Annotated in this window: 49 protein-coding genes (1 of these 49 running past the window's edge); 4 read left to right on the plus strand and 45 right to left on the minus strand. The window is 50.7% G+C overall.

Translation table 11 applies throughout. The annotated features are described in order from the left end of the window. From R3187_RS11470 to R3187_RS11520, 11 genes are all read right to left on the minus strand, one after another. On the minus strand, positions 1-1753 hold the 5' portion of the coding sequence (locus tag R3187_RS11470) for a tetratricopeptide repeat protein (protein ID WP_318967182.1). The gene continues 1151 nt to the left of window position 1, outside the view; only the first 1753 of its 2904 coding nucleotides appear in the window; its start codon is at positions 1751-1753; its stop codon lies beyond the left edge, outside the window. Then, positions 1753-3621 (minus strand): hypothetical protein, encoded by a 1869-nt coding sequence (locus R3187_RS11475; protein WP_318967183.1) that lies wholly within the window; start codon positions 3619-3621, stop codon positions 1753-1755. Before R3187_RS11475 ends, R3187_RS11470 begins: the two co-directional genes overlap by 1 nt. Then, the gene (locus R3187_RS11480; RefSeq protein WP_318967184.1) at positions 3606-4160 is read right to left on the minus strand and encodes an AraC family transcriptional regulator; all 555 of its coding nucleotides are present in this window, start codon (positions 4158-4160) and stop codon (positions 3606-3608) included. The genes R3187_RS11475 and R3187_RS11480 overlap by 16 nt, the downstream gene beginning before the upstream one ends. A 12-nt stretch (positions 4161-4172) precedes the next feature. Next, positions 4173-5312, minus strand: a complete 1140-nt coding sequence (locus R3187_RS11485; protein WP_318967185.1) for a DUF3570 domain-containing protein — start codon at positions 5310-5312, stop codon at positions 4173-4175. Next, a complete protein-coding gene (locus R3187_RS11490) occupies positions 5299-5547 on the minus strand; it encodes a DUF4266 domain-containing protein (RefSeq protein WP_318967186.1) in 249 nt (82 codons plus the stop codon). Before R3187_RS11490 ends, R3187_RS11485 begins: the two co-directional genes overlap by 14 nt. Continuing rightward, positions 5513-6004 carry a TlpA disulfide reductase family protein gene (locus R3187_RS11495; protein ID WP_318967187.1) on the minus strand — a complete coding sequence of 164 codons (492 nt, stop codon included), beginning with the start codon at positions 6002-6004 and terminating at the stop codon, positions 5513-5515. The genes R3187_RS11490 and R3187_RS11495 overlap by 35 nt, the downstream gene beginning before the upstream one ends. Positions 6005-6020: 16 nt before the next feature. Next, a complete protein-coding gene (locus tag R3187_RS11500; RefSeq protein WP_318967188.1) occupies positions 6021-6662 on the minus strand; it encodes an outer membrane beta-barrel domain-containing protein in 642 nt (213 codons plus the stop codon). After that, complete coding sequence (locus R3187_RS11505) at positions 6632-7363, minus strand: SH3 domain-containing protein (protein WP_318967189.1); 732 nt, start codon at positions 7361-7363, stop codon at positions 6632-6634. The genes R3187_RS11500 and R3187_RS11505 overlap by 31 nt, the downstream gene beginning before the upstream one ends. Further along, positions 7364-9970: a hypothetical protein gene (locus tag R3187_RS11510; RefSeq protein WP_318967190.1), complete on the minus strand. Its 2607-nt coding sequence runs from the start codon at positions 9968-9970 to the stop codon at positions 7364-7366. A 342-nt stretch (positions 9971-10312) separates the two neighbouring features. Further along, complete coding sequence (gene recA / locus R3187_RS11515; RefSeq protein WP_318967191.1) at positions 10313-11356, minus strand: recombinase RecA; 1044 nt, start codon at positions 11354-11356, stop codon at positions 10313-10315. Between the two features lie 53 nt (positions 11357-11409). Further along, positions 11410-11910 carry a nicotinamide-nucleotide amidohydrolase family protein gene (locus R3187_RS11520; protein ID WP_318967192.1) on the minus strand — a complete coding sequence of 167 codons (501 nt, stop codon included), beginning with the start codon at positions 11908-11910 and terminating at the stop codon, positions 11410-11412. A 32-nt stretch (positions 11911-11942) separates the two neighbouring features. On the opposite strand from R3187_RS11520, the gene mutS reads away from it, so the two are divergent. Then, positions 11943-14561 carry a DNA mismatch repair protein MutS gene (mutS, locus tag R3187_RS11525; RefSeq protein WP_318967193.1) on the plus strand — a complete coding sequence of 873 codons (2619 nt, stop codon included), beginning with the start codon at positions 11943-11945 and terminating at the stop codon, positions 14559-14561. Continuing rightward, on the plus strand, positions 14561-15724 hold the full coding sequence (locus R3187_RS11530) for a benzoate/H(+) symporter BenE family transporter (RefSeq protein WP_318967194.1): 1164 nt from the start codon (positions 14561-14563) through the stop codon (positions 15722-15724). The genes mutS and R3187_RS11530 overlap by 1 nt, the downstream gene beginning before the upstream one ends. 40 nt (positions 15725-15764) lie before the next feature. On the opposite strand, the gene R3187_RS11535 is transcribed toward R3187_RS11530, so the two are convergent. The 11 genes from R3187_RS11535 to R3187_RS11585 all read right to left on the minus strand — a co-directional run bounded on the left by R3187_RS11535 (position 15765) and on the right by R3187_RS11585 (position 26335). Then, entirely contained in the window at positions 15765-18437 is a 2673-nt protein-coding gene (locus tag R3187_RS11535) for a M14 family metallopeptidase (protein ID WP_318967195.1), read from the minus strand. A 184-nt stretch (positions 18438-18621) separates the two neighbouring features. Next, a complete protein-coding gene (rpoS, locus tag R3187_RS11540; RefSeq protein ID WP_318967196.1) occupies positions 18622-19623 on the minus strand; it encodes an RNA polymerase sigma factor RpoS in 1002 nt (333 codons plus the stop codon). Between the two features lie 116 nt (positions 19624-19739). After that, on the minus strand, positions 19740-20630 hold the full coding sequence (locus R3187_RS11545; RefSeq protein ID WP_318967197.1) for a peptidoglycan DD-metalloendopeptidase family protein: 891 nt from the start codon (positions 20628-20630) through the stop codon (positions 19740-19742). A 22-nt stretch (positions 20631-20652) separates the two neighbouring features. After that, the gene (locus R3187_RS11550) at positions 20653-21540 is read right to left on the minus strand and encodes a DUF368 domain-containing protein (RefSeq protein ID WP_318967198.1); all 888 of its coding nucleotides are present in this window, start codon (positions 21538-21540) and stop codon (positions 20653-20655) included. A 33-nt stretch (positions 21541-21573) separates the two neighbouring features. Beyond that, positions 21574-22212, minus strand: a complete 639-nt coding sequence (locus tag R3187_RS11555) for a protein-L-isoaspartate(D-aspartate) O-methyltransferase (RefSeq protein WP_318967199.1) — start codon at positions 22210-22212, stop codon at positions 21574-21576. A 2-nt stretch (positions 22213-22214) separates the two neighbouring features. Further along, positions 22215-22967, minus strand: coding sequence for a 5'/3'-nucleotidase SurE (surE, locus tag R3187_RS11560; RefSeq protein ID WP_318967200.1), 753 nt, complete (start codon positions 22965-22967; stop codon positions 22215-22217). 15 nt (positions 22968-22982) lie between these two features. Further along, complete coding sequence (gene truD, locus R3187_RS11565; protein WP_318967201.1) at positions 22983-24041, minus strand: tRNA pseudouridine(13) synthase TruD; 1059 nt, start codon at positions 24039-24041, stop codon at positions 22983-22985. Continuing rightward, a complete protein-coding gene (gene ispF / locus R3187_RS11570) occupies positions 24038-24520 on the minus strand; it encodes a 2-C-methyl-D-erythritol 2,4-cyclodiphosphate synthase (protein ID WP_318967202.1) in 483 nt (160 codons plus the stop codon). Before ispF ends, truD begins: the two co-directional genes overlap by 4 nt. Next, the gene (ispD, locus tag R3187_RS11575) at positions 24517-25272 is read right to left on the minus strand and encodes a 2-C-methyl-D-erythritol 4-phosphate cytidylyltransferase (protein WP_318967203.1); all 756 of its coding nucleotides are present in this window, start codon (positions 25270-25272) and stop codon (positions 24517-24519) included. Before ispD ends, ispF begins: the two co-directional genes overlap by 4 nt. Continuing rightward, complete coding sequence (gene ftsB / locus R3187_RS11580) at positions 25269-25574, minus strand: cell division protein FtsB (protein ID WP_318967204.1); 306 nt, start codon at positions 25572-25574, stop codon at positions 25269-25271. Before ftsB ends, ispD begins: the two co-directional genes overlap by 4 nt. A 101-nt stretch (positions 25575-25675) precedes the next feature. Next, a complete protein-coding gene (locus tag R3187_RS11585; protein ID WP_318967205.1) occupies positions 25676-26335 on the minus strand; it encodes a hypothetical protein in 660 nt (219 codons plus the stop codon). Positions 26336-26440: 105 nt separating this feature from the next. Here R3187_RS11585 and R3187_RS11590 point away from each other — a divergent pair, with 105 nt between their 5' ends. Then, the gene (locus tag R3187_RS11590; RefSeq protein WP_318967206.1) at positions 26441-26965 is read left to right on the plus strand and encodes a DUF1569 domain-containing protein; all 525 of its coding nucleotides are present in this window, start codon (positions 26441-26443) and stop codon (positions 26963-26965) included. A gap of 58 nt (positions 26966-27023) precedes the next feature. Here R3187_RS11590 and eno read toward each other — a convergent pair whose 3' ends face one another. Both eno and R3187_RS11600 read right to left on the minus strand, forming a co-directional pair. Further along, complete coding sequence (eno, locus tag R3187_RS11595) at positions 27024-28316, minus strand: phosphopyruvate hydratase (RefSeq protein ID WP_318967207.1); 1293 nt, start codon at positions 28314-28316, stop codon at positions 27024-27026. Positions 28317-28375: 59 nt separating this feature from the next. Continuing rightward, positions 28376-30013 (minus strand): CTP synthase, encoded by a 1638-nt coding sequence (locus R3187_RS11600; protein ID WP_318967208.1) that lies wholly within the window; start codon positions 30011-30013, stop codon positions 28376-28378. Between the two features lie 303 nt (positions 30014-30316). Between R3187_RS11600 and R3187_RS11605 the strand changes: the two genes are divergently transcribed. Continuing rightward, positions 30317-30895, plus strand: a complete 579-nt coding sequence (locus R3187_RS11605) for an NnrU family protein (RefSeq protein WP_318967209.1) — start codon at positions 30317-30319, stop codon at positions 30893-30895. A 36-nt stretch (positions 30896-30931) separates the two neighbouring features. On the opposite strand, the gene R3187_RS11610 is transcribed toward R3187_RS11605, so the two are convergent. The 21 genes from R3187_RS11610 to R3187_RS11710 all read right to left on the minus strand — a co-directional run bounded on the left by R3187_RS11610 (position 30932) and on the right by R3187_RS11710 (position 43817). Further along, positions 30932-33223: a DUF5916 domain-containing protein gene (locus tag R3187_RS11610; protein WP_318967210.1), complete on the minus strand. Its 2292-nt coding sequence runs from the start codon at positions 33221-33223 to the stop codon at positions 30932-30934. A 164-nt stretch (positions 33224-33387) separates the two neighbouring features. Continuing rightward, entirely contained in the window at positions 33388-34326 is a 939-nt protein-coding gene (locus R3187_RS11615) for a YihY/virulence factor BrkB family protein (protein ID WP_318967211.1), read from the minus strand. A gap of 18 nt (positions 34327-34344) precedes the next feature. Continuing rightward, positions 34345-34554: a hypothetical protein gene (locus R3187_RS11620; protein WP_318967212.1), complete on the minus strand. Its 210-nt coding sequence runs from the start codon at positions 34552-34554 to the stop codon at positions 34345-34347. An 18-nt stretch (positions 34555-34572) separates the two neighbouring features. Continuing rightward, complete coding sequence (locus R3187_RS11625) at positions 34573-35274, minus strand: hypothetical protein (RefSeq protein WP_318967213.1); 702 nt, start codon at positions 35272-35274, stop codon at positions 34573-34575. Positions 35275-35323: 49 nt separating this feature from the next. Beyond that, positions 35324-35476 carry a hypothetical protein gene (locus R3187_RS11630; RefSeq protein WP_318967214.1) on the minus strand — a complete coding sequence of 51 codons (153 nt, stop codon included), beginning with the start codon at positions 35474-35476 and terminating at the stop codon, positions 35324-35326. A 77-nt stretch (positions 35477-35553) separates the two neighbouring features. Further along, positions 35554-36600, minus strand: a complete 1047-nt coding sequence (locus tag R3187_RS11635) for a serine hydrolase domain-containing protein (protein ID WP_318967215.1) — start codon at positions 36598-36600, stop codon at positions 35554-35556. 69 nt (positions 36601-36669) lie between these two features. After that, on the minus strand, positions 36670-36933 hold the full coding sequence (locus tag R3187_RS11640; protein WP_318967216.1) for a Txe/YoeB family addiction module toxin: 264 nt from the start codon (positions 36931-36933) through the stop codon (positions 36670-36672). Continuing rightward, complete coding sequence (locus R3187_RS11645; protein ID WP_318967217.1) at positions 36926-37180, minus strand: type II toxin-antitoxin system prevent-host-death family antitoxin; 255 nt, start codon at positions 37178-37180, stop codon at positions 36926-36928. The genes R3187_RS11640 and R3187_RS11645 overlap by 8 nt, the downstream gene beginning before the upstream one ends. Positions 37181-37316: 136 nt before the next feature. Next, a complete protein-coding gene (locus R3187_RS11650; RefSeq protein WP_318967218.1) occupies positions 37317-37613 on the minus strand; it encodes a hypothetical protein in 297 nt (98 codons plus the stop codon). A gap of 49 nt (positions 37614-37662) precedes the next feature. Then, complete coding sequence (locus tag R3187_RS11655) at positions 37663-38019, minus strand: DUF6984 family protein (protein ID WP_318967219.1); 357 nt, start codon at positions 38017-38019, stop codon at positions 37663-37665. Positions 38020-38074: 55 nt separating this feature from the next. After that, entirely contained in the window at positions 38075-38353 is a 279-nt protein-coding gene (locus R3187_RS11660) for a hypothetical protein (protein ID WP_318967220.1), read from the minus strand. A gap of 111 nt (positions 38354-38464) precedes the next feature. Further along, positions 38465-38848 (minus strand): hypothetical protein, encoded by a 384-nt coding sequence (locus R3187_RS11665; RefSeq protein ID WP_318967221.1) that lies wholly within the window; start codon positions 38846-38848, stop codon positions 38465-38467. Positions 38849-38932: 84 nt separating this feature from the next. After that, complete coding sequence (locus R3187_RS11670) at positions 38933-39163, minus strand: hypothetical protein (RefSeq protein WP_318967222.1); 231 nt, start codon at positions 39161-39163, stop codon at positions 38933-38935. Positions 39164-39278: 115 nt separating this feature from the next. Then, a complete protein-coding gene (locus R3187_RS11675) occupies positions 39279-39512 on the minus strand; it encodes a hypothetical protein (RefSeq protein WP_318967223.1) in 234 nt (77 codons plus the stop codon). A 69-nt stretch (positions 39513-39581) separates the two neighbouring features. After that, complete coding sequence (locus tag R3187_RS11680; RefSeq protein ID WP_318967224.1) at positions 39582-40055, minus strand: hypothetical protein; 474 nt, start codon at positions 40053-40055, stop codon at positions 39582-39584. Between the two features lie 88 nt (positions 40056-40143). Then, a complete protein-coding gene (locus tag R3187_RS11685; protein WP_318967225.1) occupies positions 40144-40461 on the minus strand; it encodes a hypothetical protein in 318 nt (105 codons plus the stop codon). 87 nt (positions 40462-40548) lie between these two features. Beyond that, a complete protein-coding gene (locus R3187_RS11690) occupies positions 40549-40983 on the minus strand; it encodes a hypothetical protein (RefSeq protein ID WP_318967226.1) in 435 nt (144 codons plus the stop codon). A gap of 525 nt (positions 40984-41508) precedes the next feature. Further along, a complete protein-coding gene (locus R3187_RS11695) occupies positions 41509-41988 on the minus strand; it encodes a hypothetical protein (protein WP_318967227.1) in 480 nt (159 codons plus the stop codon). 108 nt (positions 41989-42096) lie between these two features. Continuing rightward, positions 42097-42429, minus strand: a complete 333-nt coding sequence (locus tag R3187_RS11700; RefSeq protein WP_318967228.1) for a hypothetical protein — start codon at positions 42427-42429, stop codon at positions 42097-42099. A gap of 101 nt (positions 42430-42530) precedes the next feature. Beyond that, positions 42531-42962, minus strand: coding sequence for a hypothetical protein (locus R3187_RS11705; protein WP_318967229.1), 432 nt, complete (start codon positions 42960-42962; stop codon positions 42531-42533). A gap of 108 nt (positions 42963-43070) precedes the next feature. Beyond that, positions 43071-43817 (minus strand): hypothetical protein, encoded by a 747-nt coding sequence (locus R3187_RS11710; protein WP_318967230.1) that lies wholly within the window; start codon positions 43815-43817, stop codon positions 43071-43073. Between the last annotated feature and the right edge of the window lie 158 nt (positions 43818-43975).

A 43975-nucleotide genomic window follows, 5' to 3' on the forward strand; every position in this document is an offset into this window, starting at 1 on the left:
TTGTCAGCAAATCGGCAATGCTTTGCTCTGCTTTGGCATAGTCTTGCTGCGCCAGTTCGGTTTGGCTGACAATAAATAACGCTTCATTTACCAGTTGCCGGTTGCTGAGTTCCGGGTGCGGCCAGTCTGTTACCCGGCTGGCATAGTCTGCCACCTCGGCATAGGCCTGCTGCTGATAAAGATCGGTCAGTTGATTCAGGGCGATTTGCTGAGCCGCCGGGTGGCGGCTGTGCCAGCGGACAAACTGCTGCTGTTGCTGCCACCAGGTATCAGCCGCAACCCTGTCGGCCGGCGCTGCTTTTGCCAGCGCTTCACTTAGCAGCAGTGCCCGGTAGGCGGCCTGCTCAGCGGTAAAGCTCTGAGCATTAAGCTCGGTGGTCGGATAGCCCAATTGCTGATAGGCTGCCAGCGCTGCTTTGCGCTCACCGCTTTCTGACAGCGCTTCTGCCAGCAAATAACGAATATCGTCCGGCCACAGCAAGCTGTCGTCCCGCTGATCTTCCGCTAACAAAGGATGTACCTGCAATAACTGCTGCCAGTAGCCTGCCAGCGTGGCAAACTGCTGTGGCTTCTCCTCAGCGCTGGCTTGCAGCGCCTGTTGATGCCTCTGCCGGCCGAAATAATCCAGATACTGGGCAAGGCGCGGCGCCAGTTCAGCCAGCTCGCTTGGCCGTGCCTGTTGCCAGAAGTCGCTGGCCGGGCCAAACCGGCTGATAAAGGCCTGTTGCGCCTGCTCTGCCGCTGCCGCTTCGGCATAATCCAGATGATACTGCACTAACTGCAGTTGCATCCGGGCCGCTTCGATAGCCAGTGGCTGATCGCTGATAAACAGCCGGTAACTGTCCAGTGCGGCCTGGTTCAGCTCCTTTTCAAATAAAAAGTCGGCCAGCGCCTGATATAACGCAGCCTGATAGGCAACCGGCCGCTGCTCTGGCGGGCCGTCGCGAAATGCTGCCCGCTGCAGTAACGCCAGTAAGCTTGCTGCCTGCTGCTGATAACTGAGCGAAATGCTTAAGATACGCTGTAGTTCCTGGCGCAGGCTTTGCTGCTCGTCTGCAGCAAGACGCTGATGATAAGTTAAATCCAGCGCCTGCAAAAAGGCATCATCGGCCGCGGCATATTGCTGCAGCTGGAAATGACTCCAGCCACTCATATACAACGCATGCTGGCTCAGCTCTGGCCCGGCCAGCGCCAGCACCTGCTCAAATGCCGTTAACGCCTCTGAGTAGCGGCTCTGACTGTAGTAAATATCACCAATCCGGAACCAGAGTTCAGCGGCAAATTCACTTTGCGGGTATTGCTCAAGCAACACTTGCATTTGCTGCTGGGCAGCCTGGCTGTCACCGGTTAAATCAAGCGCCCTCGCCAGCTGATAATGAATTAATTCATTGTTCGGATCAGCCGGAAACTGCGCCAGCAACGTCCGGTATTCGGTAATGAGCGTCAGTAGCGCCTGTTGCTCAGCGGCCGGTTCCAGTTCACTGAGTTCCAGCTGGCGGGTATTTAATTGCGATAAGCGATAAAGTACTTTCTGGCGCACCGCAGCAGCTGGCGCCAGAGCTAATAAATCCTGATACACCTGCTTAAGCTGCGCGGCAGTTACCCGTTCAGGCTCTGGCAACGCGGTCTGATTAAAAGGTGCCAGCTCTGCCAGGGTCGGGCGGCGCACAGTGTTATCCGGCACACTGCTGCAACCAGCTAACAGCGACACAACCAGTAAAGAGGATACTTTGTAAGTCGTTAGCTTGTGCATTACTGCTCCTCCTGTGAGGTCAGTAATAACTGCTCTATTACCCGGGCAATGGCCTGGGTATTTAACCGGCGCATTTCCAGCAATTGCCCGCGTTCGGCCAGGCGTAATTGTTGCAGGTCATTATTCAGCTGGGCCAATAACAACTGCTGCCGGGCGGCCAACGCTGTGGCAAACCGGCTTTCCTGCTCAGTCAGGATGGCCAGCTGCTGCTGTTGCGCCAATAAACGCTCCGTTTTGCCATCAAGCCGGGTTAACCGCGCAAGCGCCTGTTCACTGCGGCTGAGCTGGGCTGTCAATTGCTGCTGTTGTTTGCTCAGCTGCCAGTCTCGCTCAGCTCTGTTGTACTGATAATGCCACTGCAAAATACCGGCTAACCGGTTTAAACGCTCCTTGGCCTGAGACACATCACGCCCGGCAGCAGTCAGTGCCTCAACCCGGCCCCGGGCATTGCTGAGCATCAACTGCAGCTGGGCATAATTCTGTTCACTGTCATCCAGCCACAATTGCTGAGCCATCGGCTGTGCTTTGGCATTGGCGATAGCGCTAGTCAGCTGCTCAGCCTGCAGTTGCAGTGCTTGCTGCCTGGCCGTTAAAGCGGGCAATGCCGTAGTAAGTAATTGCTGCTGCTGCGCCAGTTTAAACCGGACGACGTCACTAAGGTTGTCCAGCCGGCTTAAGCGTTGCTGCTGCAGTTGATGTAACTGTTGTAATCCATCCAGCTGGTTGCTCAGCTGAAATAATCCAGCTTGCTGGCGTAGCTGATACTGCTGCCAGCCACTAAGCGTGGAGGGCTCGGCCAGTTGTCCCAGGGTAACGGGCCGGGCATGGCCGTTGTTGTCCGCTAACTGCTGCTGATAGTACTGATCGGCCCAGCGATAGGCAGCCAGCGCATCCTGTTGGGCCAGAGCGCGTTCAAACTGATTACCCAGCTGGTGCGCCGCCAGCCAGCTGGCCCGGGCGTAAGGATAACGGGCAATCAGTTGCTGCAACACCGATAACAGGGTTGGAATTTGCCGGTTTTCAGTCAACACGTCACGATACAGGGTCATGGCCGGCAATGTCAGCACACTATTGCTGGCAAAGTCACTCAGCAGCTGCTGCGCATCAGCCCATTGCAGTTGATCGACCAGCAAACCGGCCTGCAGCAATTGCAGATAATCGGCCAGTGCCTGGCGTTCACTGCTGTCATTCAGTAACGGATCTGACCAGCGCCAGCGAAATAACTGCAGCCAGAAACCTACCTGGGTGTCTGGCTGCAACCGATCGTTCAGCTCGCCCAGCAACGCCAGCGCCTGCTCTGGTTGCTGTTGCTGGCGTAATGCCAGAATCTGATTAATCACCACATACGGCAGTTCACTGTGACCAGCCAACCGCTTAAAAACATCGGTATCGCTGGTGGCGATTGCCGGCCAGTTCAGTAATTGGTTTAACAACTCTGCCTGACCGGCCAGTTCGTCTAATGGCGGATTTAACTGGTTAAGGTACTGTTTTGCCAGCTCAGTTTGCTGCTGCCCGAACAGATAGCGACTGTATTGCAGCAGCGCCACATTGCGCAGCTGCCGGGGTAACTTGCCACTGAGTGTCTGATCATCCAGTAACGTCTGCAGCAAAGCGGCCGTGGCGACCGGCATGTCCAGCTGCAATAACAGCCCGGCTTGTAACAAGCTGGCTTTGGCCGGGCTTTCTGCGGCCATTGCTAACTGCAACAGCGCCTGATAATAATCATCCTGATAAAAATGCCAGGCAGCCAGCCGGTATTGCTTCTCGGTGCGCTGCAACGGTTCGGCCGCAGCAGGTAGCAGCAGGCACGCCCCCAGCATTGACAGCAGCAGGCGGGATGTCAGCTTTATGCTCAATTGCCGGACCATACTTCCACGCTGAAATCAGGTTGGTAATCAGCACTGCTGTCGGTAATTTTCAGCTCCAGCAAAACGGCTTCATCAGCTTTGGTAAAACGATGGCTGACCGCCCGCCGATAATCACGATCTTCCGGGCCCTTGCCGACAAACACTGCCGTTAACGTATGGTCACCCGCGCGGATATTACCTTTATAAAGCGGCTGAACTGCACCACGAGCTAAGCCCGCCAGCTGACTTTCGGTATACAGATGTGCCGTCACTGCTTGATCATTTAACTTAAGCTGAATACTGTCCAGCCGGAAAAAACTGCCGGCATCAACCGAGACAAAAACAGCCAGCTGGGTTTGCGGGGGAAACAATAATTCTTCTTCCAGAATAAACAACTCACGGTTAAGTGCTATCGCCTGTTGTTTTAACTGCTCCAGTTGCTGCTGAGCAGACGCGTCAGTGGTTGCTGCGCTGGATTCGGTGGTAGCTGCGCTGGATAAAAACGGCACCGCCAGCAACATAATGCTAAGCAGTACAGAACGGACAAACTGACATCTCATGCTGCAACCCCACTAAAAATAAATACTGAAAAAGGCCCGGTATACATTCGCTGTTAGCTGATATAACGGTTCAGCGCCGGCCTCTGCTCCGGTAACGGTGACATTTCGAAAATTGTTGTAGCTAAAGCGGATATGGTCCCACTCCAGGTTTAATTCAGGCTTGGCTGCCGGCCACCAGGACCAGCTGGCAAACCGGTAACTGGCGCCGATACCCACACTCAGGTTGTTAAAGTCGCTAAGCTCTTTATCTCTGGCCATAAAATTCTGCTGATTGGCAAAATCAAATAAATCGGCATAAAACGAGGCCTGCCCCTGCTGATACCAGCGGACATGGCTATCCAGCACCCAGCGCTCACCCAACGGATGAATGTATTCAAGCTCGGCATCAAAGGCCCGGACATCCCAGCTGTCCTGATAATGACGCAACGAGGCAGTCAGCGCCGCCCGGTAAGGTAAGTAAAATTTATTTACCAGACCCAGCGCAAAACTATTGCGGGTATTGGGATAGCGCTCAAACTGATAGCCATAGCCCAGTTCCGACAACGGGTCGCGGAAGCGGACACTGCGATATGGATTGTTCAAAAAGCCCTGCTCCATATCCACTTCAGCATTCAGCGCACTGATCCAACGGGTGGTCAGAACCTGGGTCACGCCGACACTATAACTGTAGCGGCGTAGCTGCTCACTGAAGCTTTCATCGCCATTACGGCCGATTTCGTCATCACCGACTGCGGCATTCAGACTTAAGGTGGTCATGCCGCCAAACGTATCATGGGCTACGCCCAGTGAAACCGACTTGGCGTTGTAGTCATCTTCATCACTTTGCGCATAATTAAGCGACAAAATACTATTGCCGGTCAGGTAATCGACGCCTAACCGGCTTTCAATCCGGGTTTCGCTGTATGCTGAAGCGGTTGCCACCACATCAATGGAGGCGCCGGATACGGTATCAACATAGTAGAAACCGGAAACAGAAACCTGCTCACCAATTTTACTGCGCAGCATCAGCGCCGGGCCATCAATCGACACCCCGCCGCCCTGATAGCTATGGTGCATCAGATCAACCCGGTTATCGGGCAGCACTGCCGCGGACAATGAGCCGCTAAGCAGTATTGCCGCCAGTGCCGCCAGCTGCACTTTAGTTACAGCCACAACCGCCTCCACCGCTGCCATCGGCACCTTTAGCTGCTTCGCGCGAATCGCGGACATGGGCACTGTGCTGAATCGCGATCGGATGGCGGCCAAAGGCCATTATCGGATCGGCCAGTTCGGCCCGCTCATAAGGTTTCACCCAGGGTTCAATACTGGCGCAACCAGCCAGCCCCGATAACAGCAGCATGGCTGTCAGCAGCTTAATTGCGCAGCAGGGTTTTAATATCATTTTCATATTTCTGCTCGTAACCCGGCTTATAACCGCGATGAACACTGTGCACGTTGCCATCTTTATTAATGATCACCGTGGTCGGCATCGCCTGAACCTGATAGCTCTCTGAAACATTGTTTTCGGTATCAAACAAAATCGGAAATTCGACCCGGGTCTTACTCAGATATTTCTCTGCCGCACTGCTGTCCGCTTCGACATTGACCCCCCATATCTGCACCCCTAAAGGCTGATACTTACTGGCCAGTTTATCCAGCGCCGGCATTTCCTGCAGACAAGGACCACACCAGCTGGCCCAGAAATTCAGCACGATAATGTCGCCGCGCTGTTCAGCCAGCCGCAGATTTACGCCGGTTAACGCTTTAAGGGTAAAATCGGGCGCTGGCGCCTGCGAATCCGCTTTTGCACTGTGGGCACTTAATGACAGCACAGTTAACAACATACTCAATAACAGTGTTTTCATACAACTTTCCCGTTTTTTAAAAATAAACAGCAAGGCCCAGGGCCATACTCAGGTTATGGGTCGTTTTACTTTCCGCTAAAATAGTGGTTTCAAACACATAGTCACTCACCACCAGATCCATCGCCAGCCAGTCAGTCAGATAGAGCCGGAACTGACTGCCAAATTTGACAGCAAACACCGTGTCCCCGGCAAAATCCACATTGCCGGCACCGGCAAACAACGACCAGCCGGTATTGACGGCATAATCCTTACCGAGGTATACCTGGCCTGGTAACAACACATAACCAAGCTCTGCACCATAATAATGCCATTGCCGCTCATCGTCCGTTAACAGCGGGGCCGCGCCGCTTAACCGCTCGTACGAGGTCAGGCCGGCCTTGGCCAGTGCATATTCCGCACTGATATAAAAATCTTCGTTAATGTGGTAACTCAGCTGTAGCGCTGCCAGGCCGCTGTTACCAAAGTCTTCGATAGCCAATGCACCACCGCGCAGTGCTATCGCAAAATTCTCGGTGTCCAGCCGGGCAGGTATCACTTCAGACTGGTCAATCTGGGGCTCAATCCGGCTGCTGCTGTCGCTGTCCTGCCGGGCAAACGCTGCCGTACTTGGCAGTATTAAAACACTGGCTAGAACGCCAGCCGTAATCCAATTAACCATGTATTCGTCTCTTCATTTACATCGCGGTCGGTACTGACCAGCGCTCTGCGATAACGCAGGTTTGCCTGCATCCGCGGTGTCAGCGGATAATTTAAACCCAGTTCCATTGTTGCCAGCGGGCTGCGCCGCTCCGGGGTTTGCACCAGCACCGTTCTGGGCCGGGTCAGCAATACACCGCCACCCAGCGCGATATAGGGCGAAACCTGCCAGTGTGGCCACGGGCTGATACTAAGCTGCAGTAAATACTGCTGACTGCTGGCTTGCTGGCCACTGCCCTGCCCGGCACTGAGCTCCAGTGCCACAACCTCTGAAAACAGGTAGCTGCCACTTAACTGATAATAACTGGTACCGGCAAAATCTCCGGCTGCAACCCCAAGCTGCCAGCTTAGCGGGGCCTGATCTGCCTGCCATAGGGCGGTGACGCTTTGCGTAGCGCCAACCGGGTATAAATAATCCAGCTCGGAAGCTGCCAGCCATAGCTGTTGCTGCCGGTACTGTACCTTAACCCAGGCTGTGCGCTGCTTCAGTAATTGCAAACTGTCATTTTTCAGCGCGACCTGAACAATCGGATAACCGCGGCCGGGGCCGGTGCGCAGGTCAACAAAGTCTTTCTGGACAGTAACCTGCTGGCCCAGCACAGCCGCCTGCTGCGCCAGAACCGGCGCAATCAGCAGCAGACAAAGCAAGCCGCACCAGCGCATCTAGTCAGACTCCACAACAAAAGGTGAGTTATAGTACTGCGCACCCATATCCAGCCACTGACTGATTAACCTCAGTTCAGCTGCCGACAAGTAGCCTTGATGGCTGCCGCCCTGAGCAAACTGCCGGAAAAACCGTTGGCTGGCCAGTGCACCGCCGGCCCGCATCGTGGACTGCACAGGCACGGTAACCATCACCGGTATTGGATTGCCGTCTTCGTCCAGAATCAATTCGCCATCGGCATCGCGTAAAAACACCGGGTTACCGTCAGCATCGACTTGCTGCACCAACCGGTCGACCAGCACACCACCAATAACTTCCTGCTCGTTATCATTACTGAGCAGTTCACGATAGCTGGCCATATGCTCAGCCTGCACATCTGAGGCCTGATCGGTCAGTTCCAGCTGCGCTACCGGTAATACCGTGGCGCCGGCAGCATCTGTTCTGCTGTGACAGCTGACACAGGTGTAATCACGGAGTAATTCATTGGTCAGCGGGTCAAACTGACGCCGGTCCAGCTGCCATAGCGGCTGAATATGGGTGGGATAGTCTATCCGTAGCCGACAGGCAGCCTGCCAGCTGTTAAAGCATTCCAGACCAACGGGAGTCGTGGTTGCAAGATCAGTAAACTGATTCAGTTCTGCCGGATCAGGCTGGCGTAACGCCGGATCGGTCCAGATATCCTCGAAATCCAGGGCTGCAGTTAAGGTTTGTTCGCCCAGCAACCGCGCCATCGTTTGGGCCATCGTCTCACCGGCATTTGGCGGCAATAATGGGTTGGCATTAGCAAAAGAGCCAGCGGCACTGGCCGGGCCGGGGTTAATCGTTGGCCATTCACCGCTCACTCTGCCATGTGGCCTGGTTGTGTTTGCTGTGTGGCAACCATTGCAGCTTAAAGTTTCGCCAGCGGCCAAGGTTATCCACTGTTGATGCTGCGCCGATACCGCCTGGCCATCAGCGTTCAGTAAACTAAGTGCCAGCGGTACATTAGCCGGTACTTTAACCCGCACTGAGCCATCTGGCTGCACCGGGGTAATACCCACTAACTCACGCATTAATTGCCGCCGGTTAACGCCAAACGCAAAATTCGGTACTTCGCGCAGCTCTTCCGGCGGAATTGGCACGCCCCGGATCAGACTTAAATAACGCACCGGCCGCTGTGCCGCGCTCGTTTGCATCGGGTCTGCTAACTGACCAATTGGCTGCACTGGCTCGCCACCGATATCATAGACACTGCGAATGTCCAGAATCGCTTCGCCAACCTCAGCCAGCATCGGATCGGCATCAGGGTTAGCAGGCAAAAATGCCGGTCGCGGATAATCCTGCAACACCACCGCTTCGGTTAGCAATTGTTGCTCAGTACCCAGTTTCACCGGGATCTGAGTCTGCTTTGCCAGATCAAATAACCATAAGCCAAAACGGGGCGTCGCCAGCGGATACTCAGTCGGATCGGCGACCAGCGCACAGCTGGTCAGCTGTTCATCAACGATAACCTGACACGGTGCCCAGCTGACCAGAAACCGCTCAGAGCCGTCCTGTAACGCAAACACATTCTGCACCAGGCCAGCAGGCTCCGGCCGGCTGGAGTTATCAAAATCCCAAGGCAGCAACGGTGTTTGGGCCGGTAAATTAAGCACTTCCTGATACAAAGGTTGCTGATTATCACTGGCCAGTGCCAGGGCAATTTGCACTGGCATCACATTCAGACCATCCTGCTGCCGGCTGCGTAATAACGCCGCTACCTCGCCGTTCGCCTGCAGCAGCGGTCTGGCAAAATCGACCTGGCTGTTGCCCGGCCCGGTCTGATGGGAATGCCAGCCGTACAGCAGCTGATTGGCAGAGCCGTCCGGACGCATCTGATACCAGTTAAACATATTGCGGTCGGATTGGTTATCCCAGCGGCTGTAGAGAATGTGGCCATCGGGCCGGACAACCGGATACAAATCGTGGCTCAGATTAAAACTAATTTGTTCAATCTCTGTGCCATCGGCATTCATCACATGTAAATTAAAAGCCGGCCCCTGTAAATCTTCATGTAAACCACTGTACTGTGGTTTAAATTCATCCAGTAAAATTTGCCGGGCTTTTTGCTGCCGGCTGGAGCTGAACACAATACGGCCGTCGGCTAAAAAGCCGGGATTAATGTCATGTCCCTGTTCAGCACGCAGCGGATCGGCAATGACAGGCTCAACCGTATCAGTGCTGCGACTGTAGCGCCAGATGCTCCAGCTAGGCTGCAATTCGTCCGGTACGTCTGCCAGCTCAGGTGGCCGTAGCGCAAATAACAACGTATCGCCATCCGGCGACACCACTAAATCTTTGACATCGTACGGTGCACCGGCAAAAAGTTCAGCCAGTAACTCGCGCTCTGCTGACTGAGCAAACGCATTTTGTTTAAGCATAAGCTGTGCGCCGGGATTAAATTGCTCCGGTGCTGTCAGCGTGATCTGAAAGGGTTCATCCTGGTCGTCCATTATTGGCCTGGCCACATAGGCCAGCGGATATTCCTGGGCAACCGGGTCGTTAGGTTCGTCCTGGACGCTGATGTCGGCGTTGCAGCCGACCAGACAGGTGAAGCCAGCCAACAACAGTAAGGTATGTTTAATCATTATTAGCAGTACCAGCCACCTACAGCGATGACAACAATAGTAATTGAATAAATGTTAATTGATTAAATGTTAACAAATTAAGTTTTTTAGTAAAATCAGGCTTACCAGATTACCGGTCGCTATTTAGCAGAGCAAGACAAAATTTTCGGTTAGCGCCAAGCCAGGTCTTTCTTGTTACCGTTATTCAAACAGGCATATTTATGCTGTTTTCGGCTTTAGCCGCTGTCTCAATGATTTAACGCATGGCTTGCTTTTCTGATCAGGCTGATTTGCGCTGGTTTCCGCAAGCTGAAAAAGCAAAAATGCCAGCAAATTTGCTGGCATTTTTCTAGTACAAAAGTATTACAAGTCGGCTTCAAACTCGGCCGGAATGGCCTCTTCAATTACTTTTTCACCCGGTTTCAGTAACAAGCGGCTGCGTAATTCTTTTTCAATTTCATCAGCAATCGCCGGATTTTCAGTCAGATACTTCATCGCGTTTGCTTTACCCTGACCAATTTTATTGCCCTGATAGGCATACCATGCACCGGATTTATCGACCAGCCCTTGAGCCACACCTAAATCGATCAGCTCGCCGTTTTTATTAATACCGGCACCATACTGAATAATAAACTCGGCCTGTTTAAACGGCGGTGCCACTTTGTTTTTAACCACTTTTACCCGGGTTTCATTACCGGTAATTTCATCGCCTTCTTTCACCGAGCCAATCCGGCGGATATCCAGCCGCACCGAGGCATAAAATTTCAGCGCATTACCACCGGTCGTGGTTTCCGGGTTACCAAACATCACGCCGATTTTCATCCGGATCTGGTTAATAAAAATACATAAGGTATTAGAGCGTTTAATATTACCGGTCAGCTTACGCAGTGCCTGTGACATTAACCGGGCCTGTAAACCCATATGGCTGTCGCCCATGTCACCTTCAATTTCTGCTTTGGGTGTTAACGCGGCAACCGAGTCGACGACGACGACATCCACCGCCGCAGAACGCACCAGCATGTCACAGATTTCCAGCGCCTGTTCACCGGTATCGGGCTGTGACACCAGCAAATCTTCCACTTTTACGCCCAGCTTTTTAGCATAAACCGGATCAAGCGCGTGCTCCGCGTCGATAAAGGCACAGGTTTTACCGGCTTTTTGCGCTTCAGCAATAACCTGCAAGGTTAAGGTAGTTTTACCTGATGACTCAGGACCATAAATTTCAACAATCCGGCCGTACGGCAAGCCGCCTATACCAAGCGCAATATCCAGCCCCAGCGAGCCGGTTGATACTGAGGCAATATCCAGTGCCGTGCTGTCACCCAGGCGCATAATAGAACCTTTACCAAACTGACGCTCGATTTGGGTCAGGGCGGCGCCCAGGGCTTTTTGCTTATTGTCGTCCATTGTTCACTCCAGAAAATTCGGCTTGCATAAACACTGTATGCTCGTACAGTAGTCTAGTTTAGCAAGGCTGTCAATAATAAGATGCTGTGCTTAAGCGCATAATCAATCGCCTGTTGGCGCACCTGTTCACGGTTGCCGCTAAAGTATTGCAACTGGCTGCTAAGCGCGCCGTTCAGCCAGAAACTAAACCAGACGGTACCCACCGGTTTACTGACAGAGCCGCCACCCGGCCCGGCAATACCGGATACCGCTATCGCCAGCTGCGCATTGGCAGCAGCGGCGGCCCCGCTGGCCATTTCTTTTACCGTTTCATCGCTTACCGCGCCAAATTGTAATAAAGTGGCACTGCGCACACCCAGTAGCTGCTGTTTGGCTTTGTTGCTGTAGGTAACAAAACTGCGGTCCAGATAAGCAGAACTGCCGGCAACAGCGGTTAAATAATAAGCAATGCCACCGCCAGTGCAGGATTCAGCTGTGGTGACGAACCACTTTTTCCGGGATAATAGTGCGCCCAGCTCGGCAGCAAGTTGCTGAGTATCGGTTGCAGGTACCATAGCCATTCCAACAGGGAAATCAGAGTTACATTATGCCGTCAGACCAGAAACCGGAGCAAGCCCTAAGCAGTCATACCCCGATGATGCAGCAATACCTGGCACTGAAAAGTGAACATCCGTCGATATTGCTGTTTTACCGGATGGGTGATTTTTATGAATTATTCTTCGATGACGCAAAAAAAGCCGCAGCGCTGCTGGATATTTCGCTGACTAAACGCGGCCAGAGCGCCGGTCAGCCGATCCCGATGGCAGGCGTGCCCTACCATGCCGTAGAAGGTTATCTGGCCCGGCTGGTGCAGCTGGGCGAGTCGGTAGCTATTTGTGAACAGATTGGCGACCCGGCCACCAGTAAGGGCCCGGTAGAGCGCAAAGTGGTGCGGATTGTGACCCCGGGCACCGTTACCGACGAGGCACTGTTAAACGAGCGCCAGGATAATTTACTCTGTGCAGTATACGAGCAGCGTGGTCAGTTTGGTCTGGCCCAGCTCGATTTAAGTGCCGGCCGTTTTTTAATTAACCAGGTGACCGGCAGCAGCGATCTGACCGCCCTGTTACAGCGGCTTAATCCGGCAGAATTACTGTACCCGGAATTATTCAGCCAGCCAGAACTGTTGCAGCAGCGTAAAGGCGCAAGACGCCGGCCAGAGTGGGAATTTGAACTGGCCACAGCTAAACGCTTATTGTGCCAGCAATTCGGTACCAAAGACTTACTCAGCTTTGGCGTCGACGAGGCCCCGGTTGCGCTGATGGCCGCCGGTTGCCTGATGCAATATGTCAAAGATACCCAGCGGGCCAGCCTGCCGCATATCCGGGCTATCGCGCTGGAACGGGCCGACGATTATATTGTGCTCGATGCCGCCACCAGACGTAATCTGGAGCTTACCCAGAACCTGAGCGGCGGTTATGACAACACCCTGGCCTCGGTACTTGATCGCAATCAGACTGCGATGGGTTCACGCTTATTAAAACGCTGGATCCATGCACCGCTGCGCAATCAGGCCGACGTCAATGCCCGGCTTGAAACGGTGCAGGAACTGACTGATGATGTTGAAAGTCTGCAGCCGGCACTGAAAAATATTGGCGATATTGAACGGGTGATTGCCCGGCTGGCGCTCAGAAGTGCCAGGCCACGCGATTTTGCCAGGCTGCGCCAGGCGCTGGCGCAATTGCCGGCGCTGGCGCAGGATTTACGCTTTGCCACTACCACACTGTTGCAACGGATAGCCCGGGACAGTGAGCCGCTGCCTGAGCTACAGCAACTGTTAACCGAGGCCATTGTCGAGGCGCCGCCGGTCCTTATCCGCGATGGCGGCGTGATTGCCGATGGTTACCACAGCGAGCTGGATCATTTCCGGGCACTGGCTACCGGCGCCACCGATTATCTGGCTGAACTGGAACTGCGCGAGCGCGAGCGTACCGGCATCGCCTCGCTAAAGGTCGGCTTTAACCGGGTGCATGGTTATTATATTGAAACCGGCCGCAGCAGCGACAGCAAAGTACCGCCCGAATATATCCGGCGCCAGACCCTGAAAAATAACGAACGCTATATTATTCCCGAGTTAAAGGAATATGAAGATAAGGTGCTGGGCAGCCAGAGCCAGGCGCTGGCGCTGGAAAAGCAGTTATATGAGCAATTATTTGAGCAGGTAAGTCCTTATTTAAGTCAGCTGCAGCAGCTGGCGCAGGCACTGGCCGAGCTTGATGTGCTGTGCACCTTTGCCGAGCGCGCGCTGAGCCTTAATTACTGCCGGCCGCAATTACAAAGCCAGCCGGGCATTAAACTTGAGCAAGGCCGCCACCCGGTGGTGGAACAGGTACTGACTGAGCCTTTTATCGCCAACCCGCTAAATCTTAATGCCAGCCGGCGGATGCTGATGGTCACCGGACCTAATATGGGCGGTAAATCCACCTATATGCGCCAGACCGCGCTGATTACCCTGATGGCCTATATCGGCTGCTATGTGCCGGCCGCCAGCGCCGTGCTCGGCCCGATTGACCGCATTTTCACCCGGATTGGTGCCTCTGATGATTTAGCATCGGGCCGCTCGACCTTTATGGTGGAAATGAGTGAAACAGCAACGATTCTGCACCATGCTACTGAACATAGTCTGGTGCTGATGGATGAAATTGGCCGCGGTACCAGCACCTATGATGGCTTGAGCCTGGCCTGGGCCTGTGCTGATTATCTGGCCACCCGGATAAAAGCCCTGACCTTATTTGCCACCCATTATTTTGAACTGACCGAACTGGCCGCCACGCTGGACGGCGTGGTTAATGTCCATTTAGATGCAGTAGAGCATGGCGATGAAATAGTATTTATGCACCATGTGCAGGATGGCGCTGCCAGTAAAAGCTTTGGCCTGCAGGTCGCCCAGCTGGCCGGCGTGCCTAAAGCCGTTATTAACCAGGCCAGACAAAAGCTCAGCCAGCTGGAACAACAAGGCAGGGACCAGCTGCAACCCTCAGCAGCTGCACCAATAACAGCACAAACCAATTCGGCGCGGCAGCCTGAGCAGCAGCAACAACTATCGCTAATCCCAACTGAGCACCCGTTACTGCGCCAGCTTGCGGCCATTAACCCGGACGAGCTGAGTGCCCGCCAGGCTCTGGATTTACTGTATCAACTGAGCCGGGATGCGAAGGAAGCCTGATGGTATTAAAAGATCTGAGTTTATCGGCAGTCGTTGCCGGTTTTGTTGCGGTGCTGGTCGGTTTTGCCAGCTCAGTGGCCATTGTGTTTCAGGCAGCCAGCGCAGCCGGTGCCAGCAATGAAATTATGGCGTCATGGCTGCTGGCGCTCGGTATTGGGATGGCGGTAACCTGTATTGGTTTGTCGTGGTATTACAAGGCGCCGGTGATCACGGCCTGGTCAACACCGGGCGCCGCACTGCTGGCGACCAGCTTGCAGGGACTGAGCATTGAGCAGGCCACCGGGGTGTTTATTTTCACTGCTGTGCTGGGGCTTATTATTGGTATCAGCGGCTGGTTTGAAAAGCTGACTAAACTTATTCCGCTGCCACTGGCCAGTGCGATGCTGGCCGGCATTTTACTGCAGTTTGGTTTTGCTGTGTTCAGCTCAATGCAAAGCCAGGGCCTGTTAGTCGGCATTATGTGTCTGGTGTATCTAATCGCTAAAGTGTTTTTTGCACGCTATGCCATTTTGCTGGTGATGCTAAGCGGCATTATCATGGTAGTCGTTGCTGGCAGCCTGGATTTATCAGACGTCAGCCTGAGTCTGGCACAGCCGGTCTGGGTCACGCCGGAATTTTCAATCAGTGCCCTTATCGGGGTTGGTCTGCCATTGCTGCTGGTCACAATGGCCTCGCAGAATATTCCGGGGGTGGCGGTGCTTCGGGCCAGTGGCTATCAGACGCCGGTATCACCGCTTATCAGCAGCACTGCGCTCAGCACCCTGCTGCTGGCGCCTTTTGGCGCGTTTTCGATAAATCTGGCCGCCATTACCGCGGCGATCTGTACCGGCACGGAGGCGCATCCACAACCAGCAAAGCGCTATATTGCCGGCATTGCTGCCGGGATATTTTACTTACTGGCCGGTTTAGCCGGCGCCACTGTGGTTGCGCTGTTTGCTGCATTTCCAACCGAAATGGTAGCGGCGCTGGCTGGCCTTGCGCTGATCAGCACCATTGCCGCTAATCTGGCGACGACCACCAGCGATCCGAAATACCGGGATGCGGCGGTGATCACCTTACTGGTGACCGCCTCCGGTGCCAGTTTTTTTGGTCTGGCATCGGCATTCTGGGGCTTAATCGCCGGCGCCCTGACGGTACTTATTCAACAACGAGCCAGTGTTTAACAAAAAGACAGTGCCGGCAATTAAAGCCGGCACCTGTTAATTAACGCAGTGGGTTAGCATGCGCTGCACCGCGGAATATCGCGTTAATATACAGTAAGTGCATACCATCGACATAAGCGCGGAAGTTCGGCTCCTGGGTAAAGCTGACTACCTGGCCCTTGCCAACGGCCTGCACCATCACCAGCGGCTTATGAGCGATTTGCTCCCGGTTTTCCTGCCAGACAAAGCCGCCGGCCAGCAGATTTTCGGCTGTGGCAAAGCTGACCACATTACGGCCATCGGCAATTGTCAGTGGCTGATACACCTGATTACCAACATACAGGCTGTTAACAGTGGCAGGCACACCGGCGGTTAACCAGTGCAGCGGGTCAACGTCAGCACGGGCAATAAAGCCAGGCACCCAGTCCGGATCAGCCTTTTGTGGCACCAGCCACTGCTGATACTCTTCCGGGTTTTTAATAATACTGCCGGCAACCATGCTGTCTTTTTCGGTTTTTTTGGCTTCTCCTTCCCGCACTTTGTATTCACGTTTGCTGCTTAACAATGGCGTGTCACCGGCGATTAATAAATCGGTGGCATTGCCCAGGGCAATCAGCACCCCACCACGCTCTACAAAGCTGCGAAGTGTTGCCTGGCCGCTGCTGCCAAGCGCTTGCTGATAGCTGCCGCGACTAGTGGCGGGCACGATTAATACCTGATAGTGGCTTAAATCTGCCCCTGCCAGCTGCGCCGGCCGGATGGCCGTTACCGGATAATTTAAATTACGCTCGACGATAAAGCGGGCACTGCCGGCACTAAGCGGATTAGCGGGCTCATCCCAGAGCATGGCAATATTTATCTGAGGCAGGGTTTTCACATTAACCGAGCCAAAATTAGGCCCGTCGCTAACCCAGCTGCTGTTTATGCCGGTTACCGTCGCACCACTCTCTGTTGCCAGTTGCCCGATAGTAGCCGCCAGCTCCGGCCCATTATCGGCGTTACTGATAATCAGTGAACCCGCCGGATAACGCTGGCCGTTCTGATGGGTAAAGGCTAAATCACTGCTTTTCAGTGTTAAGCCCTGCTGCAATGCCGCACTGGCAAAACGGGCCGCCGCCATATCGCCCCACGGAACTATATAGCCATAGTCAGGTTTTGAATTAGTCACGCTTCCAGCCAGGATTCGCTCACTGCTAACGGCTGTGGTGGCAACCTTAACCTGACGGTTACAGCGGTCTACTGCCAGGTTATACATCAGCGGCAGTGACCAGGCGGTCACATCATAAATCTGATCCGGCAGATTGTTCGCCCGGCGCTGCTCCTGCTTGGCTATAAACTCCTTATCCATCGGCACGGTATCGTCCAGCAGGGTGCGGATTAAATGATAGCTTGGCTGCGCGGCATTAATCACATAACTGCCGGCCTGATAGCTCTGACCGCAGGCTTTAAAGGCTTCAGTCGCTTTGCCGACAGTGATGCCGTGCTCGCTCAGCACAGCGCTTAATTTAATATGGCCGGCAATGTCGCGTTCAGCCGGGAAAATATAGCTTTGTACCGGGCCGGTACTGCCCTGTTTAATGGCGTCTTTGCGGTACTGATAAAAGTTTTCTAACAGCGCGGGCGCACGCTGACTGGCGGTTTCGATGGTGGCCATAAAGGCAACAAAATTGCGCTGCACCGTATCAGCAAAGGTCAGAATATCACCATCCGCCTTGCGATACTTATGGCCGCGGGCTGACGCGACCTCGTAAGTCATGGCAATACTGCCGTGATACAACGGCCAGCTGGCGCCGTAGCCCGGGTAGAACGCGTCGAAAATTTCCCGGGTAAAATAATCGTATCCAAACTTATCAAACCAATGGGCATTGTTTTTACCCAGCCATTGCAGGCTCTGGCGCTGATTTGGCTGAATATGCGGGTTGTACGGTTCGGCTTCCGGGCTGAAGTAATAGCCCATATCGCCGCCCATTTCATGTGAGTCGACAAACACCAACGGATATACCTGTTGCAGCGCTTTGACCCGGCCCCGGGTTTCCGGCTGGGTTAATGAAATCCAGTCGCGGTTCATATCAAATAAATAGTGGTTAGTCCGACCATTAGGCCAGGGCTCATTATGCTCGGCAGAGCGCCGGTCGGCTGAATGCTCCAGGCCAACTGTGGCATAATAACGGCTGACAAAACGGCTGCGACCATCCGGGTTTTGCAGCGGGTCGATATATACCAGGGTATTTTCAAGTAATCCGGCCGTTTGCGGGCTTTGATCAGCCAGTAAGTGATAGGCCAGCGCCATAGCGGACTCTGGCGGGCTTATTTCATTGCCATGCAGCGAGCTGGCAATCCAGACACTGGCCGGCAGCGCGTCAATCAGCTGCGCCGCATCACGCTCGGTCAGGTTCTGTGGATTAGCCAGTTGCTGCATCTGCTGCTGAATATCAGTCAGCCTGCTGATATGCTGCTCACTGCCAATCACCACATAATACAGTGGCCGCTCCTGCCAGCTCTGACCATAAGGCACCAGCTTTATTTGCTTTGGATGCGCCGCTGCCAGCTGTTCAAAATACTGTTTTATCGCCCCGGGCTCAGAAATCCGGTCGCCCAGCGGATAGCCCAGCACCTGTTCAACTGATCGAACAGTCTGGTTGTAATCACTGTTTGGAAAAACCGGTACCGCCAGACTGGCGGCTGAGCACAAGCCCAAAGCGGCGAGCAGCGCAGTAGTTTTGAATAGAGACATGGAAAACCCTTTTTTATTGTTGCCAGATTAATATCGATACGCTAAGCGGCGCACGCTAAAGATGCAACATGAAGCGCTACTGATTGCGACCAACAGTGCCAGGGCTAAGTCAGGCGTTTAATCAATCATTAACGGCTGCAATAAAAACGGGCGCCACAGCGCCCGTTTTCAATACAATTAACAACTAATCCTGAAACAAGGTTTCAATATTTAAGCCCTGATGGGTGACAATTTCTTTTAAGCGGCGCAGCGCTTCCACCTGAATTTGCCGCACCCGCTCCCGGGTTAAACCAATTTCATGGCCAACATCTTCCAGGGTAGAAGGCTCGTATCCCAATAAACCAAAGCGGCGGGCCAGTACCTCGCGTTGCTTCGGGTTCAGCTCATCCAGCCATAACACCAGATGCTGGCGGATATCCTCGTCCTGCAATTCGTTTTCAGGTCCCAGCTCTTTTTCGTCAGCTATCACGTCAAGCAACTGCTTTTCTGATGCGCCGGCTACCGGCATATCGACTGAAGTTATTTTTTCATTTAACTTCAGCATTTTACGCACTTCCGCTACCGGCCTGTCCAAGGCAGAGGCGATTTCTTCGGGGGTCGGTTCATGATCGAGCTTCTGCGATAATTCCCGGGCGGCGCGCAGATAAATATTAAGCTCTTTTACCACATGAATCGGCAGCCGGATCGTCCGGGTCTGGTTCATAATGGCGCGTTCAATGGTCTGACGGATCCACCAGGTTGCGTAGGTGGAGAAGCGAAAACCGCGTTCGGGGTCGAACTTTTCAACAGCCCGGATCAGGCCAAGGTTACCTTCTTCAATTAAATCCAGTAACGCCAGGCCCCGGTTAATATAACGACGGGCAATTTTAACGACTAACCGCAGGTTACTTTCAATCATTCGCTTGCGGGCAGCGGCATCCCCTTTTAGCGACAGTCTGGAAAAATATACCTCTTCTTCAGCGCTTAGCAGCGGCGAAAATCCAATCTCCCCCAGGTAAATCTGAGTGGCGTCCATCGACTTCTGACTATCATCTTTAGCGAATACTTCGTCTGCGATAATTTCTTCGCCGACCAGCTCGGTAACATCCGGCTCCATCTCTTCATCGAGCGTGGCAACATCCTCCGCCAGCTCGTCATCTTTTAATTCTACATCTGACTCTACAACGTCATCACTTTTAAGTCCCATATCCTTTCTCCCACGTCTGCCGGGTATCGGGTCTGACTCAGCTACCTTCCTGCCTTCGTGCTTGTGTGCAAATGCTAACCTTTACCGGTTAGTCTCGTTGTCTCGGTATCTCTATGTCAGGGTAAATATCGTAACGGGTCTACCGACTTACCTCTGAAGCGAATTTCAAAGTGCAACCGGCTGTCAGTTGCGTCAGTACTGCCCATTTCAGCAATTTGCTGCCCTGCTTTAATCTGTTGTCGCTCTGCTACCAGAATACGTTTGTTGTGCGCATACGCGCTTAAGTAGTCGTCGTTATGTTTTATAATAATTAAATTACCATAGCCACGCAGCGCGCTGCCGGCATAGACCACCAGGCCGTCAGCAGCCGCATTTATTCTGCTGCCATCCTGCCCCGCAATATCCACGCCTTTGTTGCCATGTTCCAGCGTAGAAAAACGCGAAACTATTTTACCTTTAACCGGCCAGTGCCATTGCACCTTGTTTCCAACTGAGGTATTATTCGCGGTTTTTTGGCGACTTTCTGCAGGTGTAGTCTGACCATAACGTGTTTGATTTGACGACGCAACAGGTTTAGTGGTTTTTGCTGAACTATTTGATTTTGTTTGGTTTGACTTCTTAGTTACAACGCTGCTGCGGCCTGCGCTGGCGGATTTAGCCACCACGGGTTTAGCAGCCGGCGTGCTGCGTGGATTGCGGCTGTTTTTCGTCGCTGCCGGCGCTGACAGCTGTATTTTCTGCCCGGGGTAAATAGTGTAGGGGCTGGAAATGTTATTGCGCCCGGCCAGGGTACGCACATCCAACCCGGCGCGAAATGCGATTGAATACAGGGTATCACCGCGCTGTACCTGATACTGGCTGGCATTCAGGCTCCCCCGGTTGCGCTCCCGGTAAGGGTTTTCCCGCAGCTCAAGTGTGGTTACCGGAGCCGGACCGGAGCTTGAAGTGCAAGCAGCCAGTGCTGTTACCAGCACCACAGGCAGTATTGCATTAAGCCACCGGTCCATTATCCGTTTAATATGCTACTCCTTACTCAGCACCTTTGCCGGCTTGATAAAACAGACGTTCCAAATTCAGCAACAGAGTGATCACCAGGATCCCGGCAACACAGGCAACCACCGCCAGCAGAAAATCGCTGTCTGCCAGTTGCTGATACTGGCCGGGACTCAGCAGTTGTTGCTGAAACTGCCACGGCCAGATCCGATACAAGGCCCCGACAACAACCCCGGTTAACAGTGCCAGGGTGGCATCATGATAATGCTTAAGCAACCAGTTAAGAAATCTTGAAAAGCTCAGTAACCCAATCAGACAGCCGCTGGCAAACAATGCCAGTATGCCAAACTGCAGCTCAGTCACGGCCAGCATCACCGGCGCGTACATGCCCAGAATAAGTAAAATAAAACTGCCAGAGATACCCGGTAAAATCATCGCGCAAATAGCAATTGCACCTGCCAGAAAGAATATATAGGGTGCAGGTTCGAGTTGCACCGGTGCCAGTGAGCCAACCACCACCGCAAACATCACGCCAAGCAACAATAACAGCCCCCGCACCATCGTCCAGCTGACACTGCGCAACAATACCGGCAATGATGCCAGAATCAGGCCGTTAAAAAAGGCCCATAATGGTACCGGCCGGTGTATCAGCAAATAACTGATGACATTGGCCAGCGAAAATATACTAAGTAAAATGCCGCTGAATAAACACAACAGAAAGGTGCCGTCAATGTGCTGCCAGAATGCTTTGAGTCGACCACGCAGTAATAATTTTACTGCAGTTATATTAACGGCGCTGATAGCGGCCAACAGCCGTTCATAAACCCCCAGAATAAATGCCAGGGTGCCACCGGACACCCCGGGCACCACATCAGCAGCGCCCATTGCCAGCCCTTTAATCAGCCATTGCAAATAATGTTTCATAATCCGTTATTACCGCCTCTTACTACCTGTCCGTTACCCTAATTCACCCGGCACCAGCGGCACAAAGCGCACCGCTTCAATATCCTGACTGCTGAACGAATCAGCGTTACGCTGATACACCCTCAGCACCTGTTCTTTCGCGCCAACCGGAATAACCAGCCGGCCACCATCTGCTAACTGCTGTAATAAAGCGGCCGGCACTTCAGCCGGCGCAGCGGTAACAATAATACTGTCAAACGGTGCTTTACTGGGCCAGCCAAGCCAGCCATCGCCATGTTTCATTGACACATTATGTAAGTCGAGTTGTTGCAAGCGGCGCTTGGCCTGAAATTGCAGCGCTTTAATTCGCTCCACCGAGCAGACATGGCTGAATAAATGGGCCAGGATAGCGGTCTGGTAGCCCGAGCCGGTGCCAATCTCCAACAGCTTGCCCGGCGCTTTGCCCTGCAGTAACAACTGGGTCATCCGCGCCACGATATAAGGCTGGGAAATGGTCTGGCCCTGGCCGATTGGCAAGGCCGTATTTTCGTAGGCTTTATGGGCCAGCACCGCTTCGACAAATAAATGACGGGGCACCTGCGACACGGCCTGTAATACCGCGTTGTCACTGATCCCTTCACTGCGCAATTTTTGTGCTAATACCGCTGCACTGCGGGCTGTTGCTACTGCCATAATTACAACCTGATCCCCGCTAACCATTGCTCCAGCGTATCCATACTTTTATATGCCGACATATCGACATGCAGCGGTGTTACCGATGCATAGCCATTAGCAATGGCGTAAAAGTCAGTCCCCTCGCCCGCATCCAGCTCTGGCCCTAATGAGCCGTACCAGTATATTTTCCGGCCCCAGGGATCAGTATCACTACTCATGGTTTCTGCTTTGTGTCGTCTGCCAAGCCGGGTAACCATAATGCCTTTTAACTCGCTAAGCGCAATAGCCGGTACATTAATATTTAAAATCTGATCGGCGGGCAGTGGATGCGACTTCAGCTTTTTAATCACTTCAACCGTAACGTGCGCCGCGGTAGCAAAATGCGCTTCTTCCCGACCGGCCAGTGATACAGCTATCGCCGGCAAGCCAAGATGGCGGCCTTCGGTAGCGGCAGCCACGGTGCCGGAGTACAACACATCGTCACCGAGGTTAGCGCCATGATTTATGCCGGCAACGACTAAATCGGGGGTGAAATCCAATAACTGGCTAATCGCCAGGTGGACACAATCGGTAGGCGTACCACTAACAGCAATAAAGCCGTTATCGAGCGTCTGAGCACGTAATGGATTGAGCAAGGTCAATGAGTTACTGGCCCCGCTGCAATTGCGATCGGGGCCGACGGTGGTCACTTCAGCTATCTGGCAGAGCGCTTGCTGCAATACCTGGATGCCTTTGGCGTACACTCCGTCATCATTGCTCAGTAAAATTCGCATAGCAACTCCACATCTTTAGTCCAATTCGGCCAATGGCCGGCTGCCATCCCTATAGCAGGCTAATTCTCGCAGCACACTGGTCGCAAAACAACCCGCGGGCAAGGCAAAACTTAAGCTAACACTGTCTGCTGTTACTGCTGCGCCAGGGTTTTGCGGTACCAGCCTGATACTGCGCCGTGCCCCCTGTAACCGGTAGTCAACCAGGCCCTGACACCAGCGCTGATAAGGCGCCAGCGCCTGACACTCCAGTTGCTCAGCCTGCTGACTGACGACAGCCCCCTCCAGCCCTACCAAAGGTGCCGTGGGATGAACATCGCCGGCAAGCAGTCGCTGCTGCAAAGTGCTGTCGGCGTTATCGACCTGAAAAATTGAGCCGCTGCCATCTAATTGCAGAATATCACCGTCCAGCACCTGATTAAACAAGCCCCGGGCAATCCGTTCTGATAACACAGTATTGAACAAATAAGAGCGGCTGGCTGACAGCGCCAGGCCGCGGATCTGGCGGTCGGCTATTTTCTCACCGCCAAACAAACTGTCTGCCAGGGCCAGGTTAGCACCTGCCCGGCCAAAGCGCTGCTCACCATAATAGTTTGGTACCCCGTTTTTAATCTGCGCCAGCCGTTCCAGCAAGGCTTCGGGGTTGCTGACATCGGTCAGGGTCAGCTGAAAATGGTTGGCTTTTAACGCGCCCAACCGCAATTTACGGTGATGGCGAACCACCTGTAAAATGCGACTGTCTTCAATTTGCCAGTCCTGCCAGTTAAGCTCCTGCTTAATCGGCCATTTAAAACAAAACCATTGCCGGGTCAGCGCATGACGGTCTTTTAAACCAGCATAACTGATATCGCGCATTCGCAGGCCGGTAAGGCGGGCTAATTGCCTGGCGACATACTGAGTATTCTGGCCCCGCTTTTCAATTTGCAGCAGCAGATGCTCGCCGCTGCCACTGGGTTCAAAGTTCAGTTGCTCATCAACAATAAAATGTTCCGGCGCACTGCGGATAGTGGCAGTGACAGCAGGTTTACCATACAAATACTGCCATTGTGGTAATTGCGGGCTTGCGACTGCACTCATTGCGGCTTAACCAGTAACACCACGGCTTCGGCAGCAATACCTTCTTTGCGCCCGACAAACCCCAGCTGCTCGGTCGTGGTCGCTTTGACATTTATCTGGCTGATGTCCGCCGCTAAATCGGCAGCCATATTCTGGCGCATCGCATTGATATGCGGCGCCATTTTGGGTGCCTGCGCCATAATAGTCACATCCAGATTATTTAGCTGATAACCGGCTTTTTGGACGTCAGTAAATACTTTTCGCAGCAGAATACGACTATCAATACCTTTATATGCCGGGTCGTTATCGGGAAAGTGATGGCCAATATCACCCAGGGCCAGTGCGCCTAACAACGCATCAGCTACCGCATGCAGCACCACATCGCCATCAGAATGTGCCACTAAGCCGGCGATATAATCAATCTTTACCCCAGCCAGGGTTACCGGGCCTGGCCCGCCAAAAGCGTGCACGTCAAAACCATGACCTATCCGAAAATTCATGTAGTTGTCTGCTCCAGCTGTTGTTGCTCCAGATGTTGTTGCTCAAGACGCTGTTGATCAAAAATATAGGCCGCCAGGGTTAAATCCGCCGGGCGGGTAATTTTAATATTGTCAGCCTGGCCTTCTACCAGTAATACCGGCTGGCCAGCCCACTCCATTGCTGACGCTTCATCAGTAATGGTTACCCCGGCAGTCAATGCGTCGGTTATCGCCTGGCGCAGTTGCCCGGTCGGGAACAACTGCGGAGTCAGTGCATGCCATAGTTGCTCACGCTCCACTGTGCCGGCCACCAGGTTGCCGCTCGTTGCAGCAATACCGCGTTTCATGGTATCGCGCACCGGGCAGGCCAGAATGCCGCCATGTCCTGCTTGCAGGCAACGGTTAATCAGAGTTGTGATATCGGCTTCGCGGATGAGCGGCCGCGCTGCATCATGCACCAGAACCCAGGGGTAAACGTTGGCATCAATTTGCTTAAGCGCGTTCAGCACCGAATAAACGCGCTCGCTACCGCCGGCTACCCGCTCAACTGCCTTGTCCGCCAACGAGGTCGCAGCAAAATAGGGATCGGCTTTATCCAGTGCCAACCACAGCGCACTCAGCAGTGGATGACTGCAAATCCGCCCGACGCTGTGTTCAAGAATGGTTTTACCATGGAGGGTTAAATATTGTTTCGGGATAGCGGACTGCATTCGCTTACCGACACCGGCAGCGGGGATCACAGCGGCGATGGCCGGGACGAGCGCTGCGGTCATGGTTTGTCCTTTGCCGGAACCTGCTGCACTTCAGTCTGCACTATCCGGAAAAACACTTCGTCTTCACCTATTAAGCCCAGCTCATTGCGCGCCCGCTCTTCAATGGCTTCCAGACCTTGCTGCAAATCGGTTACATCAGCCATCAACATCCGGTTACGTTTCTGTAATTCCTGATTGCTGGCACGCTGGGTGGCAATTTCGTCCAGTCGCTGCAGATAGTCGGTCACGCTATACTGACCAAACCACAAACGATATTGCAGCAGGCAAAAAAGGATCAGCAATATTCCGGTGAGCAGTCGCATAAGCCAGTATCTGTTAATAATCTGGCTTTATTATGCTGGCTTGCACCCGCGCTGCAAAGCCCTAATTGCGGCGATAGCATGAAAAATTAACGATTAGCGGCTTATTTGGGGGCGCGGGGTGCCTGATAGGGTTTAGCGAAGTTGTGCCAGTTTAACCTGCTGGTTAATAACAATTCCCGTAAACTCAGCACCCTGGGGGCTTTTCGTTCATTATTTGACCACTGATGCCCGCAACAGGCCGCAGTAACAATGGCCTTATTCGGTTTTAATAAAAACTTACTAACGTTGTCACTCTGCAGCGGCGTACCATTAAAGCTGAACCAGCCATGCTCGTTACAATGCAGCCGCTCACCTGCGGTATCCACCTCATCTACTGTATCCAGCACAATGAGTTCCTGGGTCAGCTGCTCGACGTAAACCGGCACTATCAGACCCGGTTTAGCCGCTTTCTGGTAGAAACTGGCAATAGGATCGGCCTGCTGTTTACGGGCCGGACAGCTGGCAGGCTGTTTATAAAACCAGGACGCATTCTGACTGTCCAACTTAAGCTCACTCTGACAGCTAACAATATTGGCCGCAGCCCGGCGGATATAAAACGGCAGCGCGGCCAGGCGTTTTTGCAACAACGGCAACTGCTCCGCACTCATTTTTGCCAGACGCAGCAGTTCACGCTCATACAAAGCGTTGCAAAGCTCGGTATAAGTCTGGTTATCGCTGGATACCTGCCAGAAATGTGGCTGGTTGCTCAGAGGCTCAATCATCCGCTGATGTTAGCCAATCGGTTGTCCCTTGTAAAAGCAAAAGTGGCAGCAACCCTATAAAAAATGCTAGTTTAGCGTATCGAACAACCTTGATAGTCATCGTTTATGAACCGCCGTCAATTTATTAAAGCCAGTGTACTGACACCGGTAGCACTTATTTTAACCAGTAAACTGGTGGCCACGCTGCGGCCTTATCCGCTGTCAGATATTCTGGTGCAACTGAAAGCCTTACCACCAGAGCGCTTAGCCAGCAGCGGCCGCTGGAATGCCAGCCAGATTTTGCAACACTGTGCTCAGAGTATCAGTTACTCCATATATGGCTATCCACAAGCCCACTCGCCGTTATTTCAGTACACGATTGGCAAACTGGCTGTTAACGCTTTTGCCGCAACCGGTACCCTGCACCACCCACTGGATGAAGCCATCCCGGGGGCACCGCCGCTGGAGCCGGCCCTGCCTAACGACGTGGCGCTGCGGGAACTGATTTACACTGTGCAACAGTTTATGGACTGGCAAGGCCAGATGCAGCCACACTTTGCCTTTGGCAGCCTGACCAAAGCACAGTACTACAGCGTGCACCATCTGCACCTGCAAAGCCATTTAGCCCAAATCAGTATCGGCCCGCAATAAATAACAAAGCCACCTGACGGTGGCTTTGTTATTTAGGTAACCCGGAAACAGTCAGCCGTTACTGGCCTTTAATTTCGCTGCGGCCTTTATAAGGCGCTTTAGTACCCAGCTCCTGCTCAATACGCAGTAACTGGTTATACTTAGCTACCCGGTCCGAGCGGCACAGTGAACCGGTTTTAATCTGGCCGGCGGCGGTGCCTACCGCTAAATCAGCGATAAAGGCATCTTCGGTTTCGCCACTGCGATGAGAAATAACCGCAGTAAAGCCAGCATCTTTAGCCATTTTAATTGCAGCCAGGGTTTCGGTTAACGAACCGATCTGGTTAAACTTAATTAAAATTGAGTTAGCAATGCCCTGCTCGATACCGCGGCTTAAAATTTTGGTGTTGGTAACAAACAAATCATCACCGACCAGCTGCACTTTGCTGCCAATTTTATTGGTTAAGTCCTGCCAGCCGTCCCAGTCGCTTTCATCCAGGCCATCTTCAATCGAGACGATAGGATAACGCTGAGTTAAACCGGCTAAATAGTCGTTAAAGCCAAAGGAGTCGAAGCTTTTGTTCTCGCCGCCCAGCACATATTTGCCGTCTTTGTAGAACTCGGTAGCCGCACAGTCCAGCGCCAGCGTCACGTCTTTATCCATCTGGTAACCGGCCGCTTTTATCGCTTCAACGATGACGCTCAGGGCTTCTTCGTTTGATTTCAGATCTGGTGCAAAGCCACCTTCATCGCCCACTGCCGTATTCAGGCCGCGCTTTTGCAGCTCTTTTTTCAGGCTGTGGAAAATCTCCGCGCCCATCCGCAAAGCTTCAGCAAAGGTCTTGGCGCCAACCGGCTGCACCATAAATTCCTGAATATCGACGTTGTTATCGGCATGCTCACCACCGTTGATAATATTCATCATCGGTACCGGCATGCTGTAAACGCCCGGCGTACCGTTTAAATCGGCAATGTGCTGGTACAATGGGATCTTTTTATCGGCAGCAGCAGCGCGGGCCACCGCCAGTGATACCGCCAGTATCGCATTAGCACCCAGTTTGCTTTTGGTATCCGTGCCATCCAAATCAATCATGATCTGGTCAATTTCGGCCTGCTGATAAGCATTTTTACCCTTTAATGCGCTCTGGATAGGACCATCAATATTGGCGACCGCTTTGGTCACGCCTTTACCTAAGTAACGGCCTTTATCACCGTCGCGCAGCTCTAACGCTTCGCGTGAACCGGTAGAGGCACCTGATGGCGCACAGCCACGGCCCATCGCGCCACTGGCTAAATACACATCGGCTTCTACCGTCGGGTTACCGCGTGAGTCCATAATTTCACGGGCAATAATTTTTACAATTTCAGACATGCTAGCTATCCCCTGTTCTAAAACGAAAAAGCCGGGACATCCGCCCGGCTTAGCAAAAGTTATACGCGTTGCTTTTTCTGGAATTTGTACGCCGCAGCGACAAACGCCTGAAACAGCGGGTGACCATCACGTGGGGTCGAATTAAATTCCGGGTGGAACTGACCGGCAACAAAAAACGGGTGCGATGGAATTTCAATCATCTCAACCAGTTGATTATCGGCCGATAAGCCCGATACCACTAACCCAGCCTCTTCTAGTTTTGGCCGTAAGTTGTTATTCACTTCATAACGGTGACGATGCCGCTCCTGAATAACTGCTTTGCCATAAATCTCGCGGGCCTTGGTATTATCAATCAGGTTACAGTTCTGGCTGCCCAGGCGCATAGTACCGCCTAAGTCTGATTCATCAGAGCGGGTTTCCACTGAACCGGCCGCATCCAGCCATTCGGTAATTAAACCGACCACCGGAAAGGCTGTATCTTTATTAAATTCAGTCGAGTGGGCGCCGGTCATGCCGGCAACATTGCGGGCATAATCAATCAGCGCGACCTGCATTCCCAGACAAATACCAAGGTAAGGTACACCTTGTTCGCGGGCATGTTGCGCAGCCAGAATTTTGCCTTCGATACCGCGCTCGCCAAAGCCGCCCGGTACCAGTATGCCATCGAGCCCGGCTAAGATTGCTACGCCTTTGCTTTCCACATCCTGCGAGTCGATATATTTAATATTGACGCTAACCCGGTTTTTCAGACCAGCATGGCCCAGCGCTTCGTTTACTGACTTATAGGCATCCGGCAGTTCAACGTACTTGCCGACCATACCAATGGTAATCTCGCCGGTCGGGTTCGACTCCTGATACAGCACCTGCTCCCATTCAACCAGATCAGCTTCCGGGGCTTCGATATGAAAACGACGGCAGACTAAATCGTCCAGGCTTTGCGATTTTAATAAGGCCGGTATCTGATAAATGCTTGAAACATCTTTTAAGGAAATAACGGCTTTTTCTTCAACATTGGTAAATAAGGCAATTTTCGCCCGCTCATTGGCTGGTATAGCGCGGTCTGAGCGACAGACCAGAATATCGGGCTGAATACCAATAGAGCGCAGCTCTTTTACGGAATGCTGAGTCGGCTTGGTTTTAATTTCACCGGCAGTGCCTAAATAAGGCACCAGGGTCAGGTGCATAAATAAGGTGCGCTCCCGGCCCACTTCGGTACCCAGCTGGCGGATAGCCTCTAAAAAGGGCAGCGATTCAATATCACCGACAGTGCCGCCAATTTCAACAATCGCAATATCGTAGCCTTCTGCGCCACGCACCACCCGGTTTTTAATCTCATTGGTAATATGCGGTATAACCTGAATGGTGGCGCCTAAGTAATCACCGCGGCGTTCTTTACGCAGCACTTCGGCGTAAATACGGCCCTGGGTAAAGTTATTCAGCTTGGTCATTTTGGTGCGGATAAACCGCTCGTAGTGGCCAAGATCCAGATCAGTTTCAGCACCGTCTTCGGTGACAAAGACCTCACCGTGCTGAATGGGGCTCATCGTGCCCGGGTCGACGTTAATATAGGGGTCAAGTTTGAGGATGGTAACCTTTAAGCCACGCGCTTCCAGAATTGCCGCCAGCGATGCGGCTGCAATGCCTTTACCTAAGGAGGAAACCACGCCACCCGTCACAAAGATATATCTTGTAGTCATGAGACCCCTGAGACAATGTTAATCAATAGAGAAATACCAACACTGCAACAACACCGCTTCGCCGGTGGGTTAACACTGGGCTGTAACAGGTGTGCAAGAATTGGTATCAGGACGGGCGGAAAGTATAGCAAAGGCTTGCCAGCCACTCAATGTAAAGCTGCAGACCAGGATGATTTAATCTGATAGCAACTGTTCCCTCTTGCTGGTCAGCATCTGGCAGCAAACTGGCGGCCAGCGTTTTAGCGCGCTGTTATATTTAAAAAAATCGCCTACGCTTAAATTATGAGCCAAACGGAGACTGCCATGTTTGTATTACTAATCGGCCTGCTGATATTTTTTGCCAGCCATACCTTTCGCTGGTTAACCCCACATTACCGGGACAGGCTTATCGCACAATTGGGAATGCCGGGTTACAAGGCGCTGTATTCTGTTATTTCGTTAATCGCTTTGATTTTTATTGTCTGGGGCTACAGTCTGAGCCGGGCTGATCCGCTGCTCCTGTGGCTACCACCAGTCTGGACCCGGCACCTGGCTGCACTGCTAATGCTGCCGGCGATGATATTGCTGGTGGCAACGTATCTGCCGGGTACCCGTTTAAAGGCCCGGCTGCACCACCCTATGCTGCTGGCTGTAAAAGTCTGGGCGCTGGCCCACCTGATCAGTAACGGCACCCTGGCCGATGTTATCTTGTTTGGCAGCTTTTTAAGCTGGGCGGTAGCCGGTTTTATCTATTGCCGGCGTGAGGACAGAGCAAAGGGCTTCACCGCCGCGCCAGGACGGGTCAGTCGCGATATGCTGGCGCTGTTTGCCGGGGTACTGTTATATTTCATCTTTGCTTTTTATCTGCATCAGCTGTTAATTGGTGCCAGCCCCTTTGCCTGAACCGGTTATTCAGCCATGCCGTCCGCTATGCCTGCATTACAGTTGCCAGGCATAGCTGAATTTTAAAAAGGCACTGCGCTCAGACGGTGTGATCCGGCTTAGCTCATCATCCTGCAAACTGCCGTCACTGTAGCCGACAAAAAATACCGTTTGCGGGTTTACTTTATACGAATACAGCAACTGCTTATTCAGCTGACGGCTGCGGGCATCCAGAGTTGATTGCCACTGTGGCTGATAGTTCTGTAATTCACGCTGCAGATCGGTATACAGCAGAACCAGACGCAAAGCGCTGCGGTTTGAAAACTGATAGGTCAGCCGCATATCGGTTAGATTCGCGGTAAATACCCTGGCCGACAGATAGTCCATCGTGGTCAGGTTATGCCTTAATGACAGCTCCAGATGCCGGCTGAACGAATAGCGGCCTTCCAGCTCTACCCGGTTTTGATCAGACAAACGGTTGTTGGTTAAATCAAGCGCGCTGCCGTGCTGCCAGAAAGCAAAAAACACCATACCGGCGGCCGGCGCAACCTCAGCCAGTACCGACCCGCCCTGCTCATTAAAACGCTCGGTATTGCCACTGATAGCCAGTGAGTTGTTATCCAGCCGCTGCCCTACCCGCTCGCGCTGATACGCCCCCAGTTCCAGATAACTGCCCAGCGGGCCGAAAATACCGGCATAGCCTTCTGTTTCGCTCTCAATAAATTCGCCTGCGGCATTATGCGTGGTATCCCAGTCGCCGGTGATACGCACCCGGTTAAACAGACTGTCATCAGCTAGATACCAGATGTACTCACCGCCGGTGGTAAATTTATTCCAGTCGGTTTCCGGCATAAAGCCTAAATCGGCGCGGAACCCTTTACTACGCGCATCATAGCGGCCAAACCAGCGCCAGGTGCGTTCGGAATGCTGGTAATTCAGCCGGTAAGCCTGGCCGGTTAAGGGCTGTTCATCGCCGTAACGCTGCAATGCTTCACCGTGCAGCGCCAGTTGCTGACTGTTACTCGTTTCACTGAACAACCATTGCAGGCTTAAGGTGTCTTTGGCAGTTAAGCGGATATTCGCATCCAGCCCGGTCAGGCTGTTGGAGTAGTCAGCGGCGTCGCGCCAGGTCGCAATAGCACCGACGCTGATGCTGTTGTTATAAGCAAAACTGTAACGCGCCGCCAGATTGTGGCTGGCATTCTCTAACACCGCAATATCTGAGCCCAGATTACCGGGTAATACCAGGGTGGTACTGTCATCATCTGCCGCAAAAAAGCCAAAGGTGTGTGCTCCGGTGCGGCCGGTTACCTTGGCGCCGATATTCGGCGCGCTGATATTGCGGGTATGCACCAGGTTATAGGGTGTCGCAAAATAATCAGCATTTTCGGTAAAGAACGGCCGGCTTTCGGCGTAAAACAGGGTAAACGGATTATTGACCGATAACTGCTGCGCATCAGCTTCGACCTGCGAGAAATCGGGGTTCAGCGTGGCATTTAACGTAATATCAGGCGTAACGGCCCATTTGCCATCCAGGCTGAGCTCAACATTGTTTTCACCCTGCCAGTTTTGCTGCTGATGCACCTCGCGCTGCTCGCTGCGCCCGGCCACTACCGACGGCGCAATAATGACATTGGTGCTGCTTTTGGCCTTTGCAAACCCCTGATACGCCGGCATCTGGCATACCCAGCATTTATTGGCATGGCTTATTCTGGCACTGGACAACCGCAGCCGCTGATCGCGTGGCATAAAGCGGACAAATTCCAGCGCCCAGGTTTTCAGGCCTGGCTGTGGCGGGAAATTCATTACCGCAAACGGAATCGCCATTTCCACCAGATAACCGTTATCGGTCAGCTGGCCTGCTGCATGCCAGAACCCATCCCAACTGGCCGACTCATGGCCGGTCTGGGCATTTTCAATCGAATCTGCCTGGCTACCCAGCGGGTTAGCAAAAAACTGATACGCCAATTGCTTATTATTGTAAGGGTCAATTTTTACCCCCACCACATCATCATTCCAGATGTTGTCACGATTACGATAAAAGGCCCGGATTAACTCAGGCTGTGGATCAGGCGCAATAAAACCGATATACAAAATCTCGCCATCATCAAAAACCCGGGCCTCGGTAGCAATATCCGATACGCCCTGATCAGTAGGTAAGGTAATAAAGTTGATGTTAATTCGTCTGGCATCCTGCCATGCACGCTCATCCAACTGGCCGTCCACGGTGATTATCGTCTCTGGCAGCAATGTCGGTATCTCTGCCGCCTGCGCCGGGCTAACCACGCTTTGCAATAAACTGATAACAGATAAAACGGTGACAACGGCGGTGTAGAAACTGGACGGCATGAACTTCCCAAACTGCTAAGTGCGCAAGTAGCTGCGGCTTAAAATAATGCCGCGCATCATACCGTTTTTACTAAAATTAGCAGCTGTCGTGCGTTAAACAGGCCAGTTTCAAAGGTGTATTAAAACTGCAGCTTGGTTTTCCCCTTACCCGCCGTTTTTAAACCTCAGCCTGATGATACCTCATCGACCAGCTGGCGCTGCACACATACTGCGGTGCTTTTGGGGCGGATAGGCTTGCCTCTGGCTTCAAGGTGCGCCCGGGTAAAAGCGGCGCCAAACAACAGGATCATTGACGAATAATTAACCCACAACAGCAGCAGCGCCAGTGAACCGGCAGCACCATAAGCTGATGCCGTCGCGGTATAAGCCAGGTAGATAGAAATCAGAGAACGTCCTGCAGTAAATAACACCGCGGTAATAAGGGCACCAAGCAGCACGTCCCGCCACGACAAGAGCACGTCGGGCAAAATTTTAAACATCGCGGCAAACAACAGAGTAATCACCAGCAGCGACAGCACTAACTCCATGCCTACCATCATCCAGCCGGGTACCGGCAGCCAGCCCTCGGCGTAGGCCATAACACTGCGCAGTGCCACCGACAACAACAATGACACCAGCATAATAAAGCCAATCGCCAGAATGATGGTCAGTGACAGTAAGCGGCTTTTAATAAAAATCCACAGGTTGCTTTTCGATGGGCGCGGCGCCACGTCCCAGATTTGATTCAGCGACTGCTGCATCTGGGCAAATACCGTCGTGGCACCGACGATAGTCGCCAGGATCCCGATCAGGGCCGGCCAGATACCACTTTGGTCAATTTGCGAATTAACTACAGCCGTCTGCACCACGCCAGCGGCTTGCGGACCAAGTGTGGCCTCAAGCTGAGTAAACAATTGCTGCTGCACCGCGCTCTCGCCGATTACCAGCCCAACCAGCGCCACCACTACCACCAGGATCGGTGCGATAGAAAAAACGGTGAAAAATGCCAGCGCAGCGGCATAAATAAAGGCCTGACTGCCCAGCCAGTAGCGGCTGGTAGCACCCAGAATACTTAACCAGTGGCGGATGCCAGCCGGGAGTTTGTTGTAGATACTTAAAACCATAGTCAAAGATACCTTTGTCTAGCTATAGCGGAAATAAAGATAAATAAATGAGGCTAACATAAATAACAGCATGGTGCCGGCCTTGCCAATTATGATGCCTTTGGTCTTTGCCATACCTTTTGGAATTAAAACTTTAGCGACAACCAAATAGCTTAATACCGCTGATATCAATGCAAATGCAGCTAAAACCAACCCGGTCTGGGTAAATGAAACGGTGGTTTGTTGCATAATCATCCTCCCTCCGGTTTACGCCTTAACGCCAATCATCTTTAACCCCGTCAGGAAAAACTGCTTCAGATTAACCGGGATAATGACAAACAGTGCTACCCCATTATTATAGTTGGGGTTAATAAACTGAAAATATTGAATTTCAGGCTTATTGCTGGCTTTAAACGCCGCTAACTCACTGCCCGAGTAGTTACTTACCCTGCCTACCTGCACCAGACAACGTGTTAATGTCTGCTGGCTGATTTCGCCACTTTGATTGAAACGCTCAAACAGTTCAGCGGGTGCCGTACGTTTAGGATGTGGCCAGATAATAGCGGTTTTTTTGGCAATAGCCCGGTACATTGCCGGGCTGAGCATAGTGTCAGCATAATACAACTTGCGCCAGGGCCGACGCAGCCAGCATTTAAAGCTCTCGGCTATAGAGAATTGAAACGTATTACCACCTTGCCGGTATTCAGGCAGAAAACCCGCTGACGCCTGAATTAACACCGTTGTCGACGCCGCAGTAAACACCAGCAGGCAGTAACCCACTAATTTTTCACCGGCAAAATACAACCTTAGCTTGCGCTGAAATGCCTCTGCACTATCAAAGTACTTAGCCAGATACGCAGTGGCCGACACATTGGCAAAGCTTGCTGTAATCACATCACAAATAGCCGCGCGCTCAGCCTCTGTCAGCCATTGCCTGGTTTGGGTCAAATCTCTGCTGCGTAACATCATAAAATTCAACCATACCAACAGCTGTTACCAACTATTCGCAGGATTGGCATCAGCTTGAGGTAAAATCGTTGCTCAGCACATCAAGCTCTTTCAATTTTTTCTCAAGCTTATCAAGCCGGGATATTGATAATATGCCAAACACCAGGCCCATGGTTCCCATCGACATGCCGATAATTCCAAAAATAAAACCCATGTTTTCCATATAAAATCACTCCTCTTCACTAACCCCTGATGCAACTCGTACTCATCACGGGTCAGGTTAGCTTTTGTGGCAAGGCATTAACCTGTGGCTGAGTTTAGTTGTCTTTTCAGTATTTTAAAAATCCGGCGATTAATGATTTGTGACAGGTTCCAATTGTACAGTTCAGGGTCTGTGGTGCTGTAGAACACAATAACAACCACATCGAGCTCCGGGTTATATTCCGCGAAACTCTGATAGCCAGGCACCCAGCCGGCATGCTCATACTTATAGACAGAGGAATAGATTTCCCGCTCTCCGTCAGCAAACAGCGTACCCTCGATCAGGGCCCTGAGAAATACCCCGACATCCTCGGCTGTGGCTAACATACCGTGTTCATCAGCTTTTAAATCATAAGGATGCCCGACATGATAACCACTCATTACCTCGTCAATATTCACCTCATCCAGTGAACTGAAGGTGTTGTTAAGGTTCAGTGGCATCAAAATGCGCTGCTGAATGAACCGGAAATTACTGTAGCCCAGTTCATCATCCATTATCTTATTGATTAACAAATAGTTCGTGTTGCAGTATTCGTAATCTTCACCAGGCTTAAAGTTGGCTGGCTTATCCAGGATCAGGGCCAGGCTGTCGTCAAAGGTGGCTGTTGGAGCAGCCCAGAAATTGGGGGCATCAGTAAAATTCGGAATGCCACTACGATGCTGGATCAGCTGTCGCAACGTTATGCTATCTGCGTGCTCAATTCTGCCGACCAGTTGCGGTAAATAATCAGCCAGTGTTTTATCCAGAGAAAGCCGTCCGTCACTGATCAGTTTAGTTACCGCCACCACATCATACAGTTTGCTGATACTGGCAATTTTAAACAAAGCCTGTGGCCTGGCGGCTATTTCTGCCTCTCTGTCATGCCAGCCAGACGCAAACTGCTCGCCGGGCTTATCGGGGTAATCGATATAAACAATGGCGCCGGTAAAACCGTGATTAACGGCTTCATCTAACTGCTGTTGCACCGTGTCTGGCAGTGGCAGTATCCAGGCTGTTACCAGCAACCATGGCACAAAAAACAACGAGCATACCGTCGCGACTAACAGTGCTATCCGTATTATTACTTTTGTTTTTTTCTTGTTCATAATACGTCTGTCGGTAATTTATCGAATATGCTCAGCTTAAGTTAACGCATTGCCACTAAGCTCAGAGGGTTAGTAATGGTAACGACACGAGATAATCGTAATTGCATTATCATCGACTGCGTAGATCAATCGATTCGTATCATCTATACGTCGGGACCAAAAACCCGCTAAGTTTTCCTTTAACGGCTCTGGCTTACCAATGCCTGCAAACGGTGAGTGTCTAACATCTTTTATAAGCTTGTTTATTCGTTTGAGTGTTTTTTTGTCCTGAGTTTGCCAGTACAGGTAATCGCTCCAGAATTCGTCAGTCCATGATAGTAAACGACTACTCATCAATCAATTCTCTGCGGGTTACCTTACCAGCTTTGAATTGTTCAATTGAGCGATTCAAATGCTCAGCATTGGCGGGTGAGCGCAGTAAGTGCACTGTTTCCATCAGACTGTTGTAGTAGTCTAGCGACATAACAACAGCATCTTCCGAATCACGGCGAGTAATGACTGCTGTATCTGCATCATTAACGACGGAATCTAAAACTGCTTTCAGGCTATTTCTTGCTTCTGTAAAAGACACAATTCTCATACAACCTCCACATGTACATTTTACGGGACAAGTATATTACTCACAGTTCAACTTGTACAGTTAAAGGGACATAGATGAACCGGCTTTGCCGTTGAGGTCCAGGCGACGTAGTGACCGATTGTGGCTATGCTTGCTATCAGCTAATGACATGACCAAGCACCAAACTGATAATTAAAAGCAGTAAACCTAAAGACTGAATTAACACATCAAATCCGCGATACTCAGTTTTTGCCTGAATTAATTTTGATAGCGACAGCTTCCGGGTGAAGAAGTCCCCAGGCACAAGCCGGATGCTCGCATAGCCCAGACAGGTAAAGCCTACAGCCTGTAATAGCAAAGAAAATTTCTGCTCAGTTACAAAGGCAGCGGCGGAAATGATGGCAACAAGAAACCAAAAACAACTTGGCCAATGTATATTTCGTATTCTGTCCATCCGTGGTCTTACTCCTTAATGTGACCGCTTTTGCACATAACGCCCAAATTTAGCGTTTGGCGTCCAAGCAGCCGCAGGTTGCGCGTGATGCGTCTTGTTTTGAGTTGTTTTTGAGCATGGTCGCTTCACTATAATCACTCTTAAAAGCATCCATTTCATAAGGGTTGCCAGCTGTATCCAAATACAACGAAAATAGCACTGGTTTGCCATCATCATCGTTAAGTTCTAACTCCGCACATACTGAGCCAAAGCTACGTTCAGAATGAGCTTTCCCAATTTTTAAGCTACCCATACCGCCGTCATCCATTGAATCCACCAATAATGACTCTGCATCAAACGGCATCACTGCCCGCTCAAATAATTTCTGAAGAATTCTTACTTCACCGGTCGTTGGGGTACGCATCATCAAAACTCATAACGCCCGCCACAGGCGCGTTGTGTTGGCGATTGCTATACATAGATTACTCACCATACTTCAATTTAAAAAGCTGCCCTAGTAAATCAGTGCGCTGCACGTTTGAATAACCAACACTGCCAATTGCTATTGCTATTGGTAGTAAATGCATAATTGTCCATGGTGCCTCGAACCACGTAAAAACAAAAACATAGAGCAACATTACCGCGCAGAAAAATGCAGGGACGAAGCTAAGCCGACGTAATTTGTTCTTGATACGTTCAATCTGTTTAACTTTTTGGTACTCATTAAGAGCACTAACATCCTCAATCGAATTGAGTTCCATCTATTGAGTCTCCTGTATGTATAAAGCTTTGCTAATTGGCTGCCGCAGCGCAGCGAAGGCAGTCCAGTGGAGGCCACGCTTTTTGTGGCCGGAACGAAATTAAGCAATTTGTTATAAGGCACTTGCTACTTCTCGCATTCTTGGTGTAGTGGGAAACATATTTTCTTTATTTGTTTCACCATCGCAGCACCAATATTCGATGGTGTGCATATGAATAGAAGCCTCATTTACTAATGCATTCGCAATTTGCTGCCACAATTTTTTGTTATCTTGGCCTGTGTACATTAATTCATCAAAGGATGCCAGAATCAGCTGCATAACTGACATTTTTTGTGGTATTGATAATTCATTATTGACGTATGACAAGAAGAATTCTTCTGCTCGGGTTTCATCTGAAAATTCAATTCCCCAGTCTTGCTCATAGCCAGTAGCATTAAACCCAAATAATCTATTTAGTTCCCAAATTTCGGTTTGATTTGGCCACTGAATGTCCATGCTTATGCCTTATAACGCCGCGTACAGAGGCGCGAGCTTGCGAGCGTCCTGCCGCCGCTTGCGGCGGCGAACTGATACGCTTGGTTATGAGTTGGCGCGTTCAATTTCAGTTTCTTTGACCTCAATGTCTTTTCCTGCCTCGGTTTCCAAGATATAGAAAGGGTTTTCCTCAATCTGTACTATCGATACGACTGATCCCTGTTCTCCGCTATATTGCCCTGAAATCACCCGCACGTATTCATTGTGCATAAACTCAAACGCTTCGAGCTTTTCTCCGCCAAGCCACCTGTTGTGAAGCTGGATATCGTTATTCATTCTTCATACTCATAACGCAAAGCACACGGGCGGAAAAACGCGTTAGCGTTTGACGTCCCAGCGGCTGAAGGCCGTGAGTGATGCGCCTTGTTATGTGGCGACTTGCAAGTCAATGTTATTCTTGAAATTCCCACGGGATTTCCTTTTTGAATAGCGCAATAGCTTGCTCTACAAGCTCAAGATCGAGTTCCGTTTTGTAAAGGGTCACTTCTCTGGTCTTTTTGGTGTCATCTCGAAAGACCTCTAGAAGCATCTCGTTACCAGAATAAATCTCTATACCAATTCCATCCCTATCAGCACCAACATCACTCGCTACAATGTACTTTTCGATCTTGGAATATTCATCCATGCTCTTTTCTCTGCGATCCCACATAACGCCTAATTCAGGTGCGCCGTAGGCGTCACCTGGAATTTCTTGTTATATTTTCATTTGCACGAATGCAGGTATATTTGCTGGTTTTTGCCCAGCTGCAAAATACGAATCCAGACCGTATGCCATTTTCTCTAATGGCGCATTGCGATAACCATGCATATTGATTTCTTGTATATATCGTTGAATAAACGATTGTGCTCCAAGAAGCTGCCATTGAAGCACATGAACCAGTTCGTGGAAGTGTAAACGGTAATCGGTTTCAAAACCTTTTTTGATGAAATACGTGTTTTTGTATGTAATTCCATCAACATCCATTTCAATAAAATCAGTTAATCCCATTTCATGTAGCTCAGGAAAATCTGGTTTAGGTATTTCATCTACCACTACAAAATAACATGAGTTCAGAAATTCTACTGGATAAAATCCTGTAAATTTCTCTGCGAATACTTCGCATGATGTTCTTTCTCTTGAGTATTTTTCAAGAGTTTCATCTATCCATTTTTCAATGTTATCTAACACTGAACTCTCCATGAAAATATAACGCCCCGCGCATGCGCGCGAACTTGTGAGCGTCGCAGGGGCCGAAGGCCCCGAATGGCGCGGTTTGTTATACAACTTGCGAACCATCTACTACCCCTTTGAACTTTAAGGTTAAGTTTTGCTTAAACGAAAATAACCATAAACCCAAGATGCAGATCAGCCAGGTAAAAACTGTGAAGAACAAACTAAAGAAGAGCCATAAAACCCAAGAAAGCAGAAAACCAGAAAAACCATGAACAGGAACATCGTTCCAATTTACGGTATCCGCACCAAACAAAGCTGCCACACCAAAAACGGTGAACACGACAAAAAAGCCCGTAAACAAACCTATTGCTAGAAGCTTAAACAAAGAGCCCTTTGAAATTTTCTTGAAAGTTACATCCATGCTTGATTCCATTTAGTTGTATAACGCCGCAAGCAGCGGCGAGCGTTAGCGAGTCCAGCACCGAAGGTGCGATGCTGACTTGCCTTGTTATGCATGTTTTTTTAGAAGCCAGCGTACTGGCAATCTTATTACGGTAAATGCTAAAAACCAGGCAAATACCAAAGCAAAAGCAGATCCGGCAAAGCCCGAATTATACAAAATCTGATCGTCGCTTTTTAACTCGACTATTAAACCATTAGATTTTAAGTACTTTGCCATTAACGATTTACCAGCCATTTCCGCTTTAAAAGCGTCACAAGAACTGTATTTTTGTAAGGTATAGTATTGTTCGTTATGTAAGCCAAAGTAACCTAAATAATGTGACCACTTTTTATCTTTCTCGCAGGTAAGAACACTACCTGCCAGATCGATGTTGCCGATATTTGAATCACTTCTGCTGTTTATAAACCATCCAATAAAAAGCACAGCGAGGACTACCAAGATAAGAAAATCAGCTTTTATCAGGTTGCTAACTTTTGACATTACTGGATCTCAACAAACTGCATAACGCCCAAATAAGCCGCGCGAGCTTGCGAGCGTCGGGCGAACGAAGTGAGCGTACTTAATTTGCTTGTTACATGTTTGATCGGCCAATGCTCTTAGTGCCTATATTACCTATAAAGCGGCGGGTTCCGACGACACGATAACCCACCATCAGTGGAGCTACCACCAAAAACCCTACTACCAGAATCAGGCTTTTATAGCTGCTAGCCTCCAATACAAACACGACAATAAAATAGGACATGCATGCAACAACCAAGGATGCCAGAAACCAGTTGCCAATCCTCCTTTCCAGCGCGTTATCGTATGTCTCTACTAGATAGTGCCTGCACATTGGGCAGATAAGAGACTTGTCTCTTTCTCGCCAATTCTCACAAATTCGCTCTTCTTCATCGAACAGGTGAGAGCAATTTCCACACTCGTACTTTTGCATAGGTTTACATGTAACGCTCGCATTTGCGGCTGGTTTGGAGCGCAGCGGAAAACCAGTCCGAAAACATGCGCTTGTTAGTGTTTTTTTGCATACTTGGAAACCCAAACTTTGCTAGCGTCAAGAATGCCTTGGTTTATTTCATCAGCCGTACAGCAATCTGCGTAGTACCAACCGTACATTTGATGTATACCTAGATTATCTCCGAGATAGTCTTTTGTTTTGCTGTAATAGTCATAATTATCAATCTCTTCGAGTAACTTTCTAAAATGCACAGAGGGTGTTACTTTGCCCGAAGCAATTAATAGAACATGATGCTCAACTAGCTCCCTTGCAGCTTCTTCTAATGTTGGAATTAGCACACCTATTTCCTTTAGGTATTTTTCGAATAGCGTTGAGATACTTAACCAAACTTTTGGCTCGCAATCTATTATTTCAAGAAAAACATCCGACCAAATGCCTTTATCCAATTGAGAGTTAACATACTCAAGGATGTCATTAGTGTGCAGTATTCCTGCTGCATATTTAACTGCCAAAAATTCTTCTTCGGTGCTCATGGTTTGTAACACTAACGCCGCCACCAGCGGCAAAAAGTTGATGGCGCTTTTGTTGCGCCGTTTGCAAGAAAAGTGACAGCGAGTTTTTGTCCGGTTTGAGTGGCCTTGTTATGCATCATTTGATTCAGACTCATTAGCATGAAACTCTCGCACGAAGGCAATTATACCGGCTACAAAAAAACCACCGGCGATCGCAGGCAACATTTCAATGATCACTGCAAATACATAGTCCTTGGCCCAATCACTTGCTTTAAGCAGTGGCAAAGGTAAAAACATTAGAAGACCAGCTTTTGTTAAGTGCTTTTCAAAGTTTGGCATTCTATTCCAGACACGCCGAAATCTTGGAAAATCTCGAACCAAATCAAAAGCGGCGTAAACGAGATAGCCTAATGGAATGAAGAAAACGACGACAACAAGAAAAATACCATAAATCTCTTTCATACAATCTCACTTACTACTAACGAACGGCATAACGCACGCCTAAACGGCGAGCAACTTGTTGCGAGTCCAGCGGCCGCAGGCCGCGATGTTTAAGGCGCTTGTTATAAAACACGAACTGGGAACTCATTAACTACTTTTCGTAGCTCTTTTAAGGAAACCTCAAGCTCAGTTTGATCAAGTTCAGCAAAAAACTTCAGCTCGTTACCAGTGCCGACCTGATCAAGCGCTATACCATTCAGGGAAATACCACCCTTGCCATTTCCTTCAAGGGTAAAAACAAGCTGGCTCTCCATGGAATCAAATTTAGCGGTGCCTTTCAAACTACTATAGAGCTTTTCTGCCTCAGTTAAAAAAGACTTCAAATCCATTGTTAAAAAAGCTGCATCAAAGCAACCTTTAAAACCGCCAAATGACAAATCAACAGTCACCGATAACCAGTTGTCATCATAGATACATCCAGAGGCATCTCTTTCATATCTAAGTATCTGTATTTCAATACGACCGCTGTGTGAATTGCCGATGGAAAAACGCATGACTATCCCTGTGTTTTATAACGCACGCAGCACAGGCCGAAACCCGCGCAGCGGTTGAGGTCCAGGCCACACAGTGGCCGATTGTGACTGCGCTTGTTATACGAAAAACTACACATTTACAGTATCAACAACCAATTTTGAGTAGCCTACAAGGTAGCTAGCAATATTTGCGTACACATCATGATACATAGAGACTATAGAATCACTTTGAACTGAGCGTTCAAGGATATTTACCCTGCCATCACAAATGAATTGCTTAATAAACCTCACATGTAGATCCTTATCGTTGTTTATGCCTGAGTCAGAGAGGATTTTATCAATAAACACTTTCTCATCGTCTATCACTCCCTGAGCATGAACCACTTTGTGCCTTAATTTTTCAACCATAAGTAAGGCAATCTTCAAGTTAACACCCGAAAAGTTTGTTTTTTCAGCTTTACTGACTGAACTATAGGTATAGCTAAAATAACAAAGCGTTTTCTTTAGCTCCCTGTTCTTCTTGGGGAGACTCTCACCAATCAGTAATTCGTGAATTTTAAATATTAAGCTCTCAAATCTTTCATATGCATCTACAACCAACCAGCAATATTGATTATTTTTTTGACGGATGGTTGCATTTTCTAATTCTGAATATGAGGTTTTCCTTGAGGTATACCTCTCGAATTTTCCAGTAAACAGGTTCATGAAACCAAGCGCGTCGTAACTCACAATTTCGGATGCCGAGTCATTTTTGAACTTTGCAAGTATTTCAAATTCTCTTTTAAACGAACTATGAATTACCCTCTGCCTAAGAGCCAAATCAGACATATGATTTAAAAACTGTTCATACTCTTCATTGATCTGTTGCTTACTCATAACCTCACCGGATCGTATAACGCTTTAGTGTTTTATCCGGCACGTTGTTCAGAGACGGATAAACTCCTGTTGAACGGCCCGGTTCACTTAATTTTTGGTATAACTGATGCTAATGGAATTTGTATTTTTAGGGAACAATTAATTTACAGGATTGTGTA

It is taken from the genome of Arsukibacterium sp., from assembly GCF_033721375.1.
GTDB lineage: Bacteria > Pseudomonadota > Gammaproteobacteria > Enterobacterales > Alteromonadaceae > Alishewanella.

Bases quoted from the DNA above. Each gene is read 5' to 3' on its own strand.
- R3187_RS11475 (WP_318967183.1), bottom strand. From the start codon at position 3,621: ATGGTCCGGCAATTGAGCATAAAGCTGACATCCCGCCTGCTGCTGTCA.
- R3187_RS11480 (WP_318967184.1), bottom strand. From the start codon at position 4,160: ATGAGATGTCAGTTTGTCCGTTCTGTACTGCTTAGCATTATGTTGCTG.
- R3187_RS11490 (WP_318967186.1), bottom strand. From the start codon at position 5,547: ATGAAAATGATATTAAAACCCTGCTGCGCAATTAAGCTGCTGACAGCC.
- R3187_RS11495 (WP_318967187.1), bottom strand. From the start codon at position 6,004: ATGAAAACACTGTTATTGAGTATGTTGTTAACTGTGCTGTCATTAAGT.
- R3187_RS11500 (WP_318967188.1), bottom strand. From the start codon at position 6,662: ATGGTTAATTGGATTACGGCTGGCGTTCTAGCCAGTGTTTTAATACTG.
- R3187_RS11505 (WP_318967189.1), bottom strand. From the start codon at position 7,363: ATGCGCTGGTGCGGCTTGCTTTGTCTGCTGCTGATTGCGCCGGTTCTG.
- R3187_RS11510 (WP_318967190.1), bottom strand. From the start codon at position 9,970: ATGATTAAACATACCTTACTGTTGTTGGCTGGCTTCACCTGTCTGGTC.
- recA (WP_318967191.1), bottom strand. From the start codon at position 11,356: ATGGACGACAATAAGCAAAAAGCCCTGGGCGCCGCCCTGACCCAAATC.
- R3187_RS11520 (WP_318967192.1), bottom strand. From the start codon at position 11,910: ATGGTACCTGCAACCGATACTCAGCAACTTGCTGCCGAGCTGGGCGCA.
- mutS (WP_318967193.1), top strand. From the start codon at position 11,943: ATGCCGTCAGACCAGAAACCGGAGCAAGCCCTAAGCAGTCATACCCCG.
- R3187_RS11530 (WP_318967194.1), top strand. From the start codon at position 14,561: ATGGTATTAAAAGATCTGAGTTTATCGGCAGTCGTTGCCGGTTTTGTT.
- R3187_RS11535 (WP_318967195.1), bottom strand. From the start codon at position 18,437: ATGTCTCTATTCAAAACTACTGCGCTGCTCGCCGCTTTGGGCTTGTGC.
- rpoS (WP_318967196.1), bottom strand. From the start codon at position 19,623: ATGGGACTTAAAAGTGATGACGTTGTAGAGTCAGATGTAGAATTAAAA.
- R3187_RS11545 (WP_318967197.1), bottom strand. From the start codon at position 20,630: ATGGACCGGTGGCTTAATGCAATACTGCCTGTGGTGCTGGTAACAGCA.
- R3187_RS11550 (WP_318967198.1), bottom strand. From the start codon at position 21,540: ATGAAACATTATTTGCAATGGCTGATTAAAGGGCTGGCAATGGGCGCT.
- R3187_RS11555 (WP_318967199.1), bottom strand. From the start codon at position 22,212: ATGGCAGTAGCAACAGCCCGCAGTGCAGCGGTATTAGCACAAAAATTG.
- surE (WP_318967200.1), bottom strand. From the start codon at position 22,967: ATGCGAATTTTACTGAGCAATGATGACGGAGTGTACGCCAAAGGCATC.
- truD (WP_318967201.1), bottom strand. From the start codon at position 24,041: ATGAGTGCAGTCGCAAGCCCGCAATTACCACAATGGCAGTATTTGTAT.
- ispF (WP_318967202.1), bottom strand. From the start codon at position 24,520: ATGAATTTTCGGATAGGTCATGGTTTTGACGTGCACGCTTTTGGCGGG.
- ispD (WP_318967203.1), bottom strand. From the start codon at position 25,272: ATGACCGCAGCGCTCGTCCCGGCCATCGCCGCTGTGATCCCCGCTGCC.
- ftsB (WP_318967204.1), bottom strand. From the start codon at position 25,574: ATGCGACTGCTCACCGGAATATTGCTGATCCTTTTTTGCCTGCTGCAA.
- R3187_RS11585 (WP_318967205.1), bottom strand. From the start codon at position 26,335: ATGATTGAGCCTCTGAGCAACCAGCCACATTTCTGGCAGGTATCCAGC.
- R3187_RS11590 (WP_318967206.1), top strand. From the start codon at position 26,441: ATGAACCGCCGTCAATTTATTAAAGCCAGTGTACTGACACCGGTAGCA.
- eno (WP_318967207.1), bottom strand. From the start codon at position 28,316: ATGTCTGAAATTGTAAAAATTATTGCCCGTGAAATTATGGACTCACGC.
- R3187_RS11600 (WP_318967208.1), bottom strand. From the start codon at position 30,013: ATGACTACAAGATATATCTTTGTGACGGGTGGCGTGGTTTCCTCCTTA.
- R3187_RS11605 (WP_318967209.1), top strand. From the start codon at position 30,317: ATGTTTGTATTACTAATCGGCCTGCTGATATTTTTTGCCAGCCATACC.
- R3187_RS11610 (WP_318967210.1), bottom strand. From the start codon at position 33,223: ATGCCGTCCAGTTTCTACACCGCCGTTGTCACCGTTTTATCTGTTATC.
- R3187_RS11615 (WP_318967211.1), bottom strand. From the start codon at position 34,326: ATGGTTTTAAGTATCTACAACAAACTCCCGGCTGGCATCCGCCACTGG.
- R3187_RS11620 (WP_318967212.1), bottom strand. From the start codon at position 34,554: ATGCAACAAACCACCGTTTCATTTACCCAGACCGGGTTGGTTTTAGCT.
- R3187_RS11625 (WP_318967213.1), bottom strand. From the start codon at position 35,274: ATGATGTTACGCAGCAGAGATTTGACCCAAACCAGGCAATGGCTGACA.
- R3187_RS11630 (WP_318967214.1), bottom strand. From the start codon at position 35,476: ATGGAAAACATGGGTTTTATTTTTGGAATTATCGGCATGTCGATGGGA.
- R3187_RS11635 (WP_318967215.1), bottom strand. From the start codon at position 36,600: ATGAACAAGAAAAAAACAAAAGTAATAATACGGATAGCACTGTTAGTC.
- R3187_RS11640 (WP_318967216.1), bottom strand. From the start codon at position 36,933: ATGAGTAGTCGTTTACTATCATGGACTGACGAATTCTGGAGCGATTAC.
- R3187_RS11645 (WP_318967217.1), bottom strand. From the start codon at position 37,180: ATGAGAATTGTGTCTTTTACAGAAGCAAGAAATAGCCTGAAAGCAGTT.
- R3187_RS11650 (WP_318967218.1), bottom strand. From the start codon at position 37,613: ATGGACAGAATACGAAATATACATTGGCCAAGTTGTTTTTGGTTTCTT.
- R3187_RS11655 (WP_318967219.1), bottom strand. From the start codon at position 38,019: ATGATGCGTACCCCAACGACCGGTGAAGTAAGAATTCTTCAGAAATTA.
- R3187_RS11660 (WP_318967220.1), bottom strand. From the start codon at position 38,353: ATGGAACTCAATTCGATTGAGGATGTTAGTGCTCTTAATGAGTACCAA.
- R3187_RS11665 (WP_318967221.1), bottom strand. From the start codon at position 38,848: ATGGACATTCAGTGGCCAAATCAAACCGAAATTTGGGAACTAAATAGA.
- R3187_RS11670 (WP_318967222.1), bottom strand. From the start codon at position 39,163: ATGAATAACGATATCCAGCTTCACAACAGGTGGCTTGGCGGAGAAAAG.
- R3187_RS11675 (WP_318967223.1), bottom strand. From the start codon at position 39,512: ATGGATGAATATTCCAAGATCGAAAAGTACATTGTAGCGAGTGATGTT.
- R3187_RS11685 (WP_318967225.1), bottom strand. From the start codon at position 40,461: ATGGATGTAACTTTCAAGAAAATTTCAAAGGGCTCTTTGTTTAAGCTT.
- R3187_RS11690 (WP_318967226.1), bottom strand. From the start codon at position 40,983: ATGTCAAAAGTTAGCAACCTGATAAAAGCTGATTTTCTTATCTTGGTA.
- R3187_RS11695 (WP_318967227.1), bottom strand. From the start codon at position 41,988: ATGAGCACCGAAGAAGAATTTTTGGCAGTTAAATATGCAGCAGGAATA.
- R3187_RS11700 (WP_318967228.1), bottom strand. From the start codon at position 42,429: ATGAAAGAGATTTATGGTATTTTTCTTGTTGTCGTCGTTTTCTTCATT.
- R3187_RS11705 (WP_318967229.1), bottom strand. From the start codon at position 42,962: ATGCGTTTTTCCATCGGCAATTCACACAGCGGTCGTATTGAAATACAG.
- R3187_RS11710 (WP_318967230.1), bottom strand. From the start codon at position 43,817: ATGAGTAAGCAACAGATCAATGAAGAGTATGAACAGTTTTTAAATCAT.